Origin of the sequence: Fundicoccus sp. Sow4_H7 (assembly GCF_052115865.1) — a bacterium.
GTDB lineage: Bacteria > Bacillota > Bacilli > Lactobacillales > Aerococcaceae > Fundicoccus_A.
Map to the genome: position 1 here is coordinate 1 of NZ_JBQKME010000014.1, position 53,457 is coordinate 53,457.

At 37.0% G+C, this 53,457-nt stretch carries 47 protein-coding genes; 2 read left to right on the forward strand and 45 right to left on the reverse strand.

Annotated elements, in window-relative coordinates; translation table 11 throughout:
* Positions 1–198: 198 nt before the first annotated feature.
* Positions 199–1,848, reverse strand: a complete 1,650-nt coding sequence (locus ACTQ54_RS10970; protein WP_441756838.1) for a C40 family peptidase — start codon at positions 1,846–1,848, stop codon at positions 199–201.
* Between the two features lie 376 nt (positions 1,849–2,224).
* Between ACTQ54_RS10970 and tyrS the strand changes: the two genes are divergently transcribed.
* The gene (gene tyrS / locus ACTQ54_RS10975; RefSeq protein ID WP_441756840.1) at positions 2,225–3,490 is read left to right on the forward strand and encodes a tyrosine--tRNA ligase; all 1,266 of its coding nucleotides are present in this window, start codon (positions 2,225–2,227) and stop codon (positions 3,488–3,490) included.
* Positions 3,491–3,545: 55 nt separating this feature from the next.
* Here the strand turns inward: tyrS and arcA are convergent, their stop codons facing one another.
* The 41 genes from arcA to ACTQ54_RS11180 form a co-directional block, all read right to left on the reverse strand.
* Positions 3,546–4,778 carry an arginine deiminase gene (arcA, locus tag ACTQ54_RS10980; protein WP_441756842.1) on the reverse strand — a complete coding sequence of 411 codons (1,233 nt, stop codon included), beginning with the start codon at positions 4,776–4,778 and terminating at the stop codon, positions 3,546–3,548.
* Positions 4,779–4,913: 135 nt separating this feature from the next.
* Positions 4,914–5,837 (reverse strand): ABC transporter ATP-binding protein, encoded by a 924-nt coding sequence (locus tag ACTQ54_RS10985; RefSeq protein ID WP_441756844.1) that lies wholly within the window; start codon positions 5,835–5,837, stop codon positions 4,914–4,916.
* Positions 5,830–6,891, reverse strand: a complete 1,062-nt coding sequence (locus tag ACTQ54_RS10990; protein ID WP_441756846.1) for an ABC transporter ATP-binding protein — start codon at positions 6,889–6,891, stop codon at positions 5,830–5,832. The genes ACTQ54_RS10985 and ACTQ54_RS10990 overlap by 8 nt, the downstream gene beginning before the upstream one ends.
* Before the next feature lie 10 nt (positions 6,892–6,901).
* A complete protein-coding gene (locus ACTQ54_RS10995; RefSeq protein ID WP_441756848.1) occupies positions 6,902–7,828 on the reverse strand; it encodes an ABC transporter permease in 927 nt (308 codons plus the stop codon).
* Complete coding sequence (locus tag ACTQ54_RS11000; protein WP_441756849.1) at positions 7,828–8,760, reverse strand: ABC transporter permease; 933 nt, start codon at positions 8,758–8,760, stop codon at positions 7,828–7,830. The genes ACTQ54_RS10995 and ACTQ54_RS11000 overlap by 1 nt, the downstream gene beginning before the upstream one ends.
* Positions 8,761–8,867: 107 nt before the next feature.
* Positions 8,868–10,487 carry a peptide ABC transporter substrate-binding protein gene (locus ACTQ54_RS11005; protein WP_441756851.1) on the reverse strand — a complete coding sequence of 540 codons (1,620 nt, stop codon included), beginning with the start codon at positions 10,485–10,487 and terminating at the stop codon, positions 8,868–8,870.
* Positions 10,488–10,673: 186 nt separating this feature from the next.
* Complete coding sequence (locus ACTQ54_RS11010; protein WP_441756853.1) at positions 10,674–10,862, reverse strand: hypothetical protein; 189 nt, start codon at positions 10,860–10,862, stop codon at positions 10,674–10,676.
* A 3-nt stretch (positions 10,863–10,865) separates the two neighbouring features.
* Positions 10,866–11,564 carry an NAD(P)H-dependent oxidoreductase gene (locus ACTQ54_RS11015; protein WP_441756855.1) on the reverse strand — a complete coding sequence of 233 codons (699 nt, stop codon included), beginning with the start codon at positions 11,562–11,564 and terminating at the stop codon, positions 10,866–10,868.
* A gap of 96 nt (positions 11,565–11,660) precedes the next feature.
* Positions 11,661–12,788, reverse strand: coding sequence for a hypothetical protein (locus ACTQ54_RS11020; RefSeq protein ID WP_441756857.1), 1,128 nt, complete (start codon positions 12,786–12,788; stop codon positions 11,661–11,663).
* Between the two features lie 106 nt (positions 12,789–12,894).
* On the reverse strand, positions 12,895–14,307 hold the full coding sequence (locus ACTQ54_RS11025) for an ATP-binding protein (RefSeq protein WP_441756859.1): 1,413 nt from the start codon (positions 14,305–14,307) through the stop codon (positions 12,895–12,897).
* Positions 14,307–15,020: a response regulator transcription factor gene (locus tag ACTQ54_RS11030; protein ID WP_441756861.1), complete on the reverse strand. Its 714-nt coding sequence runs from the start codon at positions 15,018–15,020 to the stop codon at positions 14,307–14,309. The genes ACTQ54_RS11025 and ACTQ54_RS11030 overlap by 1 nt, the downstream gene beginning before the upstream one ends.
* Before the next feature lie 222 nt (positions 15,021–15,242).
* Positions 15,243–15,638 (reverse strand): single-stranded DNA-binding protein, encoded by a 396-nt coding sequence (locus ACTQ54_RS11035; RefSeq protein ID WP_441756863.1) that lies wholly within the window; start codon positions 15,636–15,638, stop codon positions 15,243–15,245.
* 88 nt (positions 15,639–15,726) lie between these two features.
* Entirely contained in the window at positions 15,727–16,650 is a 924-nt protein-coding gene (gene whiA, locus ACTQ54_RS11040; RefSeq protein ID WP_441756865.1) for a DNA-binding protein WhiA, read from the reverse strand.
* Positions 16,651–16,661: 11 nt separating this feature from the next.
* Positions 16,662–17,696 (reverse strand): gluconeogenesis factor YvcK family protein, encoded by a 1,035-nt coding sequence (locus tag ACTQ54_RS11045; RefSeq protein ID WP_441756867.1) that lies wholly within the window; start codon positions 17,694–17,696, stop codon positions 16,662–16,664.
* Positions 17,693–18,580 (reverse strand): RNase adapter RapZ, encoded by an 888-nt coding sequence (gene rapZ / locus ACTQ54_RS11050; protein ID WP_441756869.1) that lies wholly within the window; start codon positions 18,578–18,580, stop codon positions 17,693–17,695. The genes ACTQ54_RS11045 and rapZ overlap by 4 nt, the downstream gene beginning before the upstream one ends.
* Positions 18,581–18,793: 213 nt before the next feature.
* Complete coding sequence (locus tag ACTQ54_RS11055) at positions 18,794–20,515, reverse strand: phospho-sugar mutase (RefSeq protein WP_441756871.1); 1,722 nt, start codon at positions 20,513–20,515, stop codon at positions 18,794–18,796.
* 156 nt (positions 20,516–20,671) lie between these two features.
* Entirely contained in the window at positions 20,672–21,634 is a 963-nt protein-coding gene (trxB, locus tag ACTQ54_RS11060) for a thioredoxin-disulfide reductase (RefSeq protein WP_441756873.1), read from the reverse strand.
* A 61-nt stretch (positions 21,635–21,695) separates the two neighbouring features.
* Positions 21,696–22,754 carry an NAD(P)H-dependent glycerol-3-phosphate dehydrogenase gene (locus ACTQ54_RS11065; protein WP_441756875.1) on the reverse strand — a complete coding sequence of 353 codons (1,059 nt, stop codon included), beginning with the start codon at positions 22,752–22,754 and terminating at the stop codon, positions 21,696–21,698.
* A 35-nt stretch (positions 22,755–22,789) separates the two neighbouring features.
* A complete protein-coding gene (gene lgt, locus ACTQ54_RS11070) occupies positions 22,790–23,620 on the reverse strand; it encodes a prolipoprotein diacylglyceryl transferase (protein WP_441756877.1) in 831 nt (276 codons plus the stop codon).
* Positions 23,621–24,559 carry an HPr(Ser) kinase/phosphatase gene (gene hprK / locus ACTQ54_RS11075; protein WP_441756879.1) on the reverse strand — a complete coding sequence of 313 codons (939 nt, stop codon included), beginning with the start codon at positions 24,557–24,559 and terminating at the stop codon, positions 23,621–23,623.
* A 146-nt stretch (positions 24,560–24,705) separates the two neighbouring features.
* On the reverse strand, positions 24,706–25,032 hold the full coding sequence (locus ACTQ54_RS11080; RefSeq protein ID WP_441756881.1) for a phage holin family protein: 327 nt from the start codon (positions 25,030–25,032) through the stop codon (positions 24,706–24,708).
* Positions 25,033–25,044: 12 nt separating this feature from the next.
* Positions 25,045–25,374, reverse strand: a complete 330-nt coding sequence (locus ACTQ54_RS11085; RefSeq protein WP_441756883.1) for a PspC domain-containing protein — start codon at positions 25,372–25,374, stop codon at positions 25,045–25,047.
* 12 nt (positions 25,375–25,386) lie between these two features.
* Positions 25,387–25,575 carry a PspC domain-containing protein gene (locus tag ACTQ54_RS11090; protein ID WP_441756885.1) on the reverse strand — a complete coding sequence of 63 codons (189 nt, stop codon included), beginning with the start codon at positions 25,573–25,575 and terminating at the stop codon, positions 25,387–25,389.
* 35 nt (positions 25,576–25,610) lie between these two features.
* Entirely contained in the window at positions 25,611–27,377 is a 1,767-nt protein-coding gene (locus ACTQ54_RS11095; protein WP_441756887.1) for a DUF4097 family beta strand repeat-containing protein, read from the reverse strand.
* A 262-nt stretch (positions 27,378–27,639) separates the two neighbouring features.
* Complete coding sequence (gene uvrA / locus ACTQ54_RS11100) at positions 27,640–30,459, reverse strand: excinuclease ABC subunit UvrA (protein ID WP_441756889.1); 2,820 nt, start codon at positions 30,457–30,459, stop codon at positions 27,640–27,642.
* A gap of 484 nt (positions 30,460–30,943) precedes the next feature.
* The gene (locus tag ACTQ54_RS11105; protein ID WP_441756891.1) at positions 30,944–31,924 is read right to left on the reverse strand and encodes a substrate-binding domain-containing protein; all 981 of its coding nucleotides are present in this window, start codon (positions 31,922–31,924) and stop codon (positions 30,944–30,946) included.
* Between the two features lie 302 nt (positions 31,925–32,226).
* Entirely contained in the window at positions 32,227–32,883 is a 657-nt protein-coding gene (gene phoU, locus ACTQ54_RS11110; RefSeq protein ID WP_441756893.1) for a phosphate signaling complex protein PhoU, read from the reverse strand.
* 34 nt (positions 32,884–32,917) lie between these two features.
* Complete coding sequence (gene pstB, locus ACTQ54_RS11115; RefSeq protein WP_441756924.1) at positions 32,918–33,661, reverse strand: phosphate ABC transporter ATP-binding protein PstB; 744 nt, start codon at positions 33,659–33,661, stop codon at positions 32,918–32,920.
* Between the two features lie 17 nt (positions 33,662–33,678).
* Entirely contained in the window at positions 33,679–34,497 is an 819-nt protein-coding gene (gene pstA / locus ACTQ54_RS11120; protein ID WP_441756895.1) for a phosphate ABC transporter permease PstA, read from the reverse strand.
* Entirely contained in the window at positions 34,497–35,360 is an 864-nt protein-coding gene (pstC, locus tag ACTQ54_RS11125; protein ID WP_441756897.1) for a phosphate ABC transporter permease subunit PstC, read from the reverse strand. The genes pstA and pstC overlap by 1 nt, the downstream gene beginning before the upstream one ends.
* Before the next feature lie 240 nt (positions 35,361–35,600).
* Positions 35,601–37,319 carry a two-component system histidine kinase PnpS gene (pnpS, locus tag ACTQ54_RS11130; RefSeq protein WP_441756899.1) on the reverse strand — a complete coding sequence of 573 codons (1,719 nt, stop codon included), beginning with the start codon at positions 37,317–37,319 and terminating at the stop codon, positions 35,601–35,603.
* Complete coding sequence (locus ACTQ54_RS11135) at positions 37,306–38,094, reverse strand: response regulator transcription factor (RefSeq protein ID WP_441756901.1); 789 nt, start codon at positions 38,092–38,094, stop codon at positions 37,306–37,308. The genes pnpS and ACTQ54_RS11135 overlap by 14 nt, the downstream gene beginning before the upstream one ends.
* Before the next feature lie 108 nt (positions 38,095–38,202).
* Positions 38,203–39,093 carry a permease-like cell division protein FtsX gene (gene ftsX, locus ACTQ54_RS11140; RefSeq protein ID WP_441756903.1) on the reverse strand — a complete coding sequence of 297 codons (891 nt, stop codon included), beginning with the start codon at positions 39,091–39,093 and terminating at the stop codon, positions 38,203–38,205.
* Complete coding sequence (ftsE, locus tag ACTQ54_RS11145) at positions 39,080–39,766, reverse strand: cell division ATP-binding protein FtsE (protein ID WP_441756904.1); 687 nt, start codon at positions 39,764–39,766, stop codon at positions 39,080–39,082. Before ftsE ends, ftsX begins: the two co-directional genes overlap by 14 nt.
* Positions 39,767–39,860: 94 nt before the next feature.
* Positions 39,861–40,974, reverse strand: a protein-coding gene (gene prfB / locus ACTQ54_RS11150) for a peptide chain release factor 2 (RefSeq protein ID WP_441756926.1) whose coding sequence is annotated in 2 segments (ribosomal slippage) — positions 39,861–40,922 and positions 40,924–40,974 — 1,113 coding nt in all. Because the reading frame shifts where the segments join, the coding sequence is not laid out codon by codon here.
* A gap of 88 nt (positions 40,975–41,062) precedes the next feature.
* A complete protein-coding gene (gene secA, locus ACTQ54_RS11155; protein WP_441756906.1) occupies positions 41,063–43,486 on the reverse strand; it encodes a preprotein translocase subunit SecA in 2,424 nt (807 codons plus the stop codon).
* A 214-nt stretch (positions 43,487–43,700) separates the two neighbouring features.
* The gene (gene hpf, locus ACTQ54_RS11160; protein ID WP_441756908.1) at positions 43,701–44,282 is read right to left on the reverse strand and encodes a ribosome hibernation-promoting factor, HPF/YfiA family; all 582 of its coding nucleotides are present in this window, start codon (positions 44,280–44,282) and stop codon (positions 43,701–43,703) included.
* A gap of 257 nt (positions 44,283–44,539) precedes the next feature.
* Complete coding sequence (locus ACTQ54_RS11165; protein WP_441756909.1) at positions 44,540–45,286, reverse strand: ComF family protein; 747 nt, start codon at positions 45,284–45,286, stop codon at positions 44,540–44,542.
* Positions 45,279–46,679 carry a DEAD/DEAH box helicase gene (locus tag ACTQ54_RS11170; protein ID WP_441756911.1) on the reverse strand — a complete coding sequence of 467 codons (1,401 nt, stop codon included), beginning with the start codon at positions 46,677–46,679 and terminating at the stop codon, positions 45,279–45,281. Before ACTQ54_RS11170 ends, ACTQ54_RS11165 begins: the two co-directional genes overlap by 8 nt.
* A gap of 203 nt (positions 46,680–46,882) precedes the next feature.
* Positions 46,883–47,962: an LLM class flavin-dependent oxidoreductase gene (locus ACTQ54_RS11175; protein ID WP_441756913.1), complete on the reverse strand. Its 1,080-nt coding sequence runs from the start codon at positions 47,960–47,962 to the stop codon at positions 46,883–46,885.
* Positions 47,963–48,085: 123 nt separating this feature from the next.
* Positions 48,086–48,976, reverse strand: coding sequence for a DegV family protein (locus ACTQ54_RS11180; RefSeq protein WP_441756915.1), 891 nt, complete (start codon positions 48,974–48,976; stop codon positions 48,086–48,088).
* Between the two features lie 162 nt (positions 48,977–49,138).
* On the opposite strand from ACTQ54_RS11180, the gene ACTQ54_RS11185 reads away from it, so the two are divergent.
* On the forward strand, positions 49,139–49,795 hold the full coding sequence (locus tag ACTQ54_RS11185; RefSeq protein ID WP_441756917.1) for a YigZ family protein: 657 nt from the start codon (positions 49,139–49,141) through the stop codon (positions 49,793–49,795).
* A 4-nt stretch (positions 49,796–49,799) separates the two neighbouring features.
* Here the strand turns inward: ACTQ54_RS11185 and ACTQ54_RS11190 are convergent, their stop codons facing one another.
* From ACTQ54_RS11190 to ACTQ54_RS11200, 3 genes are read right to left on the reverse strand one after another with little or no spacing between them, the layout of a single operon-like run.
* Complete coding sequence (locus ACTQ54_RS11190; RefSeq protein WP_441756919.1) at positions 49,800–50,849, reverse strand: MraY family glycosyltransferase; 1,050 nt, start codon at positions 50,847–50,849, stop codon at positions 49,800–49,802.
* A gap of 26 nt (positions 50,850–50,875) precedes the next feature.
* Positions 50,876–51,703 (reverse strand): ammonia-dependent NAD(+) synthetase, encoded by an 828-nt coding sequence (nadE, locus tag ACTQ54_RS11195; RefSeq protein WP_441756921.1) that lies wholly within the window; start codon positions 51,701–51,703, stop codon positions 50,876–50,878.
* A gap of 15 nt (positions 51,704–51,718) precedes the next feature.
* Positions 51,719–53,206: a nicotinate phosphoribosyltransferase gene (locus ACTQ54_RS11200; RefSeq protein ID WP_441756922.1), complete on the reverse strand. Its 1,488-nt coding sequence runs from the start codon at positions 53,204–53,206 to the stop codon at positions 51,719–51,721.
* Between the last annotated feature and the right edge of the window lie 251 nt (positions 53,207–53,457).

Here is a 53,457-nt window from a genome sequence, read left to right on the forward strand (position 1 = left end):
CTGATATCAAGAATTATATTGACTTCTACAACACTAAGCGAGTTACACTGAGTATGGGATTAAAGATACCGGCATAAAAAAATACCATGTATGATAAGACATCATACATGGTACAAATATTTTGTTTATTTACCTGTCTACTTGACAGGGGGCAGTTCAAATGGGTTACCTGATCTTTTCTCATTTGAAAATTATTTATTAATAAACTCTTAAAGCAAAGCTTGGAGTAAAGTAGTTAATGTGGTTATATTCTAATGGTGTTCCAGGTTGTGAAGCATGGATGAAGTTACCTCCACCGGTTGCGATTGCAACGTGCCATGTTCCACCAGGACTACCCCAGAAGTATAAGTCTCCTGCTTGAGCTTCAGCTACACTAATTCGAGTTCCTGAATACTCTTGAGCTCCTGTCCAGCCACCAATTTCCATACCGTAAGCTTCGCGGAATACATATTGAACGAATCCAGAACAGTCAAATCCTGCAGGAGTTTTACCGCCCCAAACATAAGGTGTACCTAAGTATTGAGAAGCAACTCCAACAACACCTGCGTATTTGCTACCGCCTAAAGCTGGTTCTTCATAAACAGGCTCTTCTTCTACTGGCTCCTCATAAACAGGTTCTTCGTAAACTGGCTCTTCTTCTACTGGTTCCTCGTAAACAGGTTCTTCGTAAACTGGCTCTTCTTCTACTGGTTCCTCATAAACAGGTTCTTCGTAAACTGGCTCTTCTTCTACTGGTTCCTCGTAAACAGGTTCTTCTTCTACTGGTTCTTCATAGACTGGTTCTTCCACTTCTGGAACTTCTACGATTTCTTCCACTGGCTCTTCTTCAACAACTGTTTCTTCTTCAATTGATTCTTCAACAGCTGGTTCTTCGTAAACTGGCTCCTCTACTACTGGAACTTCTACGATTTCTTCTACTGGTAATTCTTCAACAATTTCAATCACAGGTTGTTCTACAACTTCTTCAACCGGTGCTTCAACTTCAATAACTTCTACTGCAGTAGCTTCTTCTACATATGGGATTTCTTCAACTTCAGAAACTTCTTCTACATATGGGATTTCTTCAACTTCAGAAACTTCTTCTGCTGCTGTAGCAGCTGCGATAGCTAATTCTTCTTGTGCAAGTAAATCAGCTTCAGCTTGTGCTTGAGCTCTAGCTAAATCAAAGGCTTCTTTTTCAGCGATTAAAGCTAAACGATTTTCTTCAGCTAAAGTAATATCTGAAGTTAGTTGAGCAAAAACTGCTTCATGGTTTGCACTTTGTGCTTCTAAATCTGCTTTTAGTGCTTCAAGGGAAATCATTTTATTTAATTTTTCGTTTTTAGCTACTTCAGTATCTGCTTTTTTAGCTTCTACTGCTTCTTTATCAGCTTTTTGAACGTTAATTAATTCTTTATTATTAGAAACCATTTTACGTACAACATCAATACGACCAACAAAGTCGCTAACAGAATCTGCAGATGCAATAACGTTTAAGTAGTTAGATGAACCACCGTTTACTTGAACCGCACGAGCTTGATCTGCTAATAAAGTTTCACGTTTAGTAATAATAGCTTCTAAATCAGAAATTTCTTGTGCTAAAGCACTGATTAGTTGATCATCTTCATTGATGGCAGATAATAAAGTATTTGCTTCAACATGGATAGCATCTAATTCTGCATATGCCATTGCTAATTCTGCATATAATGCAGTTTGTTCAGCTGTTAATGATTCAATTGCGATTTCTGAGTCTGAGATTAAGTAATCATAATCTTGTGCTAAGGCAGACACTGGGGCAGCAACTGCACTTAAGACAGCTACTGATGCTAATAAAGTTTTGAATATTCTGCTTGTTAAAGTCTTCTTCATATTTTATTGTTCTCCCAAATCTTCTTTTATTTTTGTAGTTATATCTTGTCTAGTCATATAAAATTCATAAATTATTTACACTTTGCTCTAAAAATTGACCTGAATGAATATTAACATATTTAGTTTATTAATAGTTGGTTTTATTCATTTCGTATACTAGTTGTAACCAATTTGTAAAATAAGACTTTAGTTGTATTATATTAAAATGTGATTTGTCACAATCGTAATTGTGAATTTTTTGTGAATAATCTTTATTTTTTCGATGCTGATTTCCATACTGCTTAATATCCTTTATTTTTCAAGCTCTAATTGATTTAAGAGCTAAATTTCTATATAATCAATTTATCTTATACATTACAAGCTAGGAGTGACAAGGTTGTCAATAATTAATGATTTAGAATGGCGCGGTGCGATCTTTCAGCAAACTGACGCTGAAGGTTTAGAAACATTTGTAAACGAAAATGCGATTGGCTTGTATTGCGGTATTGATCCAACAGGCGATTCCATGCATATCGGGCACTTAATCCCTTTTATGTTTCTGAAGAGATTTCAACTGGCAGGACATCATCCAGTTGTCGTTATCGGAGGCGCAACAGGATCCATTGGGGACCCAAGTGGCCGTACAAGTGAGCGTTCATTACAATCCATGGATGTCATTAATGAAAATGCAGAAAAATTAACTCAACAAATGCAACGCCTATTTTTACAAGGTGAAGTAGACCAAGCTGGTTTTAGAATTGTAAATAACTATGATTGGTTAAGTAAAATTTCTCTTTTAGATTTTTTACGTGATTATGGAAAACATTTCAACGTTAATACCATGTTAGGAAAAGAAGTGATTGCCTCCCGTCTAGATAGCGGAATTTCTTTTACAGAATTCACTTATCAAATTTTGCAGTCCGTTGACTTTCATTATTTATATCGAAACATGGATGTCCAATTACAAATTGGTGGTGCAGACCAATGGGGAAATATTACCGCTGGTTTAGACTTTATCCGCCGTATGGAAGAACATGAAGTTAAAGCTTTTGGTTTAACCATTCCACTTATGTTGAAATCAGACGGTACAAAATTTGGTAAATCAGCTGACGGAGCGGTTTGGTTAGATCCAGAAAAAACAACGCCTTATGAATTTTACCAATTTTGGTTAAATCAAACCGATGAAGATGTGATTAAGTTTATTAAATACTTCACTTTCCTTTCACGCGAAGAAATTGAAGCTTTAGAAGTTGAAGTGAATGAGAGTCCACACTTACGCAAAGCTCAAAAAACACTCGCTGAAGAAGTGACTCGTTTTGTACACGGTCAAGAATCTTTGGATGAAGCCTTATTGATTACAGATGCATTATTTACTGGTGAAGTGAATCAACTTTCCGCCAAACAAATTGAAGAAGGCTTTAAAAATATGCCTCAGTTTACAGCACCTAAAGAATCGGCTGCTTTAGCCATTTGGTTAGTTGATATTGGCTTGATTTCATCTAGAAGACAAGCAAGAGAATTTGTTAGCAATGGCGCTATATCCTTAAATGGGGAAAAAGTGACGGATGTTGACTTTGAAGTCAGTCCTGAATTAGCGATTGGCGACAAATACTTGATCGTTCGTCGCGGTAAGAAAAATTATTACTTAGTAACCTTCGAATAAATAACTAAAGAGCTAAGATAGCAGTCTAAACACTCCTATCTTAGCTCTTATTTTTTTACAACATTTCACGGTATAAAGGCATCGACATACAGCGTGGGCCACCACGACCGCGGACCAGTTCGCTGCCACGAATTTTATGTAGTCTAATCCCTGCTTCTTCCAACAATTGATTGGTAATAGCATTGCGTTCATAAACAATTAATTCACCTGGAGCGATGGCTAACGAGTTTGCTCCATCATTCCATTGCTCTCTTGCTGCTACAATTGGGTCTCCGCCTCCACAGCGAATCAGTTGAACTTTTGGAATATTCAAGGCTTCTTCTAAAATGTGATCAAGTGACTCTCTTCGCTCATTAAAACGTACTCCATCGCCATTTTTTTCAATAGAAAAAACTTTTAAATAAGCTTCAATCTCTGGATGAATTAAAAATTTGTCATGATCAATCATTGTAAATACTGTATCTAAGTGCATAAATTTACGGTTGCTACCAATCATGAAAGCTAAAACTTGTTGATATGATGTATCTTTAAAGACATTATGCGCAATTTTTTCAATTGACCGTGCATCAGTCCTTTGCGAAATCCCAATTCCTAAAACATCATTGGATAATACTAAAATATCGCCACCTTCAATATATGTGGACTCATCTCTAAAATAGTAGACAGGTAGTTCTTGATGGCTGTAATTGGGATGATGTAGAAATATATATTTACCATAAATAGTTTCTCGATTTCGCGTTTCAGAATACATATAATTCAAGGCTACGCCATTACCAATCGTTGCAAAAGGATCGCGTGTAAAATACAAGCTTGGCATCGGATCAATAAGTAATGGATATTCTTTATCAATGGATTCCATTAATGTGCTACCTTCAGGAACTTGAATCTCTGACTTAGCAAAACCAGCCATCGTTTTCAAAACCATTTCATAGTTATCTTCCATTCCCATTAAATAATCCTTCACCGCATCATAATGACTCCCTGGTTCTAAACCTGATTCACTGAGCCATTCACTAATAAAATCTTCTTTCGCATTTCCAGCTTCAAGAGCTTCTGCCACTAATCGTTCAAGGTACAATACCTCGACTCCTTGCTCTTTTAATATTTGAGCAAAAGCATCATGTTCTTGTTGAGCAGCTGCTAAATAAGGAATATCATCAAATAAAAGTCTTTCTAAGTTGATAGGTATAAGATTTTCCAACTCTTTACCCGGTCGATGAAGAACCACCTTTTTTAACCGGCCGATTTCTGAAAAAACTTGTATCGGTGTGTGCTTTAATTCAGACATTGTAACTTCCTTTCTATAACAATATAGCTTTATCTTAACAGTTAACAGACAATTCTTACAGAAAAACGAGTGCTTAGTCTATAAAAAAAACAGTTAAACCTTATCTCAAAGTTTAACTGTTTTAAAAGGAGATATTTATTTAGATGTTTCTTGTAGCCATTGTTGGTATTGGGCGGTTGATGCATAAACAAAGTGGCCGTTCGACACCTCAAAGGTCTTCGCATCCTCTGTGTTCGCTTGCGAATGATAGTGAATTCTTTTCCTCTTACTTTCACTGATTGGATCCGGTTTAGGGATCGCAGACAGCAAAGAACGGGTATAAGGATGAATCGGACGACTATAAATATCTTCTGAATTACCTAGTTCAACAATCTTGCCATTATTCATAACGGCAATCCGGTCTGAAATATATTTTACCATCGATAAATCATGCGCAATAAATAAATACGTTAAATTTTGCTCTCTTTGAAGTTGTTTCAACAAATTAACGACTTGGGCTTGAATCGATACGTCCAAGGCTGAAATAGGTTCATCGGCAATAATAAATTTTGGTTCAAGCGATAAGGCTCTTGCAATCCCTATTCTTTGCCGCTGGCCACCTGAAAACTCATGAGCATAGCGGTTGGCATGTTCTCGATTCAGTCCCACTTGTTCGAGTAATTGACTAATGCGTTGGCGGCGCTCGCTTTTATCAGTATACATGTTATGAATATCGAAACCTTCTCCAATAATTTCACTAACTGTCATCCGTGGATTTAAAGAAGCATAAGGGTCTTGAAAAATCATTTGCATATTTTTCGCTAAAGCTTTCCGTGCTTGTTTATCCTGACCTTGGGAAATTAGCTGACCATCATAGCGAATTTCACCTTCCGTCACATCATAAAGTCCGATAATCGAGCGACCTGTTGTAGATTTACCACTACCGGATTCACCTACAAGTCCTAAAACTTCTCCTTCATAAACATCAAAGGAAATTCCATCTACTGCTTTAATCGGAGCAGAGGCTTTACCAAAATATTGTTTGAGTCCAGAAACTTCTAATAATTTTTTCTTACTCATTGGTATCAGCTCCTTCATATGCTAGATAGCGCTCAATCCGCTTTTGAATGACTTCTGGAACAGGAATTTTGGGTGCATTCGGATGTAATAACCAAGTTTTAGCATAGTGGTTATCGTTGACCTTATACATGGGTGGTTCTTTTTCATAATCAATTGCTAAAGCATAACGATTTCTTGCGGCAAATGCATCCCCTTTTGGCGGATTTATTAAGTTAGGTGGCGCGCCTGGTATAGTGTACAGTTCTTCCTTGTTCGAACTATCCATATCCGGCATTGAACCTAATAAACCCCATGTATAGGGATGTTTAGGATTATAAAATATCTCATTGACGGAACCATACTCAACAATTTGCCCAGCATACATAACAGCCACCTTATCAGCAACGTTGGCTACGACCCCTAAGTCGTGGGTAATAAAAATAATGGAGTTATTATTTTTAGCTTGAATAGCTTTCATCAACTCTAATATTTGGGCTTGAATGGTAACGTCTAAGGCGGTCGTCGGTTCATCGGCAATTAATAGTTTGGGTTCTGCTGCTAAAGCAATCGCAATCACGACTCTTTGCCGCATCCCACCTGAAAATTCGTGGGGATATTGCTGGAATCTTTTTTCCGGATTAGGAATGCCTACTTCTCTTAATAAGTCAATCGCCCTTTGCTTAGCAGCCTCATGTGAAATGGCTTTATTGTGGATTTTTATGGCTTCCACAATTTGATGACCAATCCTGATGGTAGGGTTCAAAGCTGTCATCGGATCTTGAAAAATCATGGCAATCTCATTACCTCTTATCGAAGCCATCTCATCATCCGTTAACTGCAGCAAATCTTGACCTTCAAATAATATTTCTCCAGCATCGTAGCGACCTGGTGGGACAGGGATTAATTGCATAATGGCATTACTGGTTACACTTTTACCTGAACCAGATTCGCCAACAATGGCTAATGTTTCACCTTTTGCTAAAGTAAAATCAACCCCACGAACTGCCTGAACGACTCCAGCAAAGGTTTTAAATGAAATTTGTAAGTTCTTAACTTCTAAAATTGTTTCGCTCATTTCGTCACCTCTACCTGCGTAATTTAGGATCAAGGGCATCGCGTAGGCCATCCCCAACCGCATTAAAAGCAAAAATCGTAATTGAAATTAAAATAGCCGGGAAAATTAACCGCCAAGGCGCCGTAATAATGGCTTCATTTCCTTCAGAAGCCATTGTCCCCCAACTGGCCATCGGAGGTGTAACCCCTAAACCAATATACGACAAGAACGATTCAGTAAATATCGCTGAAGGAATCGTGAGTGTCATTGTCACAATGATTGAGCCCATTGCATTTGGAATGAGATGGCGCCAAATTAAATGCCAATTGCTCGCACCCAAAGTTCTAGCCGCTAATACATACTCTTGATTTTTGATTGTTAAAACTTCTCCACGAACAATCCGTGCCATCCTTACCCATCCGGTAATCGATAGGGCAACAATCATTGGTAAGAGACCTTGTTGCATAACGACTAATAGCATGATAACCACTAATAAATATGGAATAGCGGTTAAGACATCAGCGATACGCATCATCACATTATCAACCTTACCGCCAACCATTCCGGCAATACTTCCCCATAAAACACCGATAACCAAATCAATAACAGCTGCGGAGAGTCCGATTAATAAAGAGATTCTAGCTCCGACCCAGCTCCGAACAAAAACATCACGACCTAAATTGTCGGTACCAAACCAAAAATCACGATTAGGAGCGACATTATAAAAACCAGTTTGTTCACTAAAAGAATATCGTGAAATCATCGGTACAAAAAGCGCCATTAAAATAACGATGATTAAAACAATTAAACCAAAAACGGCTAAACGATTACGTATAAATGTATTAATAACTTGCGACCAAAAAGATATTGTTTTTTGACCTAAAATATCTGTATCTTCATCACGACCACCAACAATTTCAAAATCTTGAGCTGTAAAAGATTCATGTTGTGCTTCCATTATGAATCAGCTCCTTCCAATTGAATGCGGGGGTCTATTAAAACATAGAGAATATCTACAATTAAAACAGCAAATAGCAATAAAATAGAATAAAAAACTGTCGTTCCCATAATAACTGTATAGTCTCGGTTACCGATACTTAAAACAAAGTGACGACCTAATCCAGGAATGGCAAAAATATTTTCAACTACGAAACTTCCTGTTACGATTCCTGCTGTTAAAGGTCCTAAATAGGTCACAACGGGCAATAACGCATTTCGGAGTGAGTGTTTAAATACAACACCCCATTTACGTAGACCTTTAGCTTTTGCTAGTTTTACATATTCGGATGTGTTTTGTTCCAAGAGACTTGACCGAGTCATCTTAGCAATATTCCCCATATAGCCTAAACCGAGTGCAATGGAAGGCAAGATCGTATGCATATAACTCTTCCAACCAGAAATAGGGAATAAACCTAATTTTAAGCCTAAAAAGTATTGCAATAAGCCTGCTAAAATAAACGATGGGATAGAAATCCCTAAAACAGCAATGATGGTAGAAATATAATCGCCCGCTTTATTATGATACATGGCAGAAATAACTCCCAATAAGACACCTAGACCAATCGCAATTAACAGGGATTGTCCACCTAAAGCTAGTGAAACCGGAAAACTTTCCGCAATCATATCATTGGTCGAACGACCACGATATTTCATTGATTCTCCAAAATCAAAACGAAAGACATTGACTAAATAATTCCAATATTGTACATACCAAGGATCATCCAAACCATATTTTCGATTTAATTGTTCCAAAATGGCTGGCGTCATTGTTTGTTGCTCACCAGCAAATGGGTTACCTGGTGCAAGTCGCATGAGGAAAAAAGTTGCTGTTATAATGACAATCAGGGCAATTAGAATATATGCGGTACGCTTTAAAACATATTTCCACATATTAGCCTCCTTTTATTAACGTGATATTTAACGTTTCTTCTCAATAAGGAAAAAACTACCCACGCTGGGTAGTTTTTGTCCTCATTCATTTCTATATGTGTATAAAACTATTCAGCGGATAGTGAAACATTTTTTAAGTCAATATTTCCAAGGGCATCCGGAGACATATTTTGAACATTTGGATTAAGAACATAGTTATTAGCGTAGAAGTAAATTGGAATAACTGGCATTTCACCCATGATTAAGGCTTCTGCTTCTTTCAAGATACCAATTCTTGCATCTGCATCTGTTTCAGCACGTGCTCCATCAATCAATGCTTGATATTCATCGTTACCCCAACCTGTATCGTTATTACCATCATCGGCTGTACGATACATATCTAAGAATGATGACGCATCATTGTAGTCAGCAATCCAACCTAAACGCGCTACTTGGTAATCCAATGCAGACACTTTATCTAAGTAAACTTGCCACTCTGTATTATCGATTGTTGCATTAATACCTAAGTTTTGTGCCCAACCTTCTTGGATAAATTGTGCAATTGTAGCATGTGCCTCACTGGTGTTGATTGAGATATTGATAGTCAACTCACTTGGATCAGATAAGCCTAATTCTTCTAATCCAGCAGCTAAAAACTCTTTCGCTCCTTCAAAGTCAGCATCTCCAAAGAAACCTGGATCCTCTTCAAAGCCTTCAACGGTTGGCGGTACTAAACTCATAGCCGGTAATTGACCACCTTTAGTAATATTATCTACTAAGTTTTGACGATCAATCGCTAAAGCTAAAGCATGACGGATATTGGCATTTTGCATCACTTCGTCTGTTACATTCACTTTATACCAGTAAATAGCTGCATAAGGTGCTGTATTTAATTCTCCATTGGCACGGTATAAGTCAATCGCATCTAGAGAAACAGTACTATATGGTGCTCCTAAATAGTCTAAATTACCTGCTTGATACTCAGCATTGGCTGTAGATTCTTGCTCAATAATTTGAACATTAACAACATCTAAAGCAACATTTTCATTATCCCAATACGCTTCATTATCAACTAACACATAATCACTATTGTGGTTCCATTCGGATAATAGAAACGCTCCGTTTGTAACATAATTGTCACCTGCACCAGAAGCCCAATCAGCATCAGCTTCTACTGTTGCTTGGTGAACAGGCATAAAGGTGTAGAAAGAAGTCAAGTCCATGAAATAAGCAGTAGGGTTCGCTAATGTTACTTCTAATGTACGCTCATCAACTGCTTTTACACCAACGCTATCTGCATCACCTTCACCAGAATTATAAGCTTCTGCACCTTCGATCACAAACATGATTGATGCATATTGTGAAGCTGTCTCAGGATTTAAAACACGTTTCCAAGCAAATTCAAAATCATTAGCTGTTACTGGATCACCATTTGACCATGTAGCACCTTCACGCAGTGTAAAAGTATAAACAAGTCCATCTTCACTAACTTCCCATGACTCAGCTACCCCGGGTTGAATCGTTGCTTCAGCATCAATGTGGGTTAAGCCTTCAAAAACGTTTTTGATAATCGCACCTGAAGTTGAATCCGTTGCTAAAGCCGGATCAATTGTCGGTGGTTCTGAACCTATGGCTAAATTTAAAACTTGCTCATCTTGAGCAGAAACGGTCGTCAAAACGGAACCAACAGTTGAGAATGATAATAATGCGGCACTTAAAGCAATTGTCTGTTTAAGAAATTTTTTCATGGATTCCCTCCTAATATTTATGACTACTTAAACAACGAAACATTACCCATCCGAAAATGAAACTTGGGTAAATAGAATATAATCATTCTTTCATCTTTTGTCAATACTTTAATTAAATTTTAATATCATGTTTTTGAAATAAAAAACAGTTTGTAAGTATTTTACTTACAAACTGTTCAAAAAGGACTAGTCATTCCAGCTATCTGGACTCCAAGCCGACCCATCTATTAATGCATGTTGAGCTTCCAACCGTAATTTTTGCTGAGGATATAATTCCTTAACAGCAATTGTTATTAAGGCTTTCGTTGGATAGTCTTTAGCTTTTTCAACCCAAGTATCTAAAAATTTTTTTGACCAAGCATTTTCTAAACTCACCTTTCACCACTCCTCCGTTATACTATATAATTCATCTACTTCATCTGCTTGTTGGACTAATTCTTGAATAAATATCTCAAATATCATTTGATCTTCATTCGAAAAATCTAAATGAGAACTATCTAATTTTTCTAACTTTTGAATGAGATAAGACTGCCATGTTCTAAAACTATCCACTTTTCCTGTATCTAAATAACAGCTGTAGCGGATCATTAAATCCATTTTCTGCTGCTCAGATAAGTAATTAAATTGATGGATGGTTAAAGGTTGCAAATAGACCATATCAAAATGCTTAGCAAACAGTTCATACGGCGATAATAAGTCTGAAATGGTACGCCCTTCTTTGCCACCTACTTGGTAGGCTGAAGCTTTTACTCCAGCAATTAATACGATACCGAGTTGTTTTTGTTTCAATTGCCTTAGAAAGCTTGAATCATTATAAGCATTTTCGAATACTTGATCCATCCATAATTTCATGATGGCAGGAGCTTGATACCAATGTAATTGAAATTGAAAAATAATTCGATCATAGGCGACAAGACGCTTTCTTTCACTTTCAACATCAAATATTTGTTGTTTAGAAAATTCTTCACTTAAATCCACATAGTTCGTTTGGGTTAAAGATTGTCCTGAACTCAATAAAAACTGATGGCTACTTGATTCACTTACATTAGGATGCGCCATATACACAATTGTTCTCATAATAAACTCCTTTTTCAAATCATTCACGCAGTCTTATTATACTAAAAAAGCGATTGATAAGTTCCTAAATGGGACTATCAATCGCAATTTATGACATTATTCTCCTGAACTTTCAGGTAAGGTTGGTTCTGTTGGTAGTTCTATGGTTTCATCAGGGTAACTTTCAACTGGTGGTTCTGACCATGAAGATTCTGGTTCTGACCATGAGTACTCAGGTTCTGACCATGAATATTCCGGTTGAGACCAAGAATACTCAGGTTGAGACCAAGAATATTCCGGTTCACTATACACAGGTGGGATAACTTCTTCAACAATTGAAGATTCTTCCTCTACTGACTCACTTTCCTCTTCTTCACTTGCAAACTTAAAGTTTTCTTGATTATCTTGAAGTGCTGTCGTCAATAGCTCTGAAGGTTCCAGTGCTACCAACACCAAATCGTAATAGTTAGGAATTTCAGCCATTAACACTGAAATTTCCTCAATAAAACGTTTAACATAAGTTGAGACATCCTTGTCTAACTTCAAACGATAAGATTCTTCTTCAACTTTTTCTAGTAAGCGTTCAAACTTACGCATCGTTTGCCCGATAACACCAATTTGCCCATCTTCGATTTTAATATTTTTAACTTCTTTCAAGGCTTCAGCAGCAGCATCATAGTCTTTTATACGCTTATTGGTATAGTCCAACAAAGTATTGACCGCAACTTCAAAAGCATCTAAGTTATCTTGGGCTGAAACAATTTTTATTTGGAAAAATAAAGAATTTGCTTGCTGCGATTGAGCATCTTCATTAAAGTAATATTTCGCTATGATATCCTCCACTTTAGTGAGTGTCAGATTTTCTTTTAGCGGTAGATTTTCAGTTACTTGGTCGCCATCAATGGCTTTTTCAGTCCCATCAAATAAATCATTCACCGCATTTTGTGCTTCAAATTTATTTTTAATTGATGCAATTTCTGCTAAAAATTCTTCTGAGCCTCCAGATAAAAATTCATTTTCAACGGCTTCGATTTCTTCAATCGTTATATCAGTGCGCAGAAAATCTCTTTTATCTTCATCAACATAAAATCTATCCCAATTTGGTTCTGCCACTTGAACTGAACTTTCAGTTATTGTAGGTTGTTGTGCAACGGTTCGTGATTCAAGAAAAGTATAAAATCTAAGTACAAGAACAAGAATCACTACTAATGCAGCCAAAACTAATCCTTTTACTGTTTTACTCATTAAATGTACTCCTTTGGCTATTTTAACTAGTGTTCATTGTAACACGTAACAATCGTAGTTTGAAGCTTTGGAAGAAAACTTAATCTAGTTAAGAAATTTTTATTGTTTATTCTGCCTTATTTAAGGGAAGAGTCACTTTAAATGTAGATCCTTTGTCAACTTCACTTTCAACCGTTATGGAACCCCCATGAGCTTCAACTAAGGATTGAACAACTGCTAAGCCGATGCCTGATTCACCAAATTTAGTGTTCTTTCTAGATACATCCACTTTATAAAATCTTTCCCAAATACTTTCTAACTGGTCTTGGTCAATCCCAATCCCATTGTCAATTACTTCAATTTGGCTAGTTTGTTCCAACTGTTTTCCACGTATCACAACTTTTCCATTGTCAGTAAACTGGATCGCATTGGTCACTAAATTGATTAGTATTTGGACAATTCGGTCATAATCTGCCCAGATGACTAAATTATCTGGCACATCAACTTCGATAGTGTTTCCTTTTTCTGCCGCTTTGGCTTGCAACTGTTGTTGAATTTGTAAAATTAATTTTTTACCATCAATTGTCTGTTGTTTTAATACAATCTCATTACTACGGATCTTTTCGTAATCCAGATTCTCATTAACCAGGCGTGTCAAGCGTTGTGTTTCTTTACTAATCAATTCTAAGCTTCTTTGTTTTTGATTTTCTGGTATCATATCATAAATTAAGCCTTCTAAAAGGCCACTCATGGTTGTCAGCGGTGTACGCATTTCGTGGGCTGCATCCATCATAAATTGTCGTCTTAGATTTTCTTGTCGTTTGATTTCTTTTTGTGACCTACCTAAGGAAACAGCCATTTCCTGGAAGTCTCGTGCTAGAGCTCCTAATTCATCATGCCCTCTAACATCAATTTGGATATCATAATTTCCTTGGGCAATTTGTCTTGTCGCTCTCTGTAATCGTTTGATCTTGCGCGTTTGGAATACGGCCGAAATAACCCCTAATAAAATACCAAAAACACTCGCAATCCCCATCGCAATAAATATATTGTTTTGCATTGATTGAACCTGTTCATTTAACTGTTCCAAAGGTGCTCCCAGACTCACAAAGCCCGCAGGGAATTCTCCCCCTGTATAAGTAATCGGTATGAACACTGTCGCCATTTCAACCACTTCACCTGTATCAACATAGCGTTGGGTACTACTTAAACCTAGAGTCGATCCATTGCGGATTAACTCTAGGTTTTCTTCAGACAAATTCGAATTATAACGCTGATCATAGGTTGGGTATATGATGCGGCCATCTGATAAATAAACTTGTATTTCAATATTTTCACTGGCCAAAAGCAAGGACGCTCTTTCTAAATCATCGCGTGTAAAATTATTCGAAACAATATTTTGTCCATAGTTAATTAATTGCGTTTGTCTTGATAAGAATATTTGGTTTTGCATATAGGAAGACAAACGGTAAGCACTAATTCCTAAGGCTATCAATAAGACTAACAGAATACCTAATATCTGTTGCCATAAGACTTTCATTAGTTGTCACCTGGTTCTTCGTACTTATAGCCGACTCCCCATACTGTTTGAATTAGTTGTGGCCCAACTTGTTCAATTTTTTGGCGTAATTTTTTAATATGCGCATCAACTGTCCTCTCATCTCCATAAAATGGATCTTCCCAAATACTTTTTAGCAGTTGTTCACGGCTAAAGACTCTTCTTGGGTTTTTAGCAAACATAACTAGCAAATCAAATTCTTTTGGTGTTAAATTTTCAATTGGTTTATCTAAATAAACGGCTTCACGTGTCACCGTATTGATTTTAACAGAATCGGCTACGACATTATAATCACCTTCCGACACATTCTCAGTTGCTTCCGGTGTTACATGTGCACGACGATGCAAGGCCTTCATTCGAGCTAGTAGTGTTAATGGACTAAAAGGTTTGGTCACATAATCATCCGCACCCATTTCAAGACCGATGACTTGATCACTTTCTGAGTCTTGCGCCGTTAACATAATGATAGGAGTTTCTTTTGATATTTTACGCATTTCACGGCAAATATGCATCCCATCCATGGATGGTAAGTTTAAATCTAAAATAACAATATCCCAGGCATTGGGTTCTTTTTTATAGGCTTCAAATCCTTCAGCACCATCATGATAGAAACTAGCTGTAAAATATTCTTTTTCAAAAAACATCGACATCATTTCACAAACTGATTCGTTATCTTCGATCATTAATATATTCATAATTGTCTCCTTTATTCCATCGTTTAACTCATTTACACTATTATACATCATTTTAAGTAAAAATATTGAATGATTGAAGTTTTCTTATACGCAAATAAATGCAAAAACTCACAATAACAAAATGATTGTCACTGTGAGTAAGTTATGCCAGTTTTTAGAAGGTGATATTTATTCATAAGGTGGTATTTATTTAGATGAATTTAACCGACATAACTTTTTTAACTAATTAATGGGTGATTCGTTGACTTGAGTCGCTTGTACATTTTGCATCTGTTCTTGTCGTTCATTCGAATCACTATTGGGTCGTTTTTCTAGCAGCGTAATATCATTGACGAGGCATTCGATCACATAGACATCTTTGCCTTCTTTGTTTGTATACTTACGACTTTGCATGCGACCATAAATACCTACACGATGTCCTTTTTGACAATAACGATTTAACAACTGGCCTTGACGACCCCAAGCGATAATGGGAATAAAATCCGTTAAAATTTCACCGTTATTATTTCCATGGACACGACTCACCGCGATAACATTATTAACAACCAAACCTGTTGTACCTACTTCCTTCAATACTACTGGGCGGGTTAAACGACCAATCAACATGACATGATTCATCTCATTCACTCCTTTATTTTTGTATCTATACATAAATACGTAAAAAAGAGCGATTTCCATTATTTTAGTTAATTATCTTATAAAATGATTATAATTTCTCTGCAATTTCGATTAGTTTTCGAAGTCGATGGTTAACACCGGATTTTGAAATAGGTCCACCAGGTATTTGTTCCCCTAATTCTTTAAGGCTTAAATCTGGATTTTCTAAGCGAAATTCAGCCATTACTTTTAACTTTTCAGGTAAGCTTGAAATCCCTTGGTGTGCATCAATGGTTTTAATCGCTTCTAACTGCCTTTGTGAGGCATCAATTACTTTGTTTAAATTGGCATTTTCACAGTTGACCAAGCGGTTGACTGAATTGCGCATATCCCTCACAATGCGGACATCTTCAAATTTTAACAAAGCACGATTTGCACCGATGATCCCTAAAAAGTCCGAAATTTTTTCAGCTTCTTTAATATAAGTAATATAGCCGTTACGGCGATGGATGGTTTTTGCATTCAAATTAAAATCATTCATCATTTGGCAAATATTATTGTTATGACTTTCATAACTTGAATAAATTTCCAAATGGTAGCTGCTTGTTTCCGGGTTGTTAACTGAGCCAGCTGCTAAAAAAGCTCCTCTTAAGTAGGACCGCTTTTTTTGTTCGTTTTTCATAATATCGTCGCTGACTTCCATACTCAACATGCTACCTTCCATGATATTTAAATCTTGTAGCATTTCATAAACATTCTGGCGTGAGCGAACGATATAAACATTATTTTTCTTTAACTTCATTTTTCTGCGAACAATTAATTCACCATTTATTTGAAAATGGTCTTTCATCAAACTGTAAATGCGACGAGCAATCGCAGCATTTTCACTTTGCACATTAAGAATCATCTTTTGTTGATAAATATTTAATGCCCCGTTCATTTTGATGAGCGCAGTCAATTCTGCTTTCGCATGTTCTTTATGTACTTCTAACAGCGTACATTCTTTTTTTACCTCCGAGGCAAAGGTTGCCATCATTACCTCTCCTATGCTTCTTTAATATTATTGTATTTTGTAATTTGGTTTAATTTAGCTGTATCTAACAGATGAGCTAATTCCGCCACAACGTTTTCCGTGTGGTGGTAAGCTCCACCGTCTTTCATGCTTAAAAAGTTGTTTGAGATTACTCGACAACCTTCTTTACGCAAACCATCAAAATCATGTTTTACCTGTAATAAATACTCTTCATTCTTTTGATTAACAATATAATCATTTGGAACTTCCGCTGTATTAACTAAAACCGTATCAATAAACGGCCGTCCTAAATGTTGATGTAATACCTCGACGTGGTCTGCATCTGTGAAATTCTCCGTCTCGCCTAGCTGCGTCATGATGTTACAAATATAAACGACTTCGGCTTGGGTTTGATTGACTGCATCTCTAATATCCCGAATCATTAGATTCGGCAAAATACTCGTATATAAACTACCAGGACCAATGACAACCATATCCGCATCCATAATCGCTTCCACTACTTTTGGCGATGCCTCAAGTGCATCGTCACCTTGCAAGGTTGTGACAGTTACCTCTTGGATCTTTTTACGATGTTTCGCAATTTTTGACTCTCCAATAGCTAAGGTGCCATCTTCAAATAAGGCATTTAACACAAGCGGTTCGAGTGCTGCTGGTAATATTTGCCCTTTAACTTGCATGATTTCAGATAAATATTCAAGTGCTTGGCTTAAGTCACCACTTAGTTGATTTAAGGCAACAATCAATAAATTACCAATTGCATGCCCACTTAAAAAATCATCATCGGTGTCAAAGCGATACTGGAATAGTTCGATTAATTTTGAATCCAATTCTGATAGGGCTGAAATACAGTTTCTTATATCTCCGGGTGGGACAACATTAATATAATCCCGAATGACTCCGCTGCTACCGCCATCATCTGCAACCGTTACAACGGCTGAAATATAAGCATTAAGTTTTTTAAGACCTTTTAAGATGACTGGTAGCCCCGTCCCGCCACCAATCACAGCTACTTTATAGCGATATTTATTTTGAATGTTTTCTTTCATGAGCGGTTTACTGTCTCTTTCTTTTTATACTGATCTCGGTGAGAAATATTCACGATGTAACGGTCATCTTTTAATCGTTTGCCAATTCTTTCTGCTAATGCAATTGAGCGATGTTTTCCTCCGGTACAGCCAATCGCGATTGTAACCGAAGACTTGCCTTCTTTTTTGTAGTGCGGTAAGCAAAACTCGATTAAGTCCATGAATTTTTCATAGAAAGCTTGTGTTTCTGCTTGTTGCATTACATAGTCATAGACGGCTTGGTCTAGTCCTGTTTGTTCTTTTAGTTCTGGAATATAATGTGGGTTTGGCAAGAAACGTACATCCATCATCACATCTGCATCAATCGGTGCTCCGAATTTAAATCCAAACGATACGACTTCGATATGGAATGTCATATGATCAGAAGAAGCAAATTTCTCAGTAATCATCTCGCGTAATTGGCGCGGAGAAATCTCACTGGTGTCAACGACTATTTGCGCTTGATTACGCAAACCTCTTAACAATTCGCGTTCTTTTTGGATGCCTTCAAGGATGCGTCCTTCCGTAGCTAAAGGATGACTTCGACGGGTTTCTTTATAACGTGAGACTAAGGCACTGTCATTCGCTTCTAAAAATAAAACACGTGTCGTAATAAATTGGGTATTATCCATTGTATCAATGATATTTTGTAATTCTTGGAAGAAATCTCGTGAGCGTAAATCGATAACTAAAGCAATTTTAGTGATTTTACCTGTTTCTTTAATCAGTTGCCAAAAGGTGGGTAACAAGCTTGGAGGCATATTATCGACACAGTAATAACCTAAATCTTCAAAACTCTGAACAGCAACTGTTTTCCCAGCCCCGCTCATCCCCGTAATGATGACTAATTCTAATGTATCTGCCATAACACACTCACTCCTTTATTTATTTACTTATTTACAGTTGATGATAGTATAGCACATTTCAATAAATATCGCTTTGTTCTCTTGTTAGAATCGGCTTTAAATCAGCTGAAACATTAATTTTTATTAATAAACTTTACAATTTTATTTAAATATAACTCAAAGAAAAAGAATCTGTTGCAAGTGAATGCGAACAGATTCTTCATAAATATTTGACTAGCGGCTAATCTTAATCACTTCTTCTTCTACAGCTTGAGCTTTATCTTGAGCTTCTGCTTGAGTCGGTGCGACTACACCCAGATAGAGCTTAATTTTTGGTTCGGTTCCACTTGGTCTAAAGGCTACCCAGCTGCCATCTTCCATAGTAAATTTCAATGCATCTGATGGTGGCATATTAGTTGGTATTTCTTTTCCATCTGCAAAAGTTACAATAGCGGTTAAATAATCTGCTTTTTTAGCTACTTTAATCCCTGCGATGGCTTCTAAGTTTTCAGAACGCACTCTTTCCATAATGGTTTTCATTTCTTCTTTACCTGAAATGCCTGGGAAATCAACTGAAATGGTCTTTTCAATGAAATATCCATGCTCTTGGTAAATAGCATTCAGTACATCCGCCAGCGTCCGTCCATTTTTCTTATGGTAAGCTGTTAATTCGGCTAATAAGACTAAGGCTTGGATCGCATCTTTATCACGAACAAATGGTTTAATTAAATAACCATAGCTTTCTTCAAAGCCCATAATAAAGGTATGTGAGCCTGTTTCTTCATATTGTTGAATTTTTTCAGCAATAAATTTGAAGCCAGTTAATACTTCAACCATTTGTAAGCCAAAACTTTCAATAATAGCATCCGCTAGGTTCGTTGAAACGAGTGATTTAACGGCTACACCATTGTCTGGTAACTCACCTTTATCTTTTTTAGCATTTAAAATGTAGTCTAGCATAATTGAAGCAATTTGATTCCCAGTTAATAACTGATAGTCACCTGTTGATGTTAATACTTTAGCACCAAGGCGGTCTGCGTCTGGATCAGTCGCTAATAAAATATCTGCGTTAACGGTACGTCCCATCGCCTCCGCTAAATCAAAGGCTGCATCCGATTCAGGGTTAGGTGAAGCAACGGTTGGAAAATCACCATCTGGTTTTGATTGTTCTTCGACAATATGTATATTGTTAAAGCCAATTTGCTCCAATGATTTTAAGCCTAAGTAAAGACCTGTCCCGTGAAGTGGTGAGAAGACAATATTCACTTTATCAGACATTTCTTTAATTAAATCTTGATTAATCGTTACAGCTTTAATTTCCTCTAAGTAGGCTTGATCGACACGGTCACCGATGATTTCGATCATACCTGATCCTAAAAGTTCTGTTTTATCTCCTACTGCGACCGTCAATGGATCTTCAACTGCAGTAACAAATTTGGTTAAATTATCTGCATCTTCCGGTGGCATTTGCCCACCATCTTCACCATAAACTTTGTAGCCATTATAAGCTGCTGGATTATGGCTGGCTGTAATCATAATACCTGCAAAAGCATTTAAGTAGCGAACCGCAAATGACAGCACAGGTGTTGGTCGTAAACTTTCGTAAACATAGGATTTAATCCCATGTTGACCTAATACTAATGCGGCTTCCATTGCAAATTCAGGTGAAAAATGACGTGAATCATAGGCAATGGCTACCCCACGCTTTTTCGCACTGTCTCCGTTCATTTCAATCAGTTGAGCTAAGCCTTCTGTCGCTTGACGAACAGTATAAATATTCATTCGGTTCGTTCCAGGTCCAAGAATACCGCGCATTCCTGCTGTTCCAAAGCTTAAATTACCCCAAAAAGCATCTTTTAATCGTTCTTCATCCGTAATACTTTCTAATTCTTCTTTAAGCGATACATCAAGAGCTTCAAATGAGCGCCAATGTTCTAGATTTTTTTGCCATTCCATTTCCTTAACCACCTTCCTTATACGCTTTCATTATATCATTAATCATTATCATTGAACAAAATTTTCTAAAATATATTTTAATAAAAACAAAAAACACCGACAGCCTTACTTTTAAAAACAAGGTGCTGTCGGTTTGCAGTGATATTTATTTAAGGGTTAACCTGCATGAATGGCTTGTGCTTTTAAAGATTCGATGTATTGATAAGCCATATGACCTGCATGGCTACCGTCACCGACTGCAGTGGCAATTTGACGGAGGAATTTCTGCCGGACATCGCCGACGGCATATAAACCAGGAATGCTGGTTTCCATAGCGTCATTTGTAATGATCCAGCCTTCATCGTCTGTAATACCTAAGTCTTTAACGATGTCTGAATTAGGAATCAGGCCAACGTAAATAAATACGCCGTTGGTACTATAATCGTATACTTCATTCGTTTTTAGATTTCTGATTTGGACGGCTTCTACGCCAGCTTCACCTTTGATTTCTTCTACGACACTGTCCCAAATAAATTCTACTTTTGGATTGTTGAAGGCACGGTCTTGCAAGACTTTTTGTGCTCTCAATTCGTCACGGCGGTGTACAATCGTCACTTTATCCGCGAATTGTGTCAGGTATGCCCCTTCTTCAACAGCCGAGTCTCCACCACCGACAACAACGAGTTCACGGTTGCGGAAGAAGAATCCATCACAAACCGCACAGTAAGAAACACCTTGACCACTTAATTTTTCTTCACCTGCGACACCTAATTTTCTGTGGTGTGAGCCTGTCGCAACAATGACAACGGGTGCTGTATATAGTTTATCAGATGTATGCACATATTTCACGCCATCGTGAACTTCAATATGCGTCACATCTCCATAAACATGCTCAGCACCAAAGCCGAGTGAACTTTCATACATATGTGTCGCTAAATCTGGACCACTGATTAGTTTGAAACCAGGATAGTTTTCGACATCGGCTGTATTAACCAGTTCTCCACCTGGAACACCTTTTTCAATCATTATGGTTTTTAAATTTGCACGCGATGCATATAAAGCGGCTGTCATCCCTCCAGGACCTGCACCAATGACAATCACATCTGTTTCAATTTGCTCTTTATTTATTGTTTCTGTCAATTTAATAGTCTCCTTATTCAAATGCTCATTAGTATATTATACTAGAAAGATGGGTGAATTACTAGTCTCTGGATTGCTTCGAGTGATGGTCGCTTAAGTGTTGCTCTAAAGAAGCTTCCTGCTTACCAACGCGACTCATCAAGGCATTTAAACTGCTATCAATATCCGCTTTTTCATATAATAAACGATATAACGATTCTGTAATGGGCATTTCTACCTGCAGTTTTTGGGCCAAATGATGGGCCGCCTTAGTTGTCGTGAATCCTTCAACGACCATCCTAATTTTTTCATTCACTTCTTCGAGCGAAAAACCTTGTGCCAATAGTTTACCTGCTTGCCAGTTTCGTGAATGAGGGCTTGTACAAGTAACGATTAGATCGCCCACACCACTTAGTCCACTAAAGGTTAAGGGATCTGCTCCAAGAGCAATACCTAAACGTGATATTTCAGCTAAGCCTCGTGTAATCAAACCAGCTTTCGCATTATCGCCATAACCAAGTTCAGCTATTAAACCTGCGACAATCGCAATAATATTTTTTAGAGCTGCCCCTAATTCCACACCAATCACATCATCATTAGTATAGACACGAAAATAATCATTCATAAAAGCAGCTTGCACCGTTTCACTGGCAGCTAAATCATAGCTCGCTGCTGTAATCGTCGTAATGTCGCGACGCGCAACTTCTTCTGCGTGGCTCGGTCCTGATAATACAACGAGACTTTGATATAGCACTTCAGGTATTTCAGATTCTATAATTTCACTGACACGTAAGTTCGTTTCTAATTCTAGACCTTTGGTCGCGTGGGTAATAATCGGTTGTTGCTCTGGATGTTTTTCTAAATATTTAAACAGCGAATGACTCACTTCACGCATAGCAACGGTTGGTATAACGAGTAAAATTAATTTTGCATTAACAACGGCTTCTTCTAAATCGGTTGTTGCCTTGATTGTTTCAGCTAATAATGTATGAGGTAGGTAGGAACTATTTGAATGCTTATGATTGATTTCTTCAATGGTTTCTTTCTTTCTCCCCCACAAAATAACTTCATGTCCATTTTCTCCCAAAACTTTTGCCAGGGCTGTTCCCCATGATCCCGTTCCTAAAACAGCTATTTTCACTGCGCTTCCTCCTTACATTGAGAACATACTGTTCGTTATTTTTGACGGTTGTCTGAATAATAGGGTAATGTTGGGTACTTTTTCCGACGGTAATAAATAAAAATTAAACCTCCGATAATTAAGACAGCAGATAACCATTGCGATACGCGTAATGGTCCTAAATACAAGCTATCGGTCCGCATCCCTTCAATCCATACCCTACCTAAGCCATACCAAATAATATAGCTCGCTGCAATTTCGCCTTCTTTGAAAAATGATTTCTTTTCACGGAAGACGAGTAAGATGATTAGTCCCAACAAATTCCAAACTGACTCATATAAAAATGTCGGATGGTAATAAGTTCCGGCTATTTGCATTTGATTAATAATCCAATCAGGTATCCATATCGATTCTAAAAAAGCACGACTCGTCGCATAGCCATAAGCTTCTTGGTTGATAAAATTTCCCCAGCGGCCAATAATTTGAGCGAGTAAAATTGCTGGAGCGGCGATATCTAAAACATCAAAAAAGTTTACTTTGTAGCGACGGCTTAAGATAAATATCGTGATGATGCCGGCAATAATACCACCATAAATAGCAATCCCACCTTGCCAAATTTGTAAAATTAAATGGGGGTTTGCTAAATAATAATCGAGCCTAAAAATAACATAGTATAGGCGCGCACCGATAAAACCAAAAATTATCGTCCAAAAAAGGATATCCGACATCGTCTCTTCTGAAATTTGTTTTCGTTTGGCTTCTTGTGCGGTCATAAAATAAGCTAGAACCATTCCTATCCCAATTAATAAACCATACCAACGCACAGGCCACCCCAATAGTCTAAAAGCAATAGGATCAATTTTTCCCAACAAAAGGCTATCCATCATCTACATATCCTCTTTTTGGTTCTTCTTAATTAAAGCGTCAAGTTTTTTGTTAAATGATTGCGCTGCATCATACCCCATCACTTGAGCTCGATAATTCATGGCTGCTGATTCAATAATAACCGCCAAGTTGCGCCCTGTTTTAACGGGAATTTTAATTTTAGGAACATTAACTTCAAAAATTTGAACGGTTTCTTTACGCGTTCCTAAACGATCATATTCATGGGTCCCATCATCTAAAATTAACTCAATAATTAATTCTAATTTTTTTGATAAACGGGTTGCGGCAACCCCATATAAACTCATCACATCAATAATACCCAAGCCACGGATTTCAAGAAAATGACGTAAAATCTCTGGCGCTTCCCCGATTAAGGTTAACTCATCCAGCATAAATAGCTCTACACGGTCATCTGCAATCAAACGGTGACCACGTTGGATTAATTCTAAAGCAGTTTCCGACTTACCAACACCACTGGCTCCGACTAATAAAACACCTAGGCCAAAAACCTCAACAAACACACCATGCTTAGATAAGCGTTCGGCTAATTTGCCTTCAAGATAATTGGTTACATTGGATAAAACACGACTTGTTTTCGACCGGGCTGTTAAAATAGGAATACCATATTCACGTGCTACCGGTATAAGTTCTTTAGGGACAGCTAATTGTCGAGCAATAACAATGGCTGGGGTGTCTTCATCACACATTACCTCAAAGATAGCAGTACGTTCAGCACTTGATTTTGAGTTAATGTAGGTAATCTCTGTCTTACCAATTAATTGAACACGATCATAACTATAAAATTCTTGGTAGCCTGTTAAAATTAAACCTGGGCGCGAAACTTCACTTGAAGAAATTTTTCTATCTTTAAATTCTTCTCCATAAGCAAACTCAATATCTAATGTTTGTACGAGTTCTTCCACAGTAACTGTATTCGTCATCTTCTTCCTCCAAAGCTAATTCATTGTACTTTGATGGTATCACAGATTAAGCTCACTGACTATTTAAAAAAGATTATATTCGAACAAAAAACGCAACCCTTTCTTAAAAAGCAGGAATTGCGTTAATAAATAGTTTGTTATATTACTTAGTAGTCTTTTCTTGACGCTAAAGCTGAGTTTAAAAAACCTAAGATGGCCGAGGCAAATAAGGCTACCCAGAAAGAGGAAATATTAAACCCAGACACCAAGCCACTAGTCATATATAAGGTTAGTCCACTTAATAAGAAATGGATTAAGCCTAAAGTCAGCCAATTAAGCGGCACTGTAATAAATTTTAATACAGGCTCAACAAGAAAACTTAAAATACCATACACAATCGCAGCCCCTAGAGCCGACCAAATACTATTAATGGTAATTCCAGGTATTACGGCTGCTAAGACTAAAAAGATAAAAGCATTTATGATAACAATCATCTAATTCCTCCCTTAAAAGTCACTCCAACTATCCTCATCATCTTGAGTATCGTCGGGCGTTACATCACGTCTTGTTTGGCTAGGTCTATCGAAAGTAGAAAAAGGATCTTTCGCTCTGCTTTCAGCATTTTTACGTGTTACATTACTCACTTGGTAATCATACGGAAGCACTAAACCTAGCACTAAATAAATTAAGAAACCACTGCCCCAAGTAAAGAATAGGACTAAAAAGATCACGCGGATAATAGTTGGATCAATATTAAAATATTCACCTAATCCACCACAGACACCCATTATTTGTTTATCAGTTGAAGATTTATATAATCTTTTACCATTTTTCATATAATTCCCTCCTTATCTACCTTCATTGCCACCAATAACCGCTGCGATCACTAAGTAAGCAATTGGCCCTAAACCTGCCATAAAAGCCAATAGAACAAAGATGACGCGCACGATTGTTGGGTCAATATTAAAATATTCAGCTAAACCTCCACAGACACCTAATACGACACGGTTATTTTGCGATAATCTTAATCGTTTCATCTTAACACTCCTTGTTTTCTCTATTGTACCTTTATTTAATTCAAATCACTATCTTTTAAATAAATATCTCCAGTGGTTAACTGCACTTCAATTTTAGCCATCCCTGCATCCGAATGCGTCATTCGGCTATAACGACCGTTTTTACGATCTTTTGATTCAGACATAACCTCGATATTGCTTAAGCGGTTTTTAATTTCACCGAAAGAAATATTTGTTTCAACTTCTAAGTTCATCGATTCTGGCAAGGAGATTTTGCTATCTCCATTAACACTCTTTAATTTTATTGTACTATCATTCGTGTCGTTTTTGGTAATAAAATAGTCTCCATTGACAGTATTGGATACAATATTGCCAACTTTACCAACAATTCTAAAGTCTCCATTAATGTTTTTCACCGAAATATCACGAATTTCTGAGTCTTTAATCGTCATATCACCATTAAGAGAATCCAATTCTGCAAGAACGGCTTTAACACGATTTAAGCGCATATCACCATTTTTGTTAACAAGCAGCAAGTCATTACTTTCAATCCCTTCGATGGTTGTATCTCCATTTAACAAATCTAATTTAATATAATCATAGATACGTTTTGGTAGATATAAGGTTGCATCCATTGAGATACGTGGTGAAGATACCCGGAAAATTAATTGACTATTATCAACCGCAATGGTGCTTAATTGTTCAAAAGTCTCAACGGTATAAGCATCGAATTTTCCATGGAAACGAATTTCGCTATCCACTAAAACGGTATCTGCTTCATGCGCTTTAAGTTCTATTGAACCATTGTTTAACACAAAATCTATCACCGTTATATCCGCCGCATCATATACAAATTGATGCTGAATCGATTCTGTTTTCACCCATGGGACATTGAAAGACATATTAAACTCTTTCGTATTAAAGTTATCGACAAAATCTTTCATGCGTACCTTGAAAGTTTCTCCAAATTTTTGCCCTTCTTTGATAGCTTCTGAACCAAATTTATTCGCTTTATCAGCAGCTTGATCAACCATGCGTTTAAAATCTTGATGTTTATAGGCTGATTGTTGTGATTCAAAAGAGTTTAACTGGCTTTTAGTTTCTTCTAACTTATATTCTAGCTCAGTGATTTCTTTTTCAAGTTCCTCAATACGCATATTAAGATGTTCTTTTTGAGTCAACATTTCCTCAGTTGTTTCATCTAATTCAGCAAAAATTTCAATTTCTCTATGACGTTGTCTCGCCACAGTTAACGCTTCTTGCTTTTTATTGATGGCTTCTTCAAGTGTATCAATTTCCACAGATAGTTGATTAATTTTCTCAGCTAACTGAGCAACGTCTTCTTCTTTTACATCAGCTTGTTCTTGATTGTCTTGTATTTTGCTTTGATGATGATTTAAATCTTTTTCTAAGTCAGCTTGATCTTGGCGATATTCCGCGCTGAAATCAAAGTCTTCATCATAATATGAACTATTATGTGCATCCCCTTGCTTATCCGCGTCATTTAATTCTCTCAGATAGTTAGTAATGGAATCAAAAGTCCCTTTACCAAATTCTAAAGCATCATCCGCTAAACCTTTAATTTGCTTCGCAAAGTCAGATTCAATTTCTGTTTCTTCATCCTCTGAATAAATATCTTCTTTTTGATCGATTGCTTCTTCAAATGTTGTGATTTTTTCTTCGGTAACTTCAGCGTTATTTATTGTTTGAGATGTAGGGTTTGTACTTTGAGAGTTGCTTTTTGTCTCTAGTAAAGTCAGTGCCTCTTCAGTCGTAATAATACCTTGACGAACCAATTCAATAATTCTTTCTTTTTGATTCATGAAGAATCCCTCCTAATTTTAGGTTACGTTCTTTTCTACAATCCCTATTATGCCAAGTTTCGTTAAAGATTACATAGGTCTAGAGGCGGATTTTCACTTAGGTCCTAAGTAGTGGATGTGGAAAGTAGTCACCTTATAATTATTATAAACCAAAAAATCCGAACGGTTAAAATATAGGAAAATTAGCCTCAACATCAGTTTTCTGATTTTAACTAGCTCATTTGCAACACTATAATCTATGCGTTCGGATTGTTTTGTTATTTTATAAAATTTTTGCCAAATATTGGCCGGTATAACTGCCTTTTACTTTAGCTACTTCTTCTGGTGTGCCGGTGGCAATAATTTCTCCCCCGTTAACACCACCTTCAGGTCCTAAATCGATAATATAATCGGCTGTTTTAATCACATCTAAATTGTGTTCTATAATAACAACTGTATTTCCTGCTTCCACTAGACGATCGATAACTTGTAGTAGTTTACGAATATCATGTGGATGTAAGCCTGTTGTAGGTTCATCAAGAATATAGAATGTATCTCCTGTTGAAACTCTTTGTAGTTCAGAGGCTAATTTCATTCGTTGCGCCTCACCACCCGATAAGGTTGTAGCAGACTGGCCAAGACGAATGTAGCCTAAACCTACATCTAATAATGTTTTTAGTTTACGACTTATTTTAGGGATGGCATCAAAGAAAGCAACTCCTTCTTCGACAGTCATATCTAAAACATCAGCAATACTCTTACCTTTGTATTTAATTTCTAACGTTTCGGAATTATATCGTTTACCATGACAAACTTCACATGGCACATAGACATCTGAAAGGAAATGCATTTCAATTTTTTTAATCCCACCACCCGCACAAGCTTCACAGCGGCCACCTTTAACATTAAAACTAAAGCGACCTTTTGTATATCCTCTGACTTTCGCTTCATTGGTTTGAGCAAATAAGCCACGAATATCATCAAACACGCTAGTATAGGTTGCCGGATTAGAACGCGGTGTTCGACCGATTGGACTTTGATCGATATCAATTGTTTTTTCTAACTGTTCATAACCTTTAATGTCTTTAAATTTACCTGGACGTTCTTGGGTGCTCGTTAAACGTTTTTGTAAAGCTACTTTTAAAATAGAATTAACTAAACTACTTTTTCCAGAACCCGATACACCTGTTACACAAGTCAAGCGACCGATTGGGAATTTCACATCAATATTTTTCAAGTTATTTTCTTCTGCACCCATTACTTCAACCCAACCACGATCTTCATCTCTTCTTTTCTTAGGAACGGGGATAGCTTCTTTACCGCTTAAATATTTACCTGTAATGGAAGCTGAATTCGCCATTACTTCTTCTGGTGTCCCAACTGCGACGATTTCACCGCCTTTTTCGCCTGCACCTGGACCAATATCAATTAAATAATCCGCTGCCAACATGGTTTCATCGTCATGTTCTACCACGATGAGGGTGTTTCCAAGTTCACGCATTTGTTTAAGTGAATCAATTAAGCGCGCATTGTCTCTTTGATGCAAACCAATAGAAGGCTCATCTAAAATATATAACACGCCACTCAGGTTAGACCCAATTTGTGTGGCTAAACGAATACGTTGCGACTCGCCACCAGACAAGGAACCTGACACACGGCTTAATGTTAGATAGTCTAAACCAACGTTGTTTAAAAAAGTTAGACGATCCGTCACTTCTTTTAAAATCGGTTTAGCAATTAAATCATTGGACATGCTAAATTCAAGTTGATTGAAGTAATCGAGCGAATCATGAATCGAAAGATCGGTCACTTCAGCGATATTTTTTTCGCCAACTTTTACTGATAAGGCTTCTGGATTTAAACGTTGACCTTTACATGCAGGACAAGCAAGTTCTTGCATAAATTGGCGCATGACTTCACGTGTATAATCTGAATTAGTCTCATTGAAACGTCTTTCGACATTATTCATGACACCTTCAAAAACATGATCAATCGTTCTCTTGCCACCTGACATCGGTTCATAAGTAAATTTAAAGCTAGCATCTGGGGAACCATATTTTAATAATTCTTGTTGTTCTTTTGTCAGTTCTTCATAAGGAACATCCATTGGAATCTTGTATGCTTTACAAAATTGTTCTAACATCGAAGGATAATAGTTAGAACTGATTGGATTCCATGGAACAAATACCCCTTCTTCTAAAGTCTTACTTTTATTCGGTAATACAAGTTCTTCATCAACGGTTAAACGTACACCTAAGCCATCACATTCGCTACATGCGCCAAAAGGAGCATTAAAAGAAAACATACGTGGTTGTAATTCATCGACTGTGAAATCACAGAAGGGGCAGGCATAATGTTCATTAAAATACAAGACATCCTCACCATTATTAACATCCACAACAATATAACCGTCTGAAAAACGCAAAGCTTGTTCAACAGAGTCAAATAGACGGGAACGAATATCTTCTTTAATGACAATTCTGTCTACAACAACTTCAATGGTATGCTTTTTGTTTTTTTCTAATTCAGGTACTTCCGTAATATCATAGATTTCACCATCGACCCTAACACGGATATAACCTTCTTTTTCGATTTTTTGTAAACCTGTTTTGTGTTGACCTTTTTTTTCTCTTACATAAGGACTCAAAATTTGGATACGGGTCTTTACTGGAAGTTCTAAAATACGATTGACCATTTGCTCAGCTGAGGAACGTTCAATGGGTATATGGTGATTAGGACAATAAGGAACACCTACTCTAGCATAAAGTAATCTTAAGAAATCATTGATTTCTGTCGCTGTCCCTACTGTTGAACGTGGATTATGACTGGTTGTCTTTTGATCAATGGATATGGCAGGACTTAAGCCTTCAATTGAATCAACTTCTGGCTTATCCATTTGACCTAAAAACTGTCTAGCATAAGCAGACAAACTTTCTACATAGCGCCTTTGACCTTCTGCATATAAGGTATCAAAAGCTAAAGAACTTTTACCTGATCCTGACAAACCGGTCATGACAACGAGTTTATCACGGGGAATTTCTAAGTTTATATTTTTTAAATTATGTGATCTTGCACCTTTTATAACGATTTTATCTTTTGCCATCTAAGGATGCCTCTTTTCTAAGAAATAGATTTACACGCCATATTGTACCACATATCTTTAAAAAAGTACGAATATTTGTTCGCTAAAAAATGAGATTGGAACATGAGAAACTTACGATTCCGGTGTTTCTTGGCATGTTATTAAGTTGAGTTAGCTATTTTATTAGCGTGTATAAATTGTAATGATAGTGTTGATGGTGGTTAATGTGTGTTGTGTCGGTTTGGTGGGATTCTGAATGATATTATAGTAGTTTCATCCGAGCGGTTAGGTCACGCTCGGTTGAAAGGGTGATTTCATCCGAGCGGTTGGGTCGCGCTCAGTTGAAAGAGTGATTTCATCCGAGCGGTTGGGTCGCGCTCGGTTGAAAATTATTTAATTAAAGACAATAAAATAAACAGAAACCACTAGTTCGTAAATGAAATAGTGATTTCTGTTTTTTAGATATCTGAGACTTTTAGCCCCAAACTCGCTTTAAACGTTAAAATTATTGAGCTAATTCTGACCAGTCAGTTAATTCACCTAAAAAGATAGCACGAACGTTATCTAAAGAGATATCTTCTAATGCGTTGTCATTGTGAACAACAACTGCGATACCATCGATAGCGATAGCGTCAAATTCTAAAACTTCTTTTTCTTCATCAGTTAATTCACGAGAAGCCATACCTAAGTTAGCTGTACCGTTCATAGCAGCTTCCATACCAGCAGTAGATCCGTTTGAAGTAATATTAACAGTAACACCCTCGTTTAATGCTTGGTAAGCTTCAGCTAATGATTCCATTAAACCTGTAACAGATGTTGAACCAACAACTTCAATATTTCCTTCTAAACCTGAAGGCTCGTATGAAGGTAATGTAGAAGCAGTTTCTTCTTCAGAAGCCTCTTCTGTTGTTTCCTCTTCTGTTGTTTCTTCTGAAACTTCTTCTGTTGTTTCTTCTGTAGCTTCTTCAGATGTTTCTTCATCTTCAACAGCTTCTTCAGAATCTGCAGTTACTTGGATATATCCTTCATCTTCAGCGATTGCTTGACCTTCAGCTGAAAGAATGAATGATAAGAAGTCTTGTGTAACTTCGTCAAAGTTTTCTTCAGACCAAGCTACGTTAAATGGACGTGCGATTGGGTAGTCACCAGCAAGGATAGCTTCTGGAGTAGCTTCTGCGCCATCAACAGTTAAAGCTTTAACTGAATCGTCTAATGAACCTAATGAAATGTAACCAATTGCCGCAGGGTCGCCAGCTACTGATTGCATAACACCGTTAGTTGAGTTTTGGATAACAGCGGTAAGAGTAGTCATATCGTCGTCGTTTTCATCAACAACACCAACGATTTCTACGAATGCTCCACGAGTACCTGAACCATCTTCACGAGAAACAACGTTGATTGGACCTTCTTGAGCTAATGCTGAAATTGATGAAAGTGCCAACGCTGATGCAGCTAATACAGGTAAAACTTTTAATGCTTTTTTCATTAAGAAATCTCTCCTTTAATTTTAAGACTTTCGTCTCATAATGATACACGACAATTAACTATACAGGTAAAAAAGCATAGTTGCCGATTTACCGTATGAATTTATTATAACAACGGTTTGTGTATTTAATGTAAAATTATTGTAAACATTGTGTAAATTGTAATGTTTATAAAAACTTATTGTCAACAATTTTATTTATTTTTATAAGATACGATTAAATTTATTATGAAGACATTAAATACTTCTAATAAATAAAATAACCACCGCCAGTAAGTTACAGACGGTGGATAAATTAATTTTCACTAGTTTAACTCAACAATATCACCAGAATCTAAATAAATAATGCGTTCGCAAATATTCGTTAAATAGTCTCCGATACGTTCTAAACTTTGAGCCACATTAATGTAGCTAATACCTTGCTCAACAACTTCTGAATTATTTATCATGCGGTGTTGGGATTCGATGAAGACATCTTTAAGTAAAGCGTCAACCAACTCATCACGCTCAGCAATTTCACGTGCGGCTTCGACATCTCTATTTGCAAAGGCTGTGATTGTATCTGTTACCATTGGTTGGATAATATCGCCCATACGTTTGATCTTGTTGGATAATTCTTCAACATCAATACCAGGTTTTTCTCTTCTGATGATAGAGCGTGCGATTATAACAGCATGGTCTGCAATCCGTTCAATATCTAAACTAGCATGAATGACTGCAAAAATTAAGCGTAAATCTTCCGCCACCGGTTGTTGTAAGACGATCAAACGGTAGGCTTCACGTTCGATTTCAACCGTAGCTGCATTAATCCGTAAGTCATCACTAAACAATTCGTGTGCCAATTCTTTATCAAACTCTGTGTATGCTTTAATGGCTTTATGAACAGATTCATTGGCTGCATTACCTAGTTCAGCTAAATGTGTATGTAAAGATTCTAATTCGTGCATATATTGCTTTCTCATTCCATTGACCTCCTTTTTAATGTTAACGCAGATATTAACCAAAGCGTCCAGAAATATAGTCGTTTGTTCTTTGGTCATCTGGATTAGAAAATATTTTTTCCGTATCATCAAATTCTATCACTTCTCCTGATAAAAAGAAAGCGGTTTTATCCGAAATACGTGCTGCTTGTTGCATATTATGCGTTACAATAACAACTGTATATTTTTCTTTTAATTCTTGGATTAGCTCTTCAATTTTGTTAGTTGAAATCGGGTCAAGTGCAGATGTTGGCTCATCCATTAATAGAACCTCTGGGTTATTAGCAATCGCACGTGCTATACAAATACGTTGTTGTTGCCCACCAGAAATTTCAGTGGCTTTACGATGTAATTTATCTTTTACTTCATCCCAAATAGCTGCTCCACGTAAACTTTCTTCTACGATACGATCAAGTTCTTGAGTGTCTTTAATTCCATGTGTTCTTGGTCCATAAGCAATGTTATCGTAAATACTTTTTGGGAAAGGGTTTGGATGTTGGAATACCATCCCTACTCTCTTTCTTAAGTGATTCACATCATAATCTTTTTGATAAATATCTTCAGAATCTAAAGTAATTAAACCATCTACTTTCGCATATGGAACTAAATCTTGCATTCTGTTTAATGTTTTAATAAATGTCGACTTACCACATCCTGATGGACCGATAAAAGCCGTAACGACATTTTCTTCAATATCCATGTTGATATTTTTTAGAGCTTGAAAGTCACCATAGTAAAAGTCCAAGTCTTTAATTTGCATTTTAACCTTAGCCATGTTTATTTTCCTCCTGAACCAAGTTTATTACTAATACGGGTAGAAAATCCGTTAATAATTAACACTAAGATGATAAGTACAGTAGCCGTTGCATAAGCTTCGTTAACGTGGAAGCCTTCATTTGATAGAACATACATATGAACCGCCAATGTACGTCCAGAAGACATCAGATTGTTAACCATATTACTTGATGAACCTAGAGTATATAATAATGCAGCTGATTCACCAACAATTCTACCAATAGCGAGAATGATACCTGATAAAATACCTGGCATTGCGACAGGTAAAACAACAGTAAAGATTGTTCTTAATTTTCCAGCTCCCAAGGCTAGACTCCCCATACGCAAGGAATTATCCACACTATTTAATGCTTCTTCCGTAGATGAAATAATAATTGGTAGGATCATAATGGTGATGGTTAAAATCCCCCCCAAATGCGAATATCCCCATCCTAAGCGGATTACAAAGAACAACATCCCGAACAAACCATAAACAATGGATGGAATAGCTGCTAGGGTATCTGTTGCTAAACGAATAATTGATAGGAATTTACTCGATTGGTCCGCATACTCTACTAAATAAAATCCAGTGAAAATACCAACGGGTCCAGCTATCAATAAGGATGCCCCAACAATAATCAAAGTGGAAATAATCGCAGGGGTCATTGAAACATTAGCCGTTGTGTAGTTCCATGCAAAAATTTGCGGAGTTAAATATGGGACGCCATTCCACAAAATAAAGCCAATGATAAACAATAAAATTCCAACCGTAAATGCGGCAGCTAACCAAACGATAAAATGTGTAAAAGAAAATCTTTTCATTAGTTGTCACTACCTTTCGATTTAATGATCATAAAGGTTGTATTAATAATTAATATGAAAACAAATAAAACGACAGCCGTAGCAATTAAGGCTTCTCTATGTCGGCCAGATGCATAGGACATTTCTAGAACAATATTGGTTGTCAATGTACGAACTCCACTAGATAAGGATGTTGGAATAGCTGGTTGGTTACCCGTCACTAAAATAACCGCCATAGTCTCACCGATTGCACGTCCAATACCTAGAATGACTGATGATAAAATGCCTGATTTAGCTGCTGGTAAAACAACACTCATCACTGAACGTTCATGTGTAGCTCCTAAACCAACACTAGCTTGGTAAAAAGAGTCAGGTACCGCGCGTATAGCAGCTTCAGAAAGACCAATAATAGTTGGTAGAATCATAATACCTAGTAGAAGTGATGCTGTCAGAATATTCATCCCAGATCCACCAACGATATTTCTAATAAATGGAACAAAAATTTGTAAAGCGAAGAAACCATATACGATGGAAGGTATAGCTGCCATTAAGTTAATTGCAGGTTTTAGCCAACGATAAAGGGGTTTGGGACAAAAGCGAGCCATAAAAACAGCCGTAAGAATACCAATCGGAACACCGATAATAACAGCACCTGTCGTTACCACTAATGAACCTACAATCATTGGAAAAATACCAAATTGAGGATTCGATGCCCTAGGTCTCCAAGAGGTTCCTAAAACAAAGTTACCTAAGCCTTCTTCAAGAATAAAGGGTAAACCACCTTTAAAAATAAAGTAAAAAATTAATATAATTGATATAATCGAAATCGCTGCGCAAAACATAAAAACATACTTCATAATTGTTTCTGTCGCATTCCGTTGCATATACTTTCTCCTAACTTATATATATTAAAATCATTACAAAGATAATAATAATGAATCATTTATATTCTACACATGCATTGTAAATTTTATACCTTGTTTTATGTAAAGTTTTACGATTCACCTTACTTAACTTTAGCTTTTAAATGCTTATCAGACCAATAAATCAACGTTTAGATTAGGAACACATTAAATATCCGTCAATTGTAAATTTTATGTAAATTTTGTGTAAAGACTTAAAAACTAATACGGTAAAAATATAAAAAATGTTGAACCAACTCCAACTTCACTTTCTACCTCAATTTTACCATTTAAAATTTTAACTAAATTCCGGACAATGGATAAACCTAATCCCGTACCGCCAGAATTACGACTGCGTCCTTTATCTACCCGATAGAAACGCTCAAAAATACGTTCTTGATCAATTTCCGGGATTCCAATCCCATTATCCGATACAGAAAACTGTACGCCTTTACGTTTGCGACGAATTTTTATATGTATATCGCTCTCTTCTTCAGAATAATTAATGGCATTATCTATTAAATTTGTAAAAATCTGCTCAATACGATGCCGATCTGCCTTATACATCACAGGTTCGCTTGCATCAATCGATAAGTTAATCTTCTTAGCTTTTGCTTTTGCTAAAAAGAATTCAACACTAGCTTCTGCCGCTTCAACGATATCAAATTCATTAACCGTTACGGGTGCCGATTGTTTCTCTACACGTGATAATTCTAAAATATCATGGATAATAATTTCTAAACGATTACTCTCATTCGCAATAATTTCGACAAATTGTCGCGCAACCTCTGGCGTATCTATCGCCCCAGCTAACAGAGTTTCAGCAAAACCTTTAATGGCAGTAACGGGTGTTCTTAACTCGTGAGAAGCATTCGCAACAAATTCGGTCCTAACTGTTTCTAAGCGACGAATTTCTGATATATCGTAAAGTAAAACCAAGATCGAGTCATCATTAACCCCACTGTCTAGTAGAAAAGGAACGATATTTACATCGATAAATTTTGAATTGGGGACAAACATTTCAATTTCATCACGCAATGACGTTCTGTCTTTCATTACCCGTCGGATCATATTGGCTAATAAATAACTCTTAATGTAGGTTTCATAAGAGCGTCCTAAAGCACTGTCATCAATTTTTAAAAGAGAAGCTGCTGCCGGATTAAAGAGTTCTATTTTACCAGAATCGTTAATAACTAAAACACCTAGGTTTATGTGATCTAACATTAATGATAGTTTTTGTTCACTCGCACTCAAAATAATATGTTCTTTTTCCAAATGATTAGCTAAAGATTCAATTTGATAGCCTAATTCATCTACTTTAGGTTCAATTGTTTCCATATATGTAAAACTATAGTCGTTATCTTCAATTTTATGTAAGCCATCACTAATAAAATTCAATGCATGATGGATTTTTGCATACAAGCGTTTGTAAATAATGAAGAATGAACAAATAATCATAACTAAAATCATGATGACCGCAGCCCAAAAGATACGCCAATCATCGCTGAAATACTCTTGTGGAAAGCGTAAAAGAATCCATTGATTTCCCTCCATTTTCGCATTAACCCAAACATATTGCTTATTAAACCAACTATCACTAGTCTTATCTAGATCTGGCTTTGCTAAACGTTCAAGAACACTCGAAGTTAAACTTTCTTGAGGTAAATTACTCCATGAGATTTCTGGCAATTGCCGTGGCGAGGTTGTCGAGACATCATAAGAAGCCCCTTGAACTGAAGAAGCCCAAAAATGGCTAACATCTTCTTCAGTCAAAGCGGCTTGTGAATAATGAATAAGTGTATTTGTTTCTTCCACTGCTTGATGTTGAATCGTTTGGCGGACATAGAGGTAGAAAGTACCGACTAAGATAACCGCAGTGAGTATGAGGCTAATAACAGTAACTGTTTGACGATTTAATCTCGATTGTTTAATTCGACTCATACTCTTCTGGCACCTCAAATTTATATCCAAATCCTCTAACGGTAATGATATATTGTGGATTTTTAGTATTTTTTTCAATTTTCTCTCTTAAGTGGCTAATATGAACATCAACAATCCGGGTCTCACCCGCATAATCAAAGTTCCAAATATTATTGAGTAATTGTTCACGACTTAAAATACGACCTTTACGCAAAGCCATATACACCAACAACTCATATTCTTTAGGAGTAATTTCAATTGGCACTCCATCGACTAAAACTTCATAGCGATTAATATATATTTCCAAGGCTCCCAATTTCATCACTTGATTATCTTCTTGTTCAATCGCATCAAATTTAGAAACTGAATCGACTGGATTTCCCTCTTCACTTTCTGAACTTGTTTGCTCTAAGTTCATTTCAACTTCATTGGGCTCCATCCGTCTAAAAATCGCTTTGATACGTGCCACAACTTCTCTAGGACTAAAAGGCTTGGTTAAATAATCATCTGCCCCTAATTCAAGACCAATAATTTTGTCGTATTCGTCATCTTTAGCGGTTAACATCAAGATGGGCGTTTGGATGTTGTCTTGTCTAACACGTCGACAAACATCCATCCCATCCATTTTAGGCAGCATAATATCTAAAATAATAAAATCATATTGATTTTCTTTAATCATTTTATAGGCTTGCTTACCATCTTCAGCTGTTTCTACCGCATAACCTGCTTGATCTAAATTATATTCTAACAATGTCAAAATAGAAGGTTCGTCATCGACTACTAAAATACGTTTCATATCTAAGCCTCCACTCTCCTAAAATCTTTGTTCTTTTACATCATATCATGCTCATCTAAAAATTATAGTTTCCCATTCCTCATCCAAAAATAGAATGGAGATATTTATTTAAATTTTCAAAAATTGTTTCATTGAGCGACGGGCACCGATTACCCCTAAAATCATACCTATTATGAATAGACCTATACCGATGTATAGTAGCATCGGCCATACAGCCACTAGATTTAAGTTGACAATTCCCAACAGCTCACCTGGGGCACGCGTGATAAAGCTATATATTCCAAATAAGATTGCTGTCGCGAAAGCAGCCCCGATTAAGCCAATCAAAGCTCCTTCAATGGCAAATGGCGCGCGAATAAAACTATTTTTCGCACCGACTAAACGCATAATTTCAATTTCCGTTTGCCGAGCTGAAATTGTTGCTTTGATTGTGTTAGATACAAGCAAGACCGCCACAACAATAAATACCGCTGAAACTATAGCTAAAATATAGCGACTTGTTTCAAGAATATTGACAATATTTTCAGTATTGAAGCCACCATATTCAACATTTGCAACCGAATCAAATTGTGTAATCTTTTCAGCAACGCTGGCTAGCTGATTCGGGTCTTCAACATTTACAACAAAAATATTATATAGCGGATTGGAATCGCCCTCGAAGAGCTCGAATTCACTACCATAATTTTCAATTAAATTGGCTAACTCTTCTTCTTTAGACCGATAGGTCACGCCTGTCACTTCAGCTAAACTTTCAATCTCATCTTTTAATGCGGCTTCGTCCTCAGATTCAGCTAGTAAATCAATATGGACACGTACTTGAAGGCCTTGTTCAATGCTATCAGCCAATACATTCATATTCACTAATAAAATAGACAAGCCACCTACCATAATAAGCGTTAACGTCATCGTCATGATGGAAGTCGTCGTCATCCAACCATTTCTAAACAAATTACGAAAACCATCACGGATATGACGGAAAAAGTTTCTAATTGCGTTCATTATAGGCCCCCTTATACTCATCACGGACAATTTTACCTTGATTAATCCGAATAACCCGATGTTTATAACGGTTCACCAATGTATCATTATGTGTTCCCATAATAATGGTTGTTCCAGTTAAGTTAATCTCTTCCAGAACTTTAAAAATATCATCGGCTGTTTCTGGATCAAGATTTCCTGTTGGCTCATCCGCAATTAATATACTAGGTTTATTGGCCATTGCGCGAGCAATTGCAACACGTTGCATTTCGCCTCCGGATAACTCAGCTGGCATTTGATGGATTTTATGCCTTAAGTCAACCAAGCCCAACACCTCATTGACCCGTTTCTTAATGTCTTTTTTGCTTTTACCGGTTACTTCTAAAGCATAAGCAACATTTTCATAGACATTTAATTTAGGTAATAGTTTAAAGTCTTGAAAGACAACTCCGACATAACGTCTTAAAAAAGGAACGTCTTTTTCTTTCATATCGTTTAAAATATATTTACCAACTGTAATTTTTCCTGAATTAGCTTTTTCTTCACGGTAAATTAACTTCATCAAAGTTGATTTACCTGAACCACTTGGTCCCACCAAATAGACAAATTCACCTTGTTCGATACGTAAACTCACCTGATCAACGGCTTTAATTCCGTTAGCGTATTGTTTAACTACATCTGTAAATTGAATCATTTTATTGAGATCTCCTATTTTATCTATGATTAAGGTTAATCATACTTTATTTTTATTAAGGGCACGATTTAAAAAGTTGACAATTTCATGACGATTATTCGTCATCTGATTGAATGGACCACTTCAAATAGGCGTCGATAAATCCATTGAGATCTCCGTCCATAACGGCTTGAACTTGACCAACTTCGTATTGCGTCCGATGATCTTTAACCATTGAATAAGGATGGAAAACATACGACCGAATCTGAGAACCCCAGGCAATTTCTTTTTGATCCCCTTTTACTTCTGCCAATTCAGCTGCTTTCTTCTCTTCTTCTAATTGATAAAGTTTGGCTTTCAATAAATTCATCGCTGTTTCTCTATTTTGTAATTGTGAACGTTGGGACTGACTTTGCGTCACAATACCGGTTGGAATATGCGTAATACGTACAGCAGAGGATGTTTTATTGATATGTTGCCCACCAGCACCACTAGCACGAAAAGTATCAATTCTTAAATCATCCGGATTAACTTCTACTTCAACCGTATCATCAAGGACAGGTGTCACTTCAACGGATGCAAATGACGTATGGCGACGGCTATTAGAATCAAAAGGTGAAATTCGAACCAAACGATGAATCCCCTTTTCAGATTTTAAGTAACCATAAGCTAATGGCCCGCTAATGGCTAAGGTAACGCTTTTAATTCCCGCTTCGTCCCCATCATGATAGTCAATCACCTCGACAGAAAACCCTTGTTGGTCGGCCCATCTTTGGTACATCCGCATTAACATACTTCCCCAGTCTTGAGATTCCGTTCCACCTGCACCAGGATGGATTTCTAAAATCGCATCATTACGATCATGAGGACCTGACAATAATAATTTTAATTCATAATTTTCTAACTGTTCATTCAATAACCCAATGCTTGTTTCTACTTCTTCCAACAAATCTTCATCTTGGGTCTCATTATACAATTCCAAACCAAGACTAATATCATCGACTCTTTCAGACATGGTTGTAAATTCTTCAAAAGTGGATTTAGCCTGATTCAATTCTTTCATTACTTTTTGCGCAGCTTCATTATCATCCCAGAAACCACTTTGAGCCATTTGATATTCATAATCCGCAATATCTGCTTCTAAGGCATCTAAGTCAAAGTGCCCTCCTATAGCTGTTGACTTGCTCACTTGCTTCTTCAATAAACTGTTTCATTTCATATAATTCCATCATAAATATCTCCTTTTAAAACTTTATTTAAGCCATAACGGTAAAAAACTGTTCCAGCATCTATCGATTGGAACAGTTTTTTATATAATTAGGCTGTTGGCATTGGACGTCCTGCTGGTCTTGGCGTAGATTGATTCACTTGTTCACGCTCCACATTTTGACGAATTTGTGCTTTCATCACAAAACGTGTCACTTCTTGTTCAATCGCAGCAATCATTTCTTGGAAGCGATCATAACCTTCCGTTTGGTATTCCGTTAAAGGATTCGTTTGAGCATAAGCTCTTAAACCAACACCTTGACGTAAATTATCCATCATATCAATATGATCTGTCCATTTGCTATCAACGACTTTTAAAATAATAACTTTTTCAAATTCAGCGACTTGTTCAGGTCCATTCAATTGGCTAACTTTTTCGTCATAGGCTGTCTCTGCTAGATTATATAAATAATCCACTAATTCATTGGCTGATTTATTTTCTAAATCGGCTAAAGTAATAGAATCAGGTGATACTAAATTCGCTTTAGCATATTCTAACAAGGCATCTAATTGCCAATTTTTTCTTTCGCCTTCTGTCGCATAAGCCACTTGACGAGAAATCGTCCGTTTAATCATGGCTTTAACATACTCTGTTAATGAACCTTCACTTTGAATCACTTCAAGTCTTTGTCCGTAAATAACTTCACGTTGCTCACGCATCACTTCGTCATACTCTAAAACGTTTTTACGCGTATCATAGTTATTTCCTTCAACGCGTTTTTGAGCAGATTCTACCTGACGAGACAACATTTTACTTTGAATTGCTAAATCTTCTTCAGAGTCTTCTGCATTTAGTCGTTGCCATACCGCTTGAATTCTATCTGATCCAAAACGACGCATTAAATCATCTTCTAGTGATAAGTAGAATTGTGAAGCACCTGGGTCACCTTGACGTCCAGCACGTCCACGAAGTTGGTTATCAATCCGACGTGATTCATGACGTTCTGTACCAATGACACATAAGCCACCACGTTCAACGACACCACTACCTAACTTAATGTCCGTTCCACGTCCAGCCATGTTTGTTGCAATCGTTACAGCGCCACGTTGACCTGCTTGCATAATAATTTCAGCTTCTTTAAAGTGATTTTTTGCATTTAGGACTTCGTGCGGGATACCTTCTTTAGTTAACAAACGTGATAAGTATTCAGATGTCTCAACCGCAACGGTACCTACAAGAAGTGGTTGACCTTCTGCGTGGCGTTGTTTAATATCTTCAACAACTGCCTTAAACTTAGATTTTAAGTTTGGATATAATAAATCCGGTGCATCATCACGAATAACAGGTCTGTTAGTTGGAATTTGAATAACGTTCATATTATAAATTTCACGGAATTCTTCTTCTTCCGTTTTAGCTGTACCTGTCATCCCCGCTAGTTTTTTATACATACGGAAATAGTTTTGGAAAGTAATAGTTGCCATTGTTTTCGATTCATTTTCAATCTTAACACCTTCTTTGGCTTCAATCGCTTGGTGAAGTCCATCAGAATAACGGCGACCTTCCATGATACGACCTGTAAATCCGTCAACAATTTTCACTTGACCTTCATCTACAACATAATCAATATCGTGTAACATAATATAGTTCGCTCTTAGCGCTTGATCAATATGGTGAACTAAGGCTGTATGTTCTGGTTCATATAAGTTTTCTAAACGAAAAACACGTTCAGCTTTATCGACACCTTCATCGGTTAATGCAATGGTTTTAGAAGACAAATCAATCGTATAGTCTTCTTCTTCTTTTAATCCTTTAACAAAATAATCTGCACGTGTATAAAGTGCGGTTGATTTTCCAGCTTGTCCAGAAATAATTAAAGGAGTTCTCGCCTCATCAATTAAAATCGAATCGACCTCATCCACAACAGCAAATTGTAATGGACGTTGAACCATTTGATGTTGATGAACAACCATATTATCTCTTAAATAGTCAAAGCCAAGTTCATTGTTTGTACTATAAGTGATATCACAATTGTAAGCTGCACGCTTTTCAGCTGAATTCATTGAGTTTAAGTTCAAACCAACGGTTAAACCTAAGAAGCGGAAGATTTCTCCCATTTCTTTCGAGTCACGTGTGGCTAAATAATCGTTAACAGTAACAACGTGAACACCTTTACCAGCAAGTGCGTTTAAATAAACAGGCATGGTGGCTGTTAATGTTTTACCTTCTCCTGTTTTCATCTCAGCAATGTTACCATCATGGATAACAATACCACCTTGGATTTGTACTTTATAAGGTGTTAAACCAATCACACGGCTTGCTGCCTCACGGACTACCGCAAAAGCTTCAACTAAAATATCATCCAATGAGTTACCATTTGCTAATTTGGCTCTTAATTCTGTTGTCATATTTCTTAATTCTTCATCCGACATTTGTTTAAATGTAGGTTCCATAGCAATAACTTCATCTGCTATTTTCCCTGTACGATTTAACTCTGCTTTATCATTTTCGATTAAATTACGAAGGAAGTTCGCCATTTATTAATTACTCCTTTTTAGTGCGGCACGCACCTATCTATTTAGTCGTTGTTCATTCAAGTAAATAAACCTCATTTTACATTGTATCATTATTTTTTACTATTGGGTAGAAAGAATTATGGATTATTGGGAGTTTATTAGATGCAATTTATTATATCGTTTTATAGGCAAAGCAAAAAAGAGTAGGTTTCCCTACTCTTACACAAGGCTTAAATTAATTTACAGATGTTTCAATTAAACCGTAACGTCCATCTTTACGACGGTAAACGATACTAATATCCATTGTTTCAGCATCTGTATAAATGAAAAAGTCATGGCCTAGCATATTCATTTGTAATACAGCTTCTTCACTGTCCATTGGTTTTAAACTGATACGTTTAGAACGAACAATTTCCAATTCTGGTTCTCCATTAGTTGGGCTTGGAGCAGGACGATTAGCTGCTTCAGCCGCTTCTAAATTCGCACCATTTTTAATGCCTGAATAGCCTTTTTCACGAGATTTACGGTTAATTTTTGTTTTATATTTTCTTACTTGGCGTTCAAGTTTATCCACTACAAAATCAATACTTGCATATAAATCCGGGGTAGTTTCTTCTGCACGCAAAACTAAAAATGATAGTGGAATGGTCACTTCAGCCTTAGCTGTTTTATCTGGGTAAACTTTTAAGTTAACATAAGCAGTAGCATCAGGTACATCTTCGAAAAAGCGCTCAAGTTTAGCCACCTTTTTCTCAGCATAATCCCTAATTGCTTTGGTCACCTCAACATTTTCCCCACGCACGTTATAAGTAAACATATAAATCCCTCATTTCCAATATATTTTTGGTAGAACCATATTGAGTAGAGGTACTATTTTTCTAATAATGTTAGGTCAAAGGAAAATTGATCATTTCTTACGCTCGCACATTATCACTCAACCAGTACACCTATCAAATAAGGTACTACCAAGATTCAAAAAGCACTTTCCTTTGCTTTTATTAATTATAGCACAAATTCTGCTGACTGAAAACGTAAACACTCATTAATTTTAAATCAGGATTTACTTAAGCATTCCTAATTGTTTTCTTGATGATGGGCTAAGGTTAACGAATCAAGTTGTATCTCCTTTTTATTTTTCTGGAAAGCTTGAAATAGCAAACTCTTTGCTTGCAACATTGTGGCACCGGTTGTGTAAACATCGTCAAAAAGGAGATATTTATTATGAGAAAAAGAAAAGTCGGATTTGATTTTAAAAGAAGCTTTAAGTTTTATCCGATCAGCCCGTGTTTTCTTGGCTTGCTTTTGCCCATCTCCCGTGTAAATAAAGGGGCTACTGTAAGGAATTTCTGCCTCATCCAATAGCATGGCTATGCTATGAAAGCCTCTTTCCGCAAGGCTAGAAGCTGAGCTAGGTAGAATTAACCAGTGGTGTTGGGCATACTGTGTATGGATTTTTTTAAGGGGCTCAGTCATCACTTTTGCCATTCGGATGTCGCCATGGTATTTGTAGCGACTCAACCATTCACTAAAGGTATCGTCGTATTGATAAATTGAAGTATTCGACAGCAACACTTCAGGATACAATTTCAGCCAGCGGTAGCAGTCGTAGCAATATAAATATTCATTTGCTTCTTCTTCAGTCTTAGACATGGGGCGCTGGCAGCCGCGGCAGTCTGTTTCTGAATGCGCAAGTTCGCAAAATAAATCCGAGCACTTCAAGCATAAAACAGGAAACTGCAGAGGTCTCAAGCCAATCAGTTGATCCCAAGATAAATCATATTGCAGCGGACTTTGGCAATACAAACATAAAGACTTAGTCATAAGCAATCAAACCTCGCTCCAGTGCTAATCGGTTCATCTGCTGGATTTCTTGGCGAGCTTCTTTCATTTTTTGATTGATCCCATTATGAGCATAAATTAATTCTCCTGTAGGAAAGTCCGCTCGCCTGCCGACTCTGCCACTCATTTGAACTAAGGCTGCCCGAGAATACATCGGACTTTCACTGCCGACAATACAAACGTGGCAGTGCGTAAAAGTGACCCCGCGCTCGAGAATCGTTGTAACGATGAGGCCGTCATATTCACCTGCACGTAAAGAAGCAATTTTCTCCTTTCGCATTGGGTCTTGGGCATGGACATAGGCTAAACGTATGTCGGGCAAAGCTGTATTTAGCCACGCAAACAGGCTTTCAGCTAATTGAATGTGGGGCATAAAAACTAACTTAACGCCTTCAATGGCTAAAAATTGTCTCAGTAGACGATATAACTTAGAGTATTTACTTTTCTTTCGAATCGCTTCCCTCCAGTCTCCAATCCACTGGAAGACGGGTTCCGGTAAACGATAACCGTGATAACGTGCCGGAAGTGTAACAACCTCCAAGGCTTCTTCTTTAATTAATGCTGCCAAAGCTTCATCGGGTGTGGCAGTCAAATAAATTTGCTTACCATCTTTTTTCACGGCTTGCTTGACGGCATAATGCAACATATTGCTAGCAGCATAAGGGTAAGCGTCTACTTCATCGACAATTAAGAGATCAAAAGCTTCTTTAAATCGCAATAATTGATGCGTTGTCGCAATAACAATGGGTGTATAGCGGTAACTTTCTTCCATGCCTCCATACAAAACGATCACATCCACTTTTTGGAAGGCTGCTTGAAGCCGCGGGAAAAGCTCGATACAAACATCAATTCTGGGACTTGCCAATCCCACCCGTCCTCCAGCCATAAGAACGTGATCAATGACAGGAAAAATCATTTCTGTTTTGCCCGCTCCCGTTACGGCATGCACCAAAAACGGAATATTTTTGTTATTCAAACTCGTAATTAAAGCTTTAGAAGCTCGTGCTTGTTCATTTGACAAGTTCCCTTCCCAAGTCAAAAAAGAGGACTTTGTTTGCGGTAGTTCGATGGTTGGAGCAGGAAAATGATAAATATACATCCCTTGCGTCATCCGCCCCATTTGAATACACTCCAAACAATAATAACTTGCTGGTCGATTGTCCAATGCCGGCAATTGCGCAAAATGCTCCAATTGTTGGTTGTCACAGCGAAAACACCAAGGACTTTCACCTTTCATTTGAATCGCTTCATAACGAACCGCCTCAATTAGCACATCTTCCAACTTTTCATCTGAACCTTTGGCTTGAATTAAAAAACGAATATTTTGCTCTGTCACTAGCCGCCCTTCTAAATCATGCAGAATACCTTTCAACATCATCAACTCCTTTTTTGTACTACACATATATACACAAAAAAAGTCGATTTCCATTATTTTTTTATTAAATATCTCTGCTGGATAAAAAAGATAGCTAAAAAAGCAGCACTAAGTCAAAATTCCTGCCAATGGCAAAAAACACAAGCCCCTCAGATATTTACTGAAAAGCTTGTGCGAAGTTATTTATTATGAAAGTAGATGAACTACTTAGCTGTATATTTTTTAACAGCAGGGATAACTTTGTTACCCAATAAATCAATCGTACGTTTAATATTATCGATTGACACGCCACCAAAATCAATTTGACCGACATAGCGATCCATATTAAACATCTCATGTTGGTACAAGAGTTTTTCAATCACGAGGTTCGGGTCTCCCACATTAATCACACTATGGGCATCCTGCCCCTGATTAAACAACGCTTTTGAAAAACCACTATCATTTGTTAACTTCATACCCTCATTAATGTGTGGATAATATTCTTGGAAAGCTTGTTTGCTATCTTCACGAACATATAAAAAGCCTGCTGTAGCAATGCGTAGATCATTGGGATTAAAGCCTTCGTCTTCAGCTGCATTGCGATAAACATCAATTGTCTGCTTAACAGTTTCCGCATTTCCTCCCAAATGAGCGTAATACATAGGAACACCTAAAGACCCTGCTTTGAAAGCTGAGCTATGCGAGCCTCCTACAGCACGCCAAATCGGCAAAGCTTGTTCAGCATTGTCTGGACGCGGAATGACGCGGGCATTATTCAGAGGCGGGCGAAATTCACCTGACCAATTCACAACAACGTTTTCATTTATTTCTAGCAACAATTCAAACTTTTCTTCAAAAAGTGTTTCATAATCTTGTAAATCATAGCCGAGTAATTCATATAAGCCAACACGTGATGCACGGCCAGCAACAATCTCCATACGACCATCGGAAATTAAATCAATCGTCGCAGCGTCTTCAAACACACGAACAGGTTCACTTGTACTGATAATGGTTGCCCCTGAGGCTAGTTTAATTTTTTGCGTCGCTTGTGCAATAGCCGATAAAAGGATTAAGTGTGCTTGTGATACAAAATGTTCCTGGTGCGATTCACCAAGTTGAAACACATCTAATCCTGCTTGTTCGGCTAGCTGTGCAATTTCTACGATTTCTTTAATACGGCTTTTAGCTGAAAGTTTCTCTCCAGAATGTGGATTAGCGATATGATCCCCTAAGGTATATATCCCAATCTCAAGGCCTTTTGTCTTGTCTATTTTAGGCAATATATGGGGGTTAGGTCTTACCATTAATTCTCCTCCTCTATCAAACAAATACAATTATTAGTAGCTTAAATATAGTATACCCAATTTAATAGGAGAAATACATTCTTTATGCGGTTGGTTGAATAAATAATTAAAAAAAAGCTCCTGTTATTCAACAGGAGTCAATAGCGTTTCTAACCGCGGAATAAGGGCTAAACCTTTTGCGCCCGCACCAATATGAGTGCCTACAACGGGACCAATCGGTCTAATCATATAAGAAACATTGGTTCCCATATTTGCCTGAATACTATTTAATACTTTCAAGCCCTCTTCTTCTGCTTGAGCATGAGCAATGGCTAGAACAAATCCGTCTGGGTGTGTTTGTTCATACGCTGAAGCAAGTTCTTGCCAACGATGATATACTTTTTTTGTACTACGAATTTTCTCAAATAAAACAATTTTTCCTTCTTGGTCAAAGTATAATAAGGGCTTAATTTGCAAAATATTACCAAAGAAGGCACTCGTACTACTTAACCGTCCACCTTTTGACAAGTTATTTAAATCTTCAACCATCAAATAAATTTCCGCTTCTTCAGCTGCTTGAACTAATGCTTTGGCAATTTGTTCTACAGCAAAACCAGCGTCTAATAAATCCGCTGTTTGATGAACAAGACTTTCTAAAACAACACTAGAGCCTTTAGAATCGATACAATAGGTTTGAATACGATCATTGAACTCATTTAAGACCATCAGTGCTTGTTGGTATGTCCCACTGATTGCTGAAGCTAAGTGAATGCAGATAACCGCCTCATATTTTTCTTCAATCAAATTCTCTAAAATTTGATAATATTCTCCAACTTGTGGCTGAGAAGTTGTTGGTAACTGCTTGGCGTTATTTAATCGATTGTAAAACTCATAAATGATTTCTGGATCGCTTGAATCTTGATAAGTAGTTCCATCAGAGAAATTAACAGAGAGATTTACTTGAAAAATATTATCTCTAGCTGCTAATTCTGGGGATAGGTATGCTGTACTATCAACGATAATCGCTACCTTCATCATTCACACTCCTCTCATACTGAGCTATAATAGTGAATTATACCAAACTTAAGCGTAAAAAGCATGATAATTTGCAAAAGTCAGACTTTTTGATGCAGTTTTTGATAAAATAGTATTAACTAGTACAATAAATATCATAACAAATAGAAAGAAGTTGACAGCATGCGTAACTATATAAGTGTTAAAGAAGCCTTTCAATACACCATTGAAATAAAAAAATCTTCCTTTATTACCTATTTATACCCTATATTTACAGTCGAAGACTTTGAAGAACTTTATCAACAGCTTAAAAAAGAACATTATAAGGCCAACCATCTATGCTATGCCTATATTTTAGGTAATGATTCAATGATTCAAAGAATGAGCGACGATGGCGAACCTAGCGGAACAGCAGGGGTTCCTATGCTAGAAGTTTTAAAACGCCGCGAATTAACGAATATTTTAGCCGTTACCGTCCGTTATTTTGGTGGTATCAAACTTGGAGCAAGCGGCCTAATTAGAGCCTACTCTAACAGTGTCAGCGAAGCCTTAAATCATGCAGAACTTATTCAAAATATCGACCAGCAATTAATTGATATTGAAATGCATTATGCACAAAATGATAGTTTTACTTATTTTATCCAAAATACAAACAGCAATATAACAGTACTAGACACCCAGTACACCGATAAAGTCACCTATACCCTCGCCCTGCATATTGAAGAAGTCGCAAAAATCCAAGAACAGATAACCGAACGCCTAAATGACCAATTCGTTTGGACAGAAAAAGAGATTCAAACAGTTGATATCCCCTATGTTGATGTAACTAAGGAAGAATAAAATATCAACTATCTGAATCTCGATTGGCTAAAGCATACATACCCACAAACATCGCTGCTATCATTAGCAAGGTGACTAACGCCCAAAGCCAACGATAGGCAGGCAATAAGTTCGCTAAAATAGCTACACCAGAAAACAACAAAGTAATCGAAATCATTAAACCTACAATTTTCTTTTCACTTAAGCCCAATTTTAATAATCGATGGTGGATATGGTCTTGGTCCGCTTTGGCGACAGGCTGACCACTAATCATCCGCCTTAAAAAGGCATAGACAAAGTCAAAGATAGGAACGACATAAAGAGTGACAGGCACAATCAATGAATAAAAACTGGCATTTTTCAAATTCGTTACCGTCAAAGTCGCATACATAAAACCAATAAATAAAGCACCAGTATCCCCCAAATAAATTTTTGCAGGTGCCCAATTATGAGGAATAAAGCCTAAAATAGCCATAAGCAAAATTAAAATCATAAACAGAAATGTCATTCGAATGGACAAACTGAAAAAATAGGTAATAATGGCCAAGGATAGCAAGCTAGTAGCTGTCACACTACTAGCTAAGCCATCCAAACCATCTAAGAGATTAATTGAATTGGTTACTAAATAAATCCACACCATTGTAGCCAGATAAGAAATAATATTAAAAACAAGTGGTGTCGCCTCAGGCAATAAAGCAGATGAGAATTCAACATCCGTAAACCAATACACAATATTTGCAGCGACCAATATCCCAAGTGTTTTCTTTATTGGACTCAATTCATAAATATCATCGATCAAGCCTGTTATCACGATCACGAAAGAAGCCACCAGTAAGCCTATTTGCTCAGGAGAATAAATCAAATTAGGGAAAAGAACGAACACCCCAACCCAAAAACTAAGGAAAATTGCGATGCCTCCAAAACTCGGAATGCGTAACTGACTATCCTTAATTTGATGGGGATCCTTGTCAAACCACTGATAGCGATAAGCTAAGCGCATGATGATTAAAGTTAAAACATAGGATAAGATACTGGTTGAAATGAGTACAGCAAGGCTGTGAGTATAAAATCCCATCTACCTTCTCCCTTTCCAACTTATTTTTATTCTAACCAAAATGTATCATAGACCGTAATTGGCAAATGACGTTTATGACGCGACTTTAGATACCAATTCTCAATAGTTTCAGCATCTTTTTTATCAACTGCTTGGCCTGTCAAATAGGCATCAATCGCATCATAACTTACGCCTAAAGCCTCTTCATCTGGTTGCTGAGGTTTATTTTCCTCAAGATCAGCAGTAGGAACTTTTAAATATAACTCCTCAGGAGCACCCAAAGCTTTTAACATATCCTTCCCTTGGCTTTTCGTTAAACGCCATAGAGGTAATACATCCGCAGCTCCATCCCCAAATTTTGTGAAAAAGCCCGTGACACCCTCAGCAGCATGATCCGTACCAATTACCACACCTGCTGTTTGCCCTGCGATTGCAAATTGCGCTATCATCCGTTGACGCGCTTTAATATTACCTTTATTGTAATCACTAATCGCCATGGAGTTTTCATCAATCGCCGCTACCATCGCATCGGTTGCTGGTTTAATATTGACAACTAAATTCTTATCAGCTTGAATAAAATCTAACGCCTTTTGCGCATCAGACTCGTCTGCTTGTGTCCCATAAGGTAAGCGGACCGCAATAAATTGGAAATCTTCTCCTGTTTCAGCACGTAATTCCTCTACCGCCATTTGAGCCAGTCGCCCAGCCAAAGTAGAATCTTGACCCCCGCTAATACCCAAAACCAACGATTTTAATCCTTGATGTTTTAATAAATATCCCTTTAAAAATTGAATCGAGCGACGAATCTCTTCTTCGGGATTAATTTCTGGCAAAACTTTCAATGCTTCAATTATTTCTTTTTGTAAAGGACGCATAAAATCCACCTCTTTCTAGATAAAATCTTCACCATTCATTTCAATATCATTTTGAATCTTATTGCGAATTGACTGAATACTATTCATTTTTTCATCATACAGACGTTGTGATAAGTCTACTGGGTATTGTTCTGGGTTTAAAATACGCTTGTATTCATCCCATAACTTTAAAATAACCGTCGAAGCGTAATCTTTAATGGATTTTAGATCTGGTAATTCATAAACTAATTCACCATTTTTAAAGATATCCACCAATATCGGCTTAGCGGTATAATCCGTCACTGTCTTATTAATATAGGTGTGAACCGGATGGAACATAAAGAGTGAATCTTGTAAATCTGGCCTTTCATCTTCCAAAGCAACATAATCACCTTCGGATTTCCCATCACTATTACGTGTAATTCTCCAGACTTGTTTTACACCTGGTGTAGACATTTTAGAAGCATTGCTAGAAATTTTCATAGTTGGTACCATTTCACCTTTACTATTTTCAATACTTACTAATTTGTATACCCCACCAAGTGAGGGTTGATCAAAGGCGGTAATGATTTTAGTCCCTACACCCCAATCATCAATCTTAGCCCCTTGCATGATTAAGTTTAAAATTGTCAATTCGTCCAAATCATTCGATGCGATAATATGAGCCTCTGTAAATCCTGCTTCATCTAACTGTTCACGAATTTTTTTAGATTGATAAGCCATATCCCCAGAATCAATCCGAACGCCGACAAAGTTAATCTTATCACCCATTTCTTTGGCAACACGAATCGCATTTGGTACACCAGAACGTAAAGTGTCATAAGTATCAACAAGAAATACCACATCTTTATGCGTTTCAGCATAAGCTTTAAAGGCACGATACTCATCGCGGTAAGCTTGAACCAATGAATGCGCATGCGTACCACTTACAGGAATACCAAATAATTTCCCTGCACGAACATTACTGGTTGAATCAAAACCACCAATATAAGATGCACGCGTTCCCCATAAAGCAGCTTCCATTTCTTGTGCTCGACGAGTCCCAAATTCCGATAACTTGTCATCCTTTCCTACCACTTGACGCATTCTTGACGCTTTTGTGGCAATCAAAGTTTGATAATTAACAATATTCAACATAGCCGTTTCAATCAATTGACATTGCCCTAATGGTCCTTCAACTTGAATCAACGGTTCGTTAGCAAAGCATAGCTCCCCTTCAACCATTGAACGAATGGAAGCAGTAAATTTAAAGTTTTTCAAATAGTCTAAAAACTCTTCTGAATAAATATCGAGCTCCTTTAAATAAGCTAAATCTGTTTCTGTAAAGCGAAAAGATTGGATGTATTGAACCACTCGCTCTAAACCGGCAAAGATAGCATAGCCATTTTTAAAAGGATTTTCACGAAAATAAAGCTCAAAAACAGCGTTGCGGTTATCAATACCTTTTTCCCAGTATGTTTTCAACATATTAATTTGATACAAGTCTGTATGTAACGACAAACTATCATCTGTATAATTAAACATAAACAAACACCCTCACTATATAAATTTACCATCTTTTCAGTTGCTCATATTGTAACATAAAACCAGTTGAAAACCTTATAATAACATAAGCTGAATGACGCTTATACTCGAAATAAAAAAAGACCAAGTAGCAATAAAGCTGAACTGCCCCCTGTCAAGTAGACAGGTAAATAAACAAAATATTTGTGCCATGTATGATGTCTTATCATACATGGTATTTTTTTATGCCGGTATCTTTAATCCCATACTCA

Coding starts and splice junctions, on each gene's coding strand:
- pstC (WP_441756897.1), bottom strand. CDS start 35,360: ATGCAACGGAATGCGACAGAAACAATTATGAAGTATGTTTTTATGTTT.
- hpf (WP_441756908.1), bottom strand. CDS start 44,282: ATGTTTACTTATAACGTGCGTGGGGAAAATGTTGAGGTGACCAAAGCA.
- ACTQ54_RS11135 (WP_441756901.1), bottom strand. CDS start 38,094: ATGAAACGTATTTTAGTAGTCGATGACGAACCTTCTATTTTGACATTG.
- whiA (WP_441756865.1), bottom strand. CDS start 16,650: ATGGCAACCTTTGCCTCGGAGGTAAAAAAAGAATGTACGCTGTTAGAA.
- nadE (WP_441756921.1), bottom strand. CDS start 51,703: ATGCGTCCTTTACAAAAAGAAATAATTGAAGCATTGAAAGTTTTGCCA.
- ACTQ54_RS11085 (WP_441756883.1), bottom strand. CDS start 25,374: ATGAAAAATGGTAAAAGATTATATAAATCTTCAACTGATAAACAAATA.
- ACTQ54_RS10995 (WP_441756848.1), bottom strand. CDS start 7,828: ATGGAAGCACAACATGAATCTTTTACAGCTCAAGATTTTGAAATTGTT.
- phoU (WP_441756893.1), bottom strand. CDS start 32,883: ATGAGAAAGCAATATATGCACGAATTAGAATCTTTACATACACATTTA.
- ACTQ54_RS11030 (WP_441756861.1), bottom strand. CDS start 15,020: ATGAATATATTAATGATCGAAGATAACGAATCAGTTTGTGAAATGATG.
- ACTQ54_RS11095 (WP_441756887.1), bottom strand. CDS start 27,377: ATGAATCAAAAAGAAAGAATTATTGAATTGGTTCGTCAAGGTATTATT.
- ACTQ54_RS11105 (WP_441756891.1), bottom strand. CDS start 31,924: ATGAAAAAAGCATTAAAAGTTTTACCTGTATTAGCTGCATCAGCGTTG.
- rapZ (WP_441756869.1), bottom strand. CDS start 18,580: ATGGCAGATACATTAGAATTAGTCATCATTACGGGGATGAGCGGGGCT.
- ACTQ54_RS11185 (WP_441756917.1), top strand. CDS start 49,139: ATGCGTAACTATATAAGTGTTAAAGAAGCCTTTCAATACACCATTGAA.
- ACTQ54_RS11035 (WP_441756863.1), bottom strand. CDS start 15,638: ATGAATCATGTCATGTTGATTGGTCGTTTAACCCGCCCAGTAGTATTG.
- secA (WP_441756906.1), bottom strand. CDS start 43,486: ATGGCGAACTTCCTTCGTAATTTAATCGAAAATGATAAAGCAGAGTTA.
- pstB (WP_441756924.1), bottom strand. CDS start 33,661: ATGCAAATTAAAGACTTGGACTTTTACTATGGTGACTTTCAAGCTCTA.
- ftsX (WP_441756903.1), bottom strand. CDS start 39,093: ATGAACGCAATTAGAAACTTTTTCCGTCATATCCGTGATGGTTTTCGT.
- ACTQ54_RS11080 (WP_441756881.1), bottom strand. CDS start 25,032: ATGATTGTTATCATAAATGCTTTTATCTTTTTAGTCTTAGCAGCCGTA.
- ACTQ54_RS11200 (WP_441756922.1), bottom strand. CDS start 53,206: ATGTTTAATTATACAGATGATAGTTTGTCGTTACATACAGACTTGTAT.
- uvrA (WP_441756889.1), bottom strand. CDS start 30,459: ATGGCAAAAGATAAAATCGTTATAAAAGGTGCAAGATCACATAATTTA.
- ACTQ54_RS10990 (WP_441756846.1), bottom strand. CDS start 6,891: ATGAGCGAAACAATTTTAGAAGTTAAGAACTTACAAATTTCATTTAAA.
- ACTQ54_RS11090 (WP_441756885.1), bottom strand. CDS start 25,575: ATGAAACGATTAAGATTATCGCAAAATAACCGTGTCGTATTAGGTGTC.
- hprK (WP_441756879.1), bottom strand. CDS start 24,559: ATGACGAATACAGTTACTGTGGAAGAACTCGTACAAACATTAGATATT.
- ACTQ54_RS11015 (WP_441756855.1), bottom strand. CDS start 11,564: ATGAGAACAATTGTGTATATGGCGCATCCTAATGTAAGTGAATCAAGT.
- ACTQ54_RS11190 (WP_441756919.1), bottom strand. CDS start 50,849: ATGGGATTTTATACTCACAGCCTTGCTGTACTCATTTCAACCAGTATC.
- ACTQ54_RS11165 (WP_441756909.1), bottom strand. CDS start 45,286: ATGACTAAGTCTTTATGTTTGTATTGCCAAAGTCCGCTGCAATATGAT.
- ACTQ54_RS10970 (WP_441756838.1), bottom strand. CDS start 1,848: ATGAAGAAGACTTTAACAAGCAGAATATTCAAAACTTTATTAGCATCA.
- ACTQ54_RS10985 (WP_441756844.1), bottom strand. CDS start 5,837: ATGAGTAAGAAAAAATTATTAGAAGTTTCTGGACTCAAACAATATTTT.
- ACTQ54_RS11175 (WP_441756913.1), bottom strand. CDS start 47,962: ATGGTAAGACCTAACCCCCATATATTGCCTAAAATAGACAAGACAAAA.
- ACTQ54_RS11020 (WP_441756857.1), bottom strand. CDS start 12,788: ATGAGTAAAACAGTAAAAGGATTAGTTTTGGCTGCATTAGTAGTGATT.
- ACTQ54_RS11000 (WP_441756849.1), bottom strand. CDS start 8,760: ATGTGGAAATATGTTTTAAAGCGTACCGCATATATTCTAATTGCCCTG.
- ACTQ54_RS11170 (WP_441756911.1), bottom strand. CDS start 46,679: ATGTTGAAAGGTATTCTGCATGATTTAGAAGGGCGGCTAGTGACAGAG.
- ftsE (WP_441756904.1), bottom strand. CDS start 39,766: ATGATTCAATTTACAGATGTAGTTAAACAATACGCTAACGGAATTAAA.
- lgt (WP_441756877.1), bottom strand. CDS start 23,620: ATGATGGATAGCCTTTTGTTGGGAAAAATTGATCCTATTGCTTTTAGA.
- arcA (WP_441756842.1), bottom strand. CDS start 4,778: ATGTCTGAATTAAAGCACACACCGATACAAGTTTTTTCAGAAATCGGC.
- ACTQ54_RS11045 (WP_441756867.1), bottom strand. CDS start 17,696: ATGAAAGAAAACATTCAAAATAAATATCGCTATAAAGTAGCTGTGATT.
- pnpS (WP_441756899.1), bottom strand. CDS start 37,319: ATGAGTCGAATTAAACAATCGAGATTAAATCGTCAAACAGTTACTGTT.
- ACTQ54_RS11005 (WP_441756851.1), bottom strand. CDS start 10,487: ATGAAAAAATTTCTTAAACAGACAATTGCTTTAAGTGCCGCATTATTA.
- ACTQ54_RS11055 (WP_441756871.1), bottom strand. CDS start 20,515: ATGGAATGGCAAAAAAATCTAGAACATTGGCGCTCATTTGAAGCTCTT.
- ACTQ54_RS11180 (WP_441756915.1), bottom strand. CDS start 48,976: ATGAAGGTAGCGATTATCGTTGATAGTACAGCATACCTATCCCCAGAA.
- ACTQ54_RS11025 (WP_441756859.1), bottom strand. CDS start 14,307: ATGAAAGTCTTATGGCAACAGATATTAGGTATTCTGTTAGTCTTATTG.
- pstA (WP_441756895.1), bottom strand. CDS start 34,497: ATGAAAAGATTTTCTTTTACACATTTTATCGTTTGGTTAGCTGCCGCA.